Annotated in this window: 51 protein-coding genes and 1 other RNA gene (1 of these 52 running past the window's edge); 27 read left to right on the top strand and 25 right to left on the bottom strand. The window is 42.9% G+C overall.

Annotated elements, in window-relative coordinates; translation table 11 throughout:
* From glgX to deoD, 9 genes are all read left to right on the top strand, one after another.
* Positions 1-1,883, top strand: partial view of a glycogen debranching protein GlgX gene (glgX, locus tag L4D09_RS04905; protein WP_428456381.1) — the 3' portion only. The gene continues 205 nt to the left of window position 1, outside the view; only the last 1,883 of its 2,088 coding nucleotides appear in the window; the start codon falls outside the window, past its left edge; it ends in the stop codon at positions 1,881-1,883.
* A 3-nt stretch (positions 1,884-1,886) separates the two neighbouring features.
* Complete coding sequence (locus L4D09_RS04900) at positions 1,887-2,069, top strand: DUF5363 family protein (RefSeq protein ID WP_428456380.1); 183 nt, start codon at positions 1,887-1,889, stop codon at positions 2,067-2,069.
* Positions 2,059-2,853, top strand: coding sequence for a TatD family hydrolase (locus tag L4D09_RS04895; protein ID WP_428456379.1), 795 nt, complete (start codon positions 2,059-2,061; stop codon positions 2,851-2,853). Before L4D09_RS04900 ends, L4D09_RS04895 begins: the two co-directional genes overlap by 11 nt.
* A gap of 220 nt (positions 2,854-3,073) precedes the next feature.
* On the top strand, positions 3,074-4,339 hold the full coding sequence (locus L4D09_RS04890) for a NupC/NupG family nucleoside CNT transporter (protein WP_428456378.1): 1,266 nt from the start codon (positions 3,074-3,076) through the stop codon (positions 4,337-4,339).
* A gap of 315 nt (positions 4,340-4,654) precedes the next feature.
* Positions 4,655-4,825 carry a XapX domain-containing protein gene (locus tag L4D09_RS04885; RefSeq protein ID WP_428456377.1) on the top strand — a complete coding sequence of 57 codons (171 nt, stop codon included), beginning with the start codon at positions 4,655-4,657 and terminating at the stop codon, positions 4,823-4,825.
* A gap of 444 nt (positions 4,826-5,269) precedes the next feature.
* Entirely contained in the window at positions 5,270-6,043 is a 774-nt protein-coding gene (deoC, locus tag L4D09_RS04880) for a deoxyribose-phosphate aldolase (RefSeq protein WP_428456376.1), read from the top strand.
* A 211-nt stretch (positions 6,044-6,254) separates the two neighbouring features.
* On the top strand, positions 6,255-7,586 hold the full coding sequence (gene deoA / locus L4D09_RS04875; protein WP_428456375.1) for a thymidine phosphorylase: 1,332 nt from the start codon (positions 6,255-6,257) through the stop codon (positions 7,584-7,586).
* 10 nt (positions 7,587-7,596) lie between these two features.
* Positions 7,597-8,817 carry a phosphopentomutase gene (locus tag L4D09_RS04870; RefSeq protein WP_428456374.1) on the top strand — a complete coding sequence of 407 codons (1,221 nt, stop codon included), beginning with the start codon at positions 7,597-7,599 and terminating at the stop codon, positions 8,815-8,817.
* Positions 8,818-8,973: 156 nt separating this feature from the next.
* Complete coding sequence (gene deoD / locus L4D09_RS04865) at positions 8,974-9,699, top strand: purine-nucleoside phosphorylase (RefSeq protein ID WP_428456373.1); 726 nt, start codon at positions 8,974-8,976, stop codon at positions 9,697-9,699.
* A gap of 69 nt (positions 9,700-9,768) precedes the next feature.
* Here the strand turns inward: deoD and L4D09_RS04860 are convergent, their stop codons facing one another.
* A complete protein-coding gene (locus L4D09_RS04860; protein ID WP_428456372.1) occupies positions 9,769-10,380 on the bottom strand; it encodes a YtjB family periplasmic protein in 612 nt (203 codons plus the stop codon).
* An 81-nt stretch (positions 10,381-10,461) separates the two neighbouring features.
* Here L4D09_RS04860 and serB point away from each other — a divergent pair, with 81 nt between their 5' ends.
* Entirely contained in the window at positions 10,462-11,442 is a 981-nt protein-coding gene (serB, locus tag L4D09_RS04855; protein WP_428456371.1) for a phosphoserine phosphatase, read from the top strand.
* 17 nt (positions 11,443-11,459) lie between these two features.
* Here serB and L4D09_RS04850 read toward each other — a convergent pair whose 3' ends face one another.
* Positions 11,460-13,814: a PilZ domain-containing protein gene (locus L4D09_RS04850; RefSeq protein ID WP_428456370.1), complete on the bottom strand. Its 2,355-nt coding sequence runs from the start codon at positions 13,812-13,814 to the stop codon at positions 11,460-11,462.
* A gap of 146 nt (positions 13,815-13,960) precedes the next feature.
* Between L4D09_RS04850 and radA the strand changes: the two genes are divergently transcribed.
* Complete coding sequence (gene radA, locus L4D09_RS04845; protein ID WP_428456369.1) at positions 13,961-15,349, top strand: DNA repair protein RadA; 1,389 nt, start codon at positions 13,961-13,963, stop codon at positions 15,347-15,349.
* A gap of 116 nt (positions 15,350-15,465) precedes the next feature.
* On the opposite strand, the gene ettA is transcribed toward radA, so the two are convergent.
* Complete coding sequence (gene ettA / locus L4D09_RS04840; RefSeq protein WP_428456368.1) at positions 15,466-17,133, bottom strand: energy-dependent translational throttle protein EttA; 1,668 nt, start codon at positions 17,131-17,133, stop codon at positions 15,466-15,468.
* 307 nt (positions 17,134-17,440) lie between these two features.
* On the opposite strand from ettA, the gene sltY reads away from it, so the two are divergent.
* Together sltY and trpR are read left to right on the top strand one after the other, a co-directional pair.
* On the top strand, positions 17,441-19,372 hold the full coding sequence (sltY, locus tag L4D09_RS04835) for a murein transglycosylase (protein ID WP_428456367.1): 1,932 nt from the start codon (positions 17,441-17,443) through the stop codon (positions 19,370-19,372).
* A gap of 84 nt (positions 19,373-19,456) precedes the next feature.
* Complete coding sequence (gene trpR / locus L4D09_RS04830) at positions 19,457-19,774, top strand: trp operon repressor (protein ID WP_428456366.1); 318 nt, start codon at positions 19,457-19,459, stop codon at positions 19,772-19,774.
* A gap of 112 nt (positions 19,775-19,886) precedes the next feature.
* Here the strand turns inward: trpR and yjjX are convergent, their stop codons facing one another.
* The 5 genes from yjjX to L4D09_RS04805 all read right to left on the bottom strand — a co-directional run bounded on the left by yjjX (position 19,887) and on the right by L4D09_RS04805 (position 23,595).
* Positions 19,887-20,417 (bottom strand): inosine/xanthosine triphosphatase, encoded by a 531-nt coding sequence (yjjX, locus tag L4D09_RS04825; RefSeq protein WP_428456365.1) that lies wholly within the window; start codon positions 20,415-20,417, stop codon positions 19,887-19,889.
* 110 nt (positions 20,418-20,527) lie between these two features.
* Positions 20,528-21,166: a helix-turn-helix domain-containing protein gene (locus tag L4D09_RS04820; protein ID WP_428456364.1), complete on the bottom strand. Its 639-nt coding sequence runs from the start codon at positions 21,164-21,166 to the stop codon at positions 20,528-20,530.
* Positions 21,167-21,687: 521 nt separating this feature from the next.
* Positions 21,688-22,794: a M20/M25/M40 family metallo-hydrolase gene (locus L4D09_RS04815; RefSeq protein ID WP_428456363.1), complete on the bottom strand. Its 1,107-nt coding sequence runs from the start codon at positions 22,792-22,794 to the stop codon at positions 21,688-21,690.
* 263 nt (positions 22,795-23,057) lie between these two features.
* On the bottom strand, positions 23,058-23,327 hold the full coding sequence (locus L4D09_RS04810; RefSeq protein WP_428456362.1) for a hypothetical protein: 270 nt from the start codon (positions 23,325-23,327) through the stop codon (positions 23,058-23,060).
* A gap of 175 nt (positions 23,328-23,502) precedes the next feature.
* The gene (locus L4D09_RS04805; RefSeq protein WP_428456491.1) at positions 23,503-23,595 is read right to left on the bottom strand and encodes a DNA/RNA helicase domain-containing protein; all 93 of its coding nucleotides are present in this window, start codon (positions 23,593-23,595) and stop codon (positions 23,503-23,505) included.
* A 342-nt stretch (positions 23,596-23,937) separates the two neighbouring features.
* Here L4D09_RS04805 and L4D09_RS04800 point away from each other — a divergent pair, with 342 nt between their 5' ends.
* The gene (locus L4D09_RS04800; RefSeq protein ID WP_428456361.1) at positions 23,938-25,101 is read left to right on the top strand and encodes a threonine/serine exporter family protein; all 1,164 of its coding nucleotides are present in this window, start codon (positions 23,938-23,940) and stop codon (positions 25,099-25,101) included.
* Positions 25,102-25,434: 333 nt separating this feature from the next.
* Here L4D09_RS04800 and L4D09_RS04795 read toward each other — a convergent pair whose 3' ends face one another.
* The 3 genes from L4D09_RS04795 to L4D09_RS04785 all read right to left on the bottom strand — a co-directional run bounded on the left by L4D09_RS04795 (position 25,435) and on the right by L4D09_RS04785 (position 28,175).
* Positions 25,435-26,736: a type II toxin-antitoxin system HipA family toxin gene (locus L4D09_RS04795; protein ID WP_428456360.1), complete on the bottom strand. Its 1,302-nt coding sequence runs from the start codon at positions 26,734-26,736 to the stop codon at positions 25,435-25,437.
* Positions 26,736-26,984: a type II toxin-antitoxin system antitoxin HipB gene (gene hipB / locus L4D09_RS04790; RefSeq protein ID WP_017034177.1), complete on the bottom strand. Its 249-nt coding sequence runs from the start codon at positions 26,982-26,984 to the stop codon at positions 26,736-26,738. Before hipB ends, L4D09_RS04795 begins: the two co-directional genes overlap by 1 nt.
* A 255-nt stretch (positions 26,985-27,239) precedes the next feature.
* Positions 27,240-28,175: a competence protein CoiA family protein gene (locus L4D09_RS04785; RefSeq protein WP_428456359.1), complete on the bottom strand. Its 936-nt coding sequence runs from the start codon at positions 28,173-28,175 to the stop codon at positions 27,240-27,242.
* Positions 28,176-28,329: 154 nt separating this feature from the next.
* On the opposite strand from L4D09_RS04785, the gene L4D09_RS04780 reads away from it, so the two are divergent.
* A complete protein-coding gene (locus L4D09_RS04780; RefSeq protein ID WP_428456358.1) occupies positions 28,330-30,666 on the top strand; it encodes a TOTE conflict system archaeo-eukaryotic primase domain-containing protein in 2,337 nt (778 codons plus the stop codon).
* Positions 30,667-30,778: 112 nt separating this feature from the next.
* Here L4D09_RS04780 and L4D09_RS04775 read toward each other — a convergent pair whose 3' ends face one another.
* The 3 genes from L4D09_RS04775 to L4D09_RS04765 are packed head-to-tail and all read right to left on the bottom strand — an operon-like array spanning position 30,779 to position 32,399.
* Complete coding sequence (locus L4D09_RS04775; RefSeq protein WP_428456357.1) at positions 30,779-31,234, bottom strand: hypothetical protein; 456 nt, start codon at positions 31,232-31,234, stop codon at positions 30,779-30,781.
* Positions 31,235-31,248: 14 nt separating this feature from the next.
* On the bottom strand, positions 31,249-31,743 hold the full coding sequence (locus L4D09_RS04770; RefSeq protein ID WP_428456356.1) for a site-specific integrase: 495 nt from the start codon (positions 31,741-31,743) through the stop codon (positions 31,249-31,251).
* An 11-nt stretch (positions 31,744-31,754) separates the two neighbouring features.
* Entirely contained in the window at positions 31,755-32,399 is a 645-nt protein-coding gene (locus tag L4D09_RS04765) for a hypothetical protein (RefSeq protein WP_428456355.1), read from the bottom strand.
* An 862-nt stretch (positions 32,400-33,261) separates the two neighbouring features.
* Between L4D09_RS04765 and L4D09_RS04760 the strand changes: the two genes are divergently transcribed.
* Positions 33,262-34,356, top strand: coding sequence for a site-specific integrase (locus L4D09_RS04760; protein WP_428456354.1), 1,095 nt, complete (start codon positions 33,262-33,264; stop codon positions 34,354-34,356).
* A 7-nt stretch (positions 34,357-34,363) separates the two neighbouring features.
* Positions 34,364-35,749 carry a DUF3987 domain-containing protein gene (locus L4D09_RS04755; protein WP_428456353.1) on the top strand — a complete coding sequence of 462 codons (1,386 nt, stop codon included), beginning with the start codon at positions 34,364-34,366 and terminating at the stop codon, positions 35,747-35,749.
* Positions 35,750-35,807: 58 nt separating this feature from the next.
* Here L4D09_RS04755 and L4D09_RS04750 read toward each other — a convergent pair whose 3' ends face one another.
* Positions 35,808-36,527, bottom strand: a complete 720-nt coding sequence (locus tag L4D09_RS04750; protein WP_428456352.1) for a hypothetical protein — start codon at positions 36,525-36,527, stop codon at positions 35,808-35,810.
* A gap of 308 nt (positions 36,528-36,835) precedes the next feature.
* Here L4D09_RS04750 and L4D09_RS04745 point away from each other — a divergent pair, with 308 nt between their 5' ends.
* The gene (locus L4D09_RS04745) at positions 36,836-37,159 is read left to right on the top strand and encodes a hypothetical protein (RefSeq protein ID WP_428456351.1); all 324 of its coding nucleotides are present in this window, start codon (positions 36,836-36,838) and stop codon (positions 37,157-37,159) included.
* A 41-nt stretch (positions 37,160-37,200) separates the two neighbouring features.
* Here the strand turns inward: L4D09_RS04745 and L4D09_RS04740 are convergent, their stop codons facing one another.
* From L4D09_RS04740 to smpB, 6 genes are all read right to left on the bottom strand, one after another.
* Positions 37,201-38,361, bottom strand: coding sequence for a GIY-YIG nuclease family protein (locus L4D09_RS04740; protein ID WP_428456350.1), 1,161 nt, complete (start codon positions 38,359-38,361; stop codon positions 37,201-37,203).
* Positions 38,362-40,302: a DEAD/DEAH box helicase gene (locus L4D09_RS04735; RefSeq protein WP_428456349.1), complete on the bottom strand. Its 1,941-nt coding sequence runs from the start codon at positions 40,300-40,302 to the stop codon at positions 38,362-38,364. It lies immediately after the preceding gene.
* On the bottom strand, positions 40,295-42,994 hold the full coding sequence (locus L4D09_RS04730; RefSeq protein ID WP_428456348.1) for a DNA methyltransferase: 2,700 nt from the start codon (positions 42,992-42,994) through the stop codon (positions 40,295-40,297). The genes L4D09_RS04735 and L4D09_RS04730 overlap by 8 nt, the downstream gene beginning before the upstream one ends.
* 83 nt (positions 42,995-43,077) lie before the next feature.
* A complete protein-coding gene (locus L4D09_RS04725; RefSeq protein ID WP_428456347.1) occupies positions 43,078-44,370 on the bottom strand; it encodes a site-specific integrase in 1,293 nt (430 codons plus the stop codon).
* A 96-nt stretch (positions 44,371-44,466) separates the two neighbouring features.
* Positions 44,467-44,836: a transfer-messenger RNA gene (gene ssrA, locus L4D09_RS04720) on the bottom strand.
* Positions 44,837-44,941: 105 nt separating this feature from the next.
* Complete coding sequence (smpB, locus tag L4D09_RS04715) at positions 44,942-45,421, bottom strand: SsrA-binding protein SmpB (RefSeq protein ID WP_428456346.1); 480 nt, start codon at positions 45,419-45,421, stop codon at positions 44,942-44,944.
* A gap of 206 nt (positions 45,422-45,627) precedes the next feature.
* Between smpB and L4D09_RS04710 the strand changes: the two genes are divergently transcribed.
* Both L4D09_RS04710 and L4D09_RS04705 read left to right on the top strand, forming a co-directional pair.
* The gene (locus tag L4D09_RS04710; RefSeq protein WP_428456345.1) at positions 45,628-46,062 is read left to right on the top strand and encodes an SRPBCC family protein; all 435 of its coding nucleotides are present in this window, start codon (positions 45,628-45,630) and stop codon (positions 46,060-46,062) included.
* Positions 46,052-46,369, top strand: a complete 318-nt coding sequence (locus L4D09_RS04705) for an RnfH family protein (protein ID WP_428456344.1) — start codon at positions 46,052-46,054, stop codon at positions 46,367-46,369. Before L4D09_RS04710 ends, L4D09_RS04705 begins: the two co-directional genes overlap by 11 nt.
* 61 nt (positions 46,370-46,430) lie before the next feature.
* Here L4D09_RS04705 and bamE read toward each other — a convergent pair whose 3' ends face one another.
* The 3 genes from bamE to nadK all read right to left on the bottom strand — a co-directional run bounded on the left by bamE (position 46,431) and on the right by nadK (position 49,659).
* Positions 46,431-46,787: an outer membrane protein assembly factor BamE gene (gene bamE, locus L4D09_RS04700; protein WP_428456343.1), complete on the bottom strand. Its 357-nt coding sequence runs from the start codon at positions 46,785-46,787 to the stop codon at positions 46,431-46,433.
* Positions 46,788-46,926: 139 nt separating this feature from the next.
* Entirely contained in the window at positions 46,927-48,594 is a 1,668-nt protein-coding gene (recN, locus tag L4D09_RS04695) for a DNA repair protein RecN (protein WP_428456342.1), read from the bottom strand.
* A gap of 177 nt (positions 48,595-48,771) precedes the next feature.
* Entirely contained in the window at positions 48,772-49,659 is an 888-nt protein-coding gene (nadK, locus tag L4D09_RS04690) for an NAD(+) kinase (RefSeq protein WP_428456341.1), read from the bottom strand.
* Between the two features lie 186 nt (positions 49,660-49,845).
* Between nadK and grpE the strand changes: the two genes are divergently transcribed.
* From grpE to dnaJ, 3 genes are all read left to right on the top strand, one after another.
* Entirely contained in the window at positions 49,846-50,469 is a 624-nt protein-coding gene (gene grpE / locus L4D09_RS04685) for a nucleotide exchange factor GrpE (RefSeq protein ID WP_428456340.1), read from the top strand.
* Positions 50,470-50,677: 208 nt separating this feature from the next.
* The gene (gene dnaK, locus L4D09_RS04680) at positions 50,678-52,600 is read left to right on the top strand and encodes a molecular chaperone DnaK (protein ID WP_428456339.1); all 1,923 of its coding nucleotides are present in this window, start codon (positions 50,678-50,680) and stop codon (positions 52,598-52,600) included.
* A gap of 88 nt (positions 52,601-52,688) precedes the next feature.
* A complete protein-coding gene (dnaJ, locus tag L4D09_RS04675) occupies positions 52,689-53,834 on the top strand; it encodes a molecular chaperone DnaJ (protein WP_428456338.1) in 1,146 nt (381 codons plus the stop codon).
* 80 nt (positions 53,835-53,914) lie between these two features.
* On the opposite strand, the gene L4D09_RS04670 is transcribed toward dnaJ, so the two are convergent.
* Entirely contained in the window at positions 53,915-54,301 is a 387-nt protein-coding gene (locus L4D09_RS04670) for a type IV pilin protein (protein ID WP_428456337.1), read from the bottom strand.
* Positions 54,302-54,434: 133 nt separating this feature from the next.
* Between L4D09_RS04670 and L4D09_RS04665 the strand changes: the two genes are divergently transcribed.
* From L4D09_RS04665 to L4D09_RS04650, 4 genes are read left to right on the top strand one after another with little or no spacing between them, the layout of a single operon-like run.
* A complete protein-coding gene (locus L4D09_RS04665) occupies positions 54,435-54,980 on the top strand; it encodes a GspH/FimT family pseudopilin (protein ID WP_428456336.1) in 546 nt (181 codons plus the stop codon).
* Positions 54,967-55,563: a PilW family protein gene (locus L4D09_RS04660; RefSeq protein ID WP_428456335.1), complete on the top strand. Its 597-nt coding sequence runs from the start codon at positions 54,967-54,969 to the stop codon at positions 55,561-55,563. The genes L4D09_RS04665 and L4D09_RS04660 overlap by 14 nt, the downstream gene beginning before the upstream one ends.
* Positions 55,563-56,852: a hypothetical protein gene (locus tag L4D09_RS04655; RefSeq protein ID WP_428456334.1), complete on the top strand. Its 1,290-nt coding sequence runs from the start codon at positions 55,563-55,565 to the stop codon at positions 56,850-56,852. Before L4D09_RS04660 ends, L4D09_RS04655 begins: the two co-directional genes overlap by 1 nt.
* Positions 56,842-57,255 (top strand): type IV pilus modification PilV family protein, encoded by a 414-nt coding sequence (locus L4D09_RS04650; protein WP_428456333.1) that lies wholly within the window; start codon positions 56,842-56,844, stop codon positions 57,253-57,255. The genes L4D09_RS04655 and L4D09_RS04650 overlap by 11 nt, the downstream gene beginning before the upstream one ends.
* Positions 57,256-57,671: the final 416 nt, after the last annotated feature.

Genomic DNA, 57,671 nt, shown 5'->3' with positions numbered 1-57,671 from the left:
ATTATTGGTTTATTTTTGTGGCGAATATTGGTCACGGGCAAGTTTATGGCTTTCAAGTCGATGGACCATGGATACCGGAAAAAGGTCTTCGATTCGATAAAGATAAAGTGTTGATAGACCCTTATAGCCAAGCAATTTGTTTTGGACGCAATTACAGCCGAGACAGAGCGATAGGCAAAGGGCGTAACATGGATGCCAGCATGAAAAGCATGGTGGTCGATCACTCAGATTTTGATTGGCAAGATGTGCTAGCCCCTCGCCATTCGCTCAATGATACGGTGATTTATGAAATGCACGTTGGGGGATTTACCAAGCATCCCACATCGGGGGTCGAGAGTAGTAAAAAAGGCACCTTTGCAGGGATCATCGAAAAAATTCCTTACCTTAAGTCAATGGGGATCACTGCGGTTGAATTGATGCCAGTGCAGCAATTTGATGTCAGTGATGCACCTGAAGGGCGGCAAAACTATTGGGGGTACAGCCCAATCAACTTTTTTGCCGTTCATGCAGGCTACAGCGTTGAAAATGATCCGCTAGCAGCAATCAATGAATTTAAAACTTTGGTGAGAGAGCTCCATCGTGCGGACATTGAAGTCATTTTAGATGTGGTGTTCAACCATACGGCGGAAGGTGATGAGCAAGGACCAACATTCTGTTTTAAAGGGTTACAGAATGGCGCTTATTACATTACCGATAAAGAAAACGGACACTATGCGAATTACAGCGGTTGTGGCAATACCTGTAATGCGAATCATAGCGTGTTGCGGCGTATGATTATGGATGCATTGCATTTTTGGGTGACAGAAATGCATGTTGATGGTTTTCGGTTTGATTTGGCTTCGGTATTAGCCCGAGATAGCGCTGGGCAGCCAATGAAAGAGCCTCCGTTGCTATGGACCATCGACACCGATCCTATCTTATGTAGTACAAAGATCATTGCTGAGGCGTGGGATGCGGCAGGGTTGTATCAGGTCGGCTCATTCATTGGCGATCGCTGGAATGAATGGAATGGAAAGTATCGCGATGATATCCGTGCTTTTTGGCGAGGGGATAGTGGTACAGTCAGCCGTTTTGCCTCGCGGATCCTTGGTTCGCCTGATATTTATTGTGGTCGTCATCACTCCCCGCATCGCTCGGTTAATTTTGTTACCGCCCATGATGGCTTTACATTAAATGATCTGGTGAGTTATAGCGAAAAACATAATCTTGCAAATGGTGAAGGCAATAATGACGGCGATAACCATAATATATCCAGCAATTATGGGGTAGAGGGGCCGACAGTCACCAAGGAAATCGAAGAGCTTCGAAACCGGCAGTGCAAAAATATGCTGACAACACTGTTTTTGTCACTCGGCACACCCATGTTGAACATGGGGGATGAAGTTCGACGTACCCAGCAAGGCAACAATAATGCTTATTGCCAAGACAATGAGATCAGCTGGTTTGATTGGAGCTTACTTGATAAGCACCCAGACATGTTGCGTTTTGTGACGCAATTAAGCCAACTACGCCGTTCGGAACCTACCCTTGATTGGAATATGCATATTTCACTGAGCTCGGTGGTCGAAGAGGTCAGTATTCGCTGGCATGGGCTGACACCCGAACAACCTGATTGGTCTGATGAATCACATTCGTTAGCACTGACCGTTAATCATCCTATTACTCAGGATGAATTGTATGTGGTATGTAATGCTTATTGGGATCCACTTGAGTTCACCTTACCCAGCAGGCAGTGCAGTGAATGGCACTTGTTGGTGAATACAGCGAAACGATCACCTTATGATATTTATCATTCTAATGATGCGCCTGTTTATCCACATGATACCATTCTAGTGACAGGACGTAGTATGATCGTCATGGTCGCTAAATCGATGCAGGAGTAAGGTATGTTGGTAACGGTAAAAAAGTGGGTTGCGGCATATGACCGCTGGTGTGAACGAATGGGGTTTGTGCCAGAGAACCGTCGTTGCTGTGCGCCTGTTCGCTATGATAATGATGATGCCCGCCACCCGAAGAACCGTGCGAAGTCGTTAGCACATTCAACATGTAACAAAATAGATGCTGATTGACAGTCATTGCCATTTTGATTTTCCACCTTTCTGCGATGACCCAAAGGCGTATTTAACCTTGGCGYAAGAGGCTGGCGTCGGCATTGTTGTGGTTCCTGCTGTCGGTGAGCGTAATTGGCAGGCGATCCGCCAGTTGAGTGCTGTGTTCGACAATATTTATTATGCGCTGGGGTTGCACCCTTTTTTTAGCGCAGAGCATACAGAGAACGCCATTGCTCGGTTGACCTCAGAGCTTGCTGTTGAATCAGAACTGAGAGAAAAAAAGGCCTCTCGGTGCGTAGCTGTTGGCGAATGTGGTCTAGACTTTGCCATTACGGATGCTAATCGAAATCAACAGATTTCGTTACTAACTCAACAGTTGGTGCTGGCTAATGAACATAACTTACCCATTATTCTTCATTGTCGAAAAGCCTTCCCTGAGTTAATGCGTGTTTTGAGGCAAAACCCACCGATTGCCGGTGGGGTATACCACGCTTTTAGTGGCAGCTACCCGCAAGCAAGGCAGCTTATTGATCTAGGTATCAAAATTGGTGTCGGTGGAACGATTACATATCGCAGAGCCAATAAAACACGTAATACAATAGCGGCATTGCCTTTGGCAACACTTTTGCTGGAAACGGATGCGCCGGATATGCCGATATCAGGGCTTCAAGGGGAGCCTAATCGACCAGACCGACTTGCTAATGTTATGCAGGAACTTGCAGTTATTAGAGTGGAAAGTGAGCAGGAAATTGAGCGGGTTATCACCTTAACCACAGCTGAACTTTTTGGTATTTCGTTGTGAACCTAAGTCACAATAAAAACGATTGCGCGAAACGGTTGCGTTAAGCGTTTTCCTTTTTGTGATTCATGTCACAAATGAGATTGAACTTTTACTCTGTCTCTCTAAAAACTGTGATTTCTGCATTACTTTATCCGTCTCAGCATGGGTATAATGCGCCGGACTCTTAATGAGCCGAATTGTCGAGACGCCAAAAAACTTAACTAAAGGGAAGCCATAAACCATGAGCCTGTTTATGAGCCTGGTTGGGATGGTTGTGTTGCTAGGTCTAGCAGTACTACTATCTGATAACCGTAAAGCTATTAATCTACGTACTGTTGGTGGCGCATTTGCTATCCAATTCTGTTTAGGTGCATTTGTTCTTTATGTACCAGTTGGTCGTGACGTGCTGTACGGTATGTCAACGGCTGTTTCCAACGTTATCGCTTACGGTAACGATGGTATTAACTTCCTATTTGGTGGTCTGACTTCAGACACTATGTTTGAAGTGTTTGGTGGTGGCGGTTTCGTCTTCGCCTTACGTGTACTACCTGTAATTGTTTTCTTCTCTGCATTAATCAGCGTACTTTACTACCTAGGCATTATGCAGGTTGTAATCAATGTACTTGGTGGTGGTCTGCAGAAAGCACTAGGTACGTCTCGCGCGGAATCTATGTCTGCAACAGCTAACATCTTCGTTGGTCAAACGGAAGCACCATTGGTGATTCGTCCGTTCGTACCAAAAATGACTCAGTCTGAGCTGTTTGCAGTAATGTGTGGTGGTCTAGCGTCTGTTGCTGGTGGTGTACTTGCAGGTTACGCATCAATGGGTGTTCCTCTAGAGTACCTAATTGCCGCATCATTCATGGCAGCACCGGGTGGTCTTCTATTTGCTAAGATCATCAAGCCTGAAACTGAAGAAGCTGTTGAACAGTTTGCTGGCGATGCTGACGATGCTGACGACAAACCAGCGAACGTTATCGATGCTGCGGCTGCAGGTGCTTCATCTGGTATGCAGCTTGCGCTAAACGTTGGTGCAATGCTACTAGCATTCATCGGTTTGATTGCCCTAGTGAACGGTATCCTTGGTGGCATTGGTGGTTGGTTCGGTATGCCTGAACTAACACTAGAATTTATCCTTGGTTACGTATTCTCACCACTTGCATTCCTAATCGGTGTGCCTTGGTCTGAAGCAACTATTGCTGGTTCATTCATTGGTCAGAAACTGGTAGTTAACGAATTCGTTGCTTACCTAAACTTTGCACCATACCTAGCTGAAGGTGCTGAAGTTGTACTTTCACCGAAGACTGAAGCTATCATCTCGTTCGCTCTATGTGGTTTCGCTAACCTGTCATCAGTAGCTATCCTACTGGGTGGTCTAGGTGGCCTAGCACCGAGTCGTCGTCATGAGATTGCTCAATTTGGTATGAAGGCTGTTGCCGCAGGTACGCTTTCTAACCTAATGTCTGCAACAATTGCTGGTCTATTCGTTACGCTTAACGCAATGTAATCAGCCGACGTAAGTCGATGAAAAACGCCACAGCTTTGCTGTGGCGTTTTTGTATGTAACTTTCAAACTAAACTTCCTGCACTTTATTCTTTATAACGCAAATCACTCTTCCTTCCCCCCGGTTAGCTCCCTTATTGGCATCAACAGATAGGGTAAACGTTAACGCTTGTTGTTTTAATTTATGCCATAAAATCGATTGCGCTCCAATTTCTGCCATTCTGGTTTGTTAGCATGTGGTTTATACCATTAAGAGCAACAGGCGACGTAAGGCAGACTACACTTTCTCTTGTGCGAAAAACGTTTGAGAGAATGATTATGAATGAAGTCATATTGGCACTGTTCGCTGGGTTTATTGTTGGCGTGTTATTTTCAGCGCTGAAGCTACCTATCCCTGCGCCACCAGTATTGTCTGGCGTCATGGGGATTGTTGGGGTTTATGGTGGGGGTATTGCTTACCAATGGATCGTAGAGCGTTTTTTTAGCTGACTCAAACGATTTATAGCTCATGAATTGGCCGATGATGTTTTTCGTTACGTCAACACATTGTCCACACTGAGAAACGTAACTTTCATGGTGGTGGGTATGTTCGCTTGGTATTATAGACCCGCACCATCACAAACTGATTAACGCTGTTTCAGTCAATACCGTCATGGTGTTACCTATCGCTAGGCAGGCTGAAATAGCATAACGGCTGGGAAGAGCAATCCGCTCTTTCCAAGCGGTGAAATGGAAATCAATCAGGTTAACGATCTCGCATTGTTTACCTGAGTCTTCAAGGAATCAAGTCCGTAATACCCTGTCGGGCATGTGTCAGGCATGGGTATAACTGTTCGCGTAGCGGGCCGTTTGGCGGTGGCGCACAAGACTGCCGTCAAGCGTATGGAACAGTTCTATAAAGCTTGGTAGAAAATAACTGGACTGGAGATAGTCATGAGCGATTTAAAAGCTGCTGCACTTCGTGCACTTCAACTAATGGATCTTACAACTCTTAACGATGACGACACTGACGCAAAAGTGATCGAGTTATGTAAGAACGCAAAAACAGCTGTAGGTAACACAGCAGCAGTATGTATCTACCCACGTTTTGTTCCTGTTGCTAAGAAGCAACTGCGTGAGCAAGGTACACCAGAAGTTCGCATTGCAACCGTTACTAACTTCCCGCACGGTAACGACGACATTGAAATCGCAGTTGCAGAAACTAAAGCAGCAGTTGCTTACGGTGCTGACGAAGTTGACGTGGTTTTCCCGTACCGCGCACTAATGGCTGGCAACGAAGAAGTTGGTTTCGAGCTAGTTAAGCAGTGTAAAGCAGCGTGTGGCGATATCCTGTTGAAAGTGATCATCGAGACAGGCGAGCTGAAAACTGAAGCTCTAATCAAGAAAGCATCTGAGCTATCAATCAAAGCTGGTGCAGACTTCATCAAGACTTCAACGGGTAAAGTGCCTGTAAACGCGACACCTGAGTTCGCTGAAATCATGCTTAACGTGATCAAAGAGATGGACGTTGCTAAAACAGTTGGTTTTAAACCTGCTGGTGGCGTACGTACCGCTGAAGATGCACAGCAATACCTAGATATGGCTGACCGTATTCTAGGCGCCGAATGGGCTGACAACATGCACTACCGCTTCGGTGCTTCAAGCTTACTTGCTAACCTACTTCACACATTGGGTGAAGGCGAAAAAGCAGCTGAAGGCGGCTACTAATTCTTTCCTATAAGGTGGCCAATTGGTCGCCTTATTTTTAATTACCTGTGACTCTTTACTGTTTGGTTCTTGCCTAGGTTGCTTTATGCAGCATATGGGGCGGCTGCCCTGTACCCGAGAATCAGATCTATTGCCGAATAATCGTTTTAAATCGGGCAACTTCATCAAGTAAACGGTCATTACTCTACACTAGAATTTACTGGGGAATACCATGTATTTACCACAAGAAATCATCCGCAAAAAACGTGACAACATTGAACTAAGCGCCGAAGAAATTAATTTTTTCATTCAAGGCATTGCCAAAGACACTGTGTCTGAAGGTCAGATAGCAGCGTTTGCTATGGCTATCTACTTCAATGATATGACCATGGACGAGCGTGTTGCATTGACATGCGCCATGCGTGATTCAGGCATGGTTATTGACTGGAGCCACATGAACTTTGATGGCCCAATTGTTGATAAGCACTCTACAGGTGGTGTTGGTGATGTAACCTCATTAATGCTTGGCCCAATGGTGGCTGCATGTGGCGGTTATGTGCCGATGATTTCAGGCCGTGGTCTAGGTCACACGGGCGGCACGCTCGATAAGCTAGAATCAATTCCGGGTTACAACATTACGCCAACCAACGAAGTGTTCGGCCAAGTTACCAAAGACGCAGGTGTTGCCATTATTGGTCAAACGGGCGACTTAGCGCCGGCTGACAAGCGTGTTTATGCCACCCGTGATGTGACAGCAACGGTTGATAATATCTCTTTGATCACTGCATCGATTTTATCGAAGAAACTTGCAGCTGGCCTTGGCTCGTTAGTTATGGATGTAAAAGTCGGTTCTGGTGCTTTCATGCCAACTTACGAAGCGTCTGAAGAACTCGCTAAGTCTATTGTTGCAGTCGCGAATGGTGCGGGCACAAAAACAACCGCATTGCTTACCGATATGAATCAGGTATTGGCATCAACTGCGGGTAATGCACTCGAAGTACGTGAAGCCGTGCAATTCCTAACCGGTGAATACCGCAACCCTCGCTTATTTGAAGTGACCATGGCATTGTGTGCCGAAATGTTGGTAAACAGTGGGTTAGCGGCGGATATCGAGCAAGCACGCGAGAAGCTTCAGGCAGTACTAGACAACGGTAAAGCCGCAGAGAGTTTCGGTAAGATGGTTGCTGGCCTTGGCGGCCCTGCAGATTTCATGGAAAACTACGATAACTACCTAGAGAAAGCTGAACTGGTTAAGCCTGTTTATGCTGAAACCACAGGTTATGCCTTTGCGATGGATACCCGAGCGTTAGGTATGGCGGTTGTTGGTATGGGTGGTGGCCGTCGTGTTGCAGCAGATACTATCGACTATGCCGTAGGTTTGAGCGACATGATTCGCCTTGGCGAAGAGGCCAATGCTGACAAGCCACTGGCAGTGATCCACGCGCGTAATGAATCACAGTGGGAAGACGCTGCGAAAGCTGTACGTGCTGCAATTACTGTGTCTAACGAAAAGCCAGAGCCGACACCTGAAGTTTACCGTCGTGTTCGCCCTGAAGATGTTTAATGGAGTCAAAATGAAACGTTCTATTATCTTAGTACTTGATTCATTTGGTATTGGTGCTACGGAAGATGCCGTTAAATTCGGTGATGTAGGCTCAAATACCCTAGGCCATATAGCACAGGCTTGTGCACGTGGTGAAGCAGATAACGGTCAGCGTAGTGGCTTGTTGCATTTACCTAACCTGAATAAGTTAGGTTTGGGTAAAGCGTGTGAAGAGTCTTCCGGCTATTTCCCTGAAGGCCTTGATCCTAACGCCGAAATTACGGGTGCATACGGACACGCTGCTGAATTGTCTTCAGGCAAAGATACACCGTCAGGCCACTGGGAAATGGCTGGGGTACCGGTGTTATTTGATTGGGGTTACTTTACCGATCACAGCAACAGCTTTCCGCAGGAGTTGACTGATCGCATTCTAAAGCGTGCGAACCTTTCAGGTTTCCTAGGCAACTGCCATGCGTCGGGTACTCAAGTACTGGATGATCTTGGTGAAGAGCACATGAAGACGGGCATGCCTATCTTCTATACCTCTGCCGATTCGGTGTTCCAGATCGCTTGCCATGAAGAAACATTCGGTCTCGACAACCTACTTGAGCTTTGCCAAATTGCACGCGAAGAGTTGGAAGATTACAACATTGGCCGTGTTATTGCGCGCCCGTTTATTGGGCCGGGTAAAGGTCAGTTTGAGCGAACGGGTAACCGTCGCGATTTGTCGGTTGAGCCACCAGCAACAACAGTGCTGCAGAAGCTTGTTGATGAAAAAAATGGTGAAGTAATTTCTATCGGTAAGATCTCTGACATCTACGCGGGCTGTGGTATTACTCAGAAAGTTAAAGCAACTGGGATCCCGGCACTGTTTGAAGCGACATTAGAGCAGATCAAAACCGCAGGTGATAACAGCATTGTTTTCACTAACTTTGTTGATTTCGATTCGGCCTATGGCCACCGTCGTGATGTGGCGGGCTATGCTGCGGCACTTGAGTACTTTGATAAGCGTTTACCTGAGATCATTGAACTGCTACAGGAAGACGATGTATTGATCATGGCTGCAGATCACGGTTGTGATCCAACATGGGAAGGTACTGATCACACTCGTGAACATATCCCTGTGTTAGTAACGGGCCCTAAAATAAAAGCGGGTTCATTAGGCCGTCGCGACACGTTTGCGGATATTGGCCAGAGCTTGGCTGAGTACTTCGGTACTTCTGATATGGAATACGGAAAGTCATTCCTATAAAAACAAGAAGCAAGTAGGCGATGGCTAACTGCTTTAACGACTTTATTGATAGTGTTTCGGTCTATATTTGTTTTAGATCGAAGCAGTATTTACAAGACTTGATTACATTGAGTTGGTATTGCACAACAACCAACAAATGATAGAAGGGAAATAACGATGGCGACTCCTCACATTAATGCTGAAATGGGTGACTTTGCAGACGTAGTACTGATGCCTGGTGATCCATTACGTGCTAAATACATTGCAGAAACGTTCTTAGATGATGCAAAAGAAGTGTGTAATGTACGTAGTATGTTTGGTTATACCGGTACTTATAAAGGTCGTAAGATCTCTGTAATGGGCCACGGTATGGGTATTCCTTCATGTTCAATCTATGCAACTGAGCTAATTAAAGATTTCGGCGTGAAGAAAATCATCCGTGTTGGTAGCTGTGGTGCGGTACGTGATGATGTAAACCTACGTGATGTTGTGATCGGTATGGGCGCATCGACTGACTCTAAAGTAAACCGTATTCGTTTTAACGATCACGATTTTGCAGCACTGGCAGATTACGGCATGGTACAAAACGCCGTTGATGCAGCGAAAGCAAAAGGCGTTGACGTAAAAGTGGGTAACATCTTCTCTGCTGATCTGTTCTACAGCCCTGACTTCGAATTCTTCAAAACCATGAAGAAATACGGCATTGTTGGTGTTGAAATGGAAGCGGCTGGTATCTACGGCCTGGCAGCAGAGTTCGGTGCTAAAGCCCTGACTATCTGTACTGTTTCAGACCATATCTTGCGCGGTGAAGCGACGACATCTGAAGAGCGTCAGCTAACGTTCAACGAAATGATGGAAATCGCATTAGAATCTGTTCTGCTTGGTGATGCTGAAGAAGCATAAGCGAACGTTTAGAATTAGAAAGGGCTTGCCGTTAGGCAAGCCCTTTTTTTATGGGCTATCCGCCCAAAATCAGTCTTTCGAGTTGGCGGTCAGTAAAAACGGGAAATGCCAAATATCTTTACGACGACCAAACGTTAAGGCCAGTAAAAAACCAATCCCAAGCGCACTGACGATCAAGCCGCGTATCACGTTGGTCATGTAGTCAATATCGCTGTGCGTTTTGTTGACGACTTTATTGTGCTCAAGGGTGATCCGAAGAAAGCCAACTACTTGCCCTGCAGATTTGATTGGCTCGATCAGTTGCTGCCGGCCATAGCTAGCTACAGACAAGGGGGTCGACATGCCCGTGACTTGCTCGAGTGGCATCGCATCTACCGTTTTGGCAAATGTTACTCCTTCAACATCGTAGATGGTCGCATCTAAGATCAAAGGCTCTGAAGATAGCTGCTGAACAAGCTCTTGCAGGCTATCTTGTTTTTTATCGACTAAATCGCTGGCTGCTGTATTAGCGGCCTGACGAACCAAGAGGCGCGACAGCTGCTGAGTTTGTTCGCTAAGACTTCGGTAGTTACGCTGGGTGATATCTGAGCCGTACTCAAGCATGGCAATGATCGCGGCAAAACAACTTACGAGTACCGTAAATTGCCACAGTCGTTGAAAGCGTGTTTTTTTTAATTTCATGATTTCATGATTTCAGGCTAAGTTTTAGGTTCAAAATGCATATTGAGGCTTGCCCTATGATTTTGCAATAGGGTAGTTTTAATGCATAACTCTAACACGGATGTCTATATAGTGCTTAAAATCAGAAAACATACTTCACTACTTCAGTCTTACCCTGAGGTTGTCAACGCCACCAATTATGAGAGAAGCCAGTCAACGACACTGATTTACGGTGCCGCGATAAGTGTTGATGTGGTCGCTCACATTGAACATGCCTTAGGCGAACGATTACTTCTGACTGCTGCGTGGAAGGTTGGTGAGTACGATTGTTTGCTAGTAAAGAACCCTTTTTCATCCCAGCTTGAACAATGTGTGACGCATTACCAGCTTGATATTGCTGATATTCGTGAGATCCCCAATTTGTCGGAGCCAGGTTTAGTCGTCATGGACATGGACTCAACGGCGATTCAGATCGAATGTATTGATGAAATAGCGAAACTGGCGGGTGTGGGTGAACAGGTCGCAGAGGTTACTGAACGTGCTATGCAAGGAGAGCTCGATTTTGAAGAGAGCTTAAGGCAGCGCGTCGCGACACTTGAAGGCGCTGATGAGTCGATTCTTGAGTCGGTACGGGCTAGCTTGCCGATGATGCCTGAATTGCGTGAGTTAGTGGCAACGTTACATCACTATGGCTGGAAAGCGGCGATCGCCTCAGGTGGATTCACCTATTTTTCGGACTATTTGAAACAAGAACTCAACTTGGTTGATGCTCGCTCTAATACTCTTGAAATTATAAATGGCAAGCTAACGGGGAAAGTATTGGGTGATGTGGTTGATGCCAATGCGAAGGCTGAGATATTACAAGCGCTTGCTGAGCAGTATGATATTGCCTATCACAATACTATTGCCGTAGGGGATGGTGCCAACGACTTAGCGATGATCAAAGCGGCAGGGCTAGGGGTTGCATACCATGCGAAACCAAAAGTGGAAGCGGAGGCACCTGTTGCTGTCAGGTATGCTGACTTGGGGGCGGTGATTTGCCTGCTTTCGGCTTCATTGTTGCCGCAAAAGTTGAACTGGTAAGCTCAGAACCCTAGCGATTATTTTATTTCCAACCGAACCTGCACTTCATCGGTAATATCGTGAAGTTCACCACAACCGATAAGCGCGCTGAGTTCTTCTTCTAGCGCCCTTGCCCGATGCAATGTCATACGGGCAAGTTCACCTAGATCTTTGCTGATTAAAGCGGTGATAGGGCTTAGTACAGGCACTGCCGTGATACGAATAGCCATGAACTCACCGTGCTTTTTCGCGTTTTTGATGAAGTTAATTCTGTCATCAATACAGTTGAATTCATCAATAAGTTTACTGTCGATACGGCGAACGTTAGTGCCTTTTCGTTGTACCCAGAGGTAAAGCTCATGCGCATGCGGTTGGTGAATATCGACAGGTCGCATGGTTTCAGCCAGTAAGCGTTTTAAGCGGTTTTTAAATAGGGGCTCCAGTGACAGTTGTCCCTCTCCCCCGATTTGATTAAATAGCCGTGCCATGGGGGTGAGTGGGAAGTTACAGCCCACCGCTTTTATTTTGATTTTATGATCAACCTTTTCACCGAAGTACGGAATACTATTCAAGCGATTCAGTAGCATTTGGTGCATGGCCATGAGCAACTCACCCGTAGGCAGTTTTTCTTCCGTTATGACCAATTTATTTTCATTGTGCTGAATGAGTTTACGTAAAAATTGCTCACCTTGCAGGGCTTGAGGGCCGTCCCCCATTGTCAGTTGGATCGTTCCGTTGCTTGGGCTAACGCGAATAACTTTGTAAGGAACTTGGCCTAATACCGTTTTTTTATCGAGTTTTTCTAGCTGTGGGAATGAAATCGACACAGCATCGTCGCGGCAAACCGGTAAAGGGGTTTCAAGGTGGATATTAAGTCCTCGTGCAGAGAAATCGAGGGTCTTTCCCTTTATGGGATCATGCTGTGGGTGGTGGCACTCAACCTCGGTATCTAATAAAAAGCGCGCTTCACTGCGTTGAGGTTTGGGATCGAAGTAAATGGCTTTCGCTGAAGCGATTGGATTACGCTGGTGGCGGAAGGCCTGCAGGGCTTTGCCTGAGAGCTGTGGTTTAATGGTTAAGCGGTAATCTTGATTTGCCTGAGGGTTGGTCAGATCTTGCAATAACCCTATATGCGTCAGTGAGCTCATTTGTTCGATCATTTCCGGCGCAATATCTTTTAGTCGTTCAATGTCATCTTGTTCGATGGGCTGAATCGTTAGCCTGCTGACCCGCCAACTGCTGCGCGGCGCACCGATATGCCAAAAGAGGTTACGCTGCTCAATGGTCATTTCAGGCAGGGCGGCAGAGTAGAAGTAAGACTTGCTGTCATGATCGTGGCTAAAGCTATAAATCAACGTGCTGCCTTGTTTTATTCCCGCTTTACCCAAGCTTGCCATTCTGTCTTTTGACAGTAGATGGTTAATGACGGGTTGATTACGCTCATCATGCCAATTATCCCAAAGATGGCGATTGTGTTTAGTTAATAAGCTGTATTTCAGTGTTGAGCCAGAAAAGAACAGTGGCATTGAAGCGCTGTGCTTTAAAAAGCAATGCTCGTAGCCTTTGGTTCGGGTTTGAATGACCTTATCTTCGTGGTTCTTTTTGGCTTTATAGTTAGAGGCCTTCAAGCTTTGGTCAATGGCAGATTTGATTAAGGCGTTCTCACTGATGATTTTTAACCTAAGCCACTTAAAGCTGTCATTGTCTTTATTTTCATCAATACCGAGAATGCGGTAGCGTACCCCTTGGTTAAGGCGTGGTTCGCTGAGTACATCGGCCATTTTAGGGAAGCGAGCCGTAACGGTCATCCCCAGGTTATATTTAAAGGCGGCAGGCACTTTAAATTTAGCCCCAGAATATGATAAATCCGACGTCATACCATTGACGACCTGATTGAAGGGCAGCTCTAGATTTACCTGAGTGGCTAGTTGTAATCGGTTCTCGTCACGAGTGAGATAATGGCCAAAGCGGATAATTGGGGCGTCGAATTGGGTGTCTCGCTGTTCAGCTTGCGCTTCTTTTAGTGGTTGTTGCTTTTGCTGCTGATGCAGTACTCGAAAATTATTACGAGTATTCATTAACGCTTCATAGAGCCCAAGGCGGAATTTCCCCCCAAAGATTTTGATGCGCTTGTGGTAAGTGTTGATGGCGACATCATCAAGCCAATGAGTCAATCCGTCTAGTTCGTAAGGGCGGCACTCACCTTTTACTCGCCCTCGAAGATCGACGACCTGTCGACAAGGCGTCATGATCCGATGAAGCTCCATTTTGATTTTAAGCTTCGTGGGCCCGCTTTCATCTGCAGTAAACATTTGAAAAACATCATCAAAATCTGCACTGTCATAAACTGGGATCAGCTTTTCAATTAAGCCTTTATGGTCGTCAAGCAACATAGTTATTTTTTATTTGTGAGTGCGTAGTTTATTATCTGTATTTTGCAGTAAAAACTTGAGTCTGTAACCCTAAGGCATCATTAATTTTACGCTAAATGATATCCCAGCTGGGAATTTAACTATTTTGCTTATATTCAAGGTGAAACATGGCCAAAACTAAGCGGGCATACGTATGCAGTGACTGCGGTGCAGATTTTCCTCGCTGGCAGGGGCAGTGCAGTGCCTGTGCGGCGTGGAATACAATAACCGAATTTACGGTACCTAAGACCCGCGCCGCTGTTGGTGTCGCCGGGGTGTCGGCCGCGAACAGCTATGCTGGTGCTGCAACGAAAGTTCAAAAGCTATCTGAAGTTGAAAATAAAGACGTCCCACGTTTTGCTTCTGGTATTTCTGAACTCGACCGTGTGTTCGGTGGGGGCATTGTGCCAGGTTCGGTACTGTTACTGTGCGGTGATCCTGGGGCGGGTAAGTCGACATTATTACTTCAAAGTATCGGTGCTGTGGCTGCAACTAAGTCGTCGTTGTATGTTTCGGGGGAAGAGTCGATTAATCAGATCTCCCAACGAGCCCAGCGTCTAGGCATACAAAACCTCGATAATATTAATGTGGTGGCAGAAACCTCGGTTGAGCAAGTGATCAGCCACATTTCGGCTCAAAAAGCCGAGTTTGTGATCATCGATTCAATCCAGACCATGACCGTTGCTCATAATGACTCTGCCGCCGGTAGCCCAAGCCAAGTTAAAGAATCTGCGGCCGCGTTAACCCGTTTTGCAAAAACAGAAGGGGTAACGTTCATGATTGTTGGTCACATTAACAAAGACTCGAACGTGGCAGGCCCCATGCAGCTGATCCACATTGTGGATGGCTTATTTGCCTTGTCTTCCACCGCAGATGAAAAATTCAGGGTACTACGGACGTCAAAAAACCGTTTTGGAGCTGATTCGGAGTCGTGCTTCTTTGCGATGACCGAAGCCGGCATGAAGCAAGTTAAAAACCCTTCTGCCTTGTTCCTTAGTCGATCAGACAAGAACCATGCAGGCTCGGCCTGTACCACGCTTTGGGAAGGCACCAGGCCGTTGCTTGTCGAGATCCAAGCATTATGTAATAACTCAGTGACCGAAAACCCGCGCCGTCTAACCGTGGGTTATGACTCAAACCGATTGGCAATGTCGATAGCGGTATTAGCGCGTCATGGCGGGGTGATGTTGTCTGACATGGATATCTTTGTGAACTGTGTAGGCGGCATTAAAATTGAAGAAACCTCTGCAGACTTAGCCGTACTGTTATCTATTTTTTCTAGCTTTAAAAATGCACCTATTCCGCAAGATGTATTGGTGTTTGGTGAAATTGGCCTAAATGCCGATATTCGTCCGGCAGCCAATGGCGTCGAACGGATCAAGGAAGCGGCTAAGCAAGGGTTTACCCGAGCGATTGTGCCAAAAGCCAATGCGAGCCGTAAAATTAATGGCATTGAAATCATCGCTGTTGAAGATCTGCAAGAAGCATTAACCGCGTTTGAGCAGGTGGCGTTATAGTGACGATTAACCCAAAGGTTAATCGTAGGAACAGCGGATGGCAGTCGATATAATTGATACCATGAAAAAGGGCTGCCATTGGCAGCCCTTTGAGTATCAGTCTTGCAGTGGCGACATTACTTCGTAATACGCTTGTACTTGATACGGTGTGGCTCAGCTGCTTGCGCGCCCAGTGTTTTCTTCAACCAATCTGTGTATTCGGTGTAGTTACCTTCAAAGAAGTTAACCTGACCTTCATCACGGTAGTCAAGAATGTGGGTCGCGATACGGTCAAGGAACCAACGGTCGTGCGAGATAACCATGGCACAACCAGGGAACTCAAGCAGTGCTTCTTCAAGTGCTCGCAGTGTTTCAACGTCAAGGTCATTGGTTGGTTCATCGAGTAGCAGTACGTTACCGCCAGCTTTCAGAAGCTTCGCCAAGTGAACACGGTTACGCTCACCACCAGACAAGTCGCCAATGCGTTTTTGTTGATCACTACCACGGAAGTTGAAGCGTGATACATAGGCACGTGCCGCTACTTCGTAGTTGTTGATACGGATGATTTCCGCGCCTTCAGAGATTTCCTGATACACGGTGTTGTCATCGTTCATGCTGTCACGGAACTGATCAACAGAAGCAAGGCTTACGGTCGTACCCATATCAATTGTGCCAGAGTCTGGTTGCTCAGCACCGCTCAACATCTTGAATAGGGTTGATTTACCCGCACCATTCGCACCGATGATGCCAACAATCGCACCTTTAGGCATGCTAAATGACAGGTCATCAATAAGAACGCGATCACCGTATGACTTGGTTAGGTTCGTCACATCGATGACTTTGTCACCCAAACGCTCACCTGGTGGGATGAACAGTTCGTTAGTTTCATTACGTTTTTGGTGATCGCTGGTGTTTAGCTCTTCAAAGCGCGCCATACGTGCTTTTGATTTCGCCTGACGGCCTTTAGGGTTCTGACGTACCCATTCTAGCTCTTTCGCGATGGTTTTTTGGCGAGCCTGTTCTTGAGATGACTCCTGCTGTAGACGGGCATCTTTCTGCTCTAGCCAAGATGTGTAGTTACCTTCCCATGGAATACCTTCACCACGGTCAAGCTCTAAGATCCAGCCTGCAGCGTTATCAAGGAAGTAACGGTCGTGGGTAATTGCCACAACAGTGCCGCTGTAATCAACAAGGAAATGCTCAAGCCATGCCACTGATTCTGCATCAAGGTGGTTCGTTGGCTCATCAAGTAACAGCATGTCAGGCTTGTCTAGCAGTAGACGGCAGATAGCAACACGGCGGCGCTCACCACCAGACAGGTGCTTAATCTTATCGTCCCACTCTGGTAGGCGAAGCGCGTCAGCAGCACGTTCTAGCTGCATTTCCAGATTGTGGCCGTCTTTAGTTTCGATCAGCGCTTCAAGTTCACCCTGCTCTTTTGCTAGGACGTCAAAATCAGCGTCTGGTTCTGCGTAGGCTGCGTATACCGCATCTAGGCGAGTTAGCGCTTCTTTAACGTCCGCAACAGATTCTTCTACAATTTCGCGTACTGTTTTTTCTTCATCCAGTACTGGTTCCTGAGGCAAGTAACCGACTTTCAAGCCCGTTTGCGGGCGAGCTTCACCTTCAATATCGGTGTCGATACCAGCCATGATGCGCAGTAAGGTTGATTTACCAGAACCGTTCAAACCTAGTACACCAATTTTGGCACCAGGGAAGAAGCTCAATGAAATATCTTTTAGGATTTGACGCTTTGGTGGGACGATTTTACCCACGCGCGACATGGTATAGACGTATTCAGCCATATCCGATTGCGATCTCTAAACTTAATGGAAAGGGGTATTTTACCTGTTCTGGACATAAGTTTAACAGCAATGTTCATAATTAGTGCATAAGCTGAATAAATACTCGTCAGGATCTAGGCGTTGGTCACTCTGCAATGGACGTTAGTCGCAACATGTGATGATCAGCGTGATGGTTTGACCTGTTTCCAATCTTGCTGCTCTATGCTTGTTAGTGAAAAATTTGTATGCAATAACTGACATACTTCAGGGGTTTAGAGACATATAAAGCCTGATTAGACATGGATGCAGATAATAATAGGATGGTGTTGTGATTGTCACTTTTAACCGTAATTTACTATCAGGCCTGTTGTTTGCTATCGGAGGATGGCTAATAACGCCAGTACACGCCAGCTCGATTGAACAGCAGCGGGAATGGTATGAGCAAGCACAAGTGTCATTGGAAGATGACGAGCTTAAAGCGTATCAGCAACTGCGCAGTAAACTGGATGATTACCCATTAGCCCCTTACCTTGATTATCGGCGTTTCTCGCGCGATCTTTCGACGAAATCCCCTTCAGAAGTCAACGCGTTCGTTGACGAATATAAAGAGCTGCCATTTAGCACAACGATCAACAACCGCTACTTAACTCACCTTGCAGAGACCAAGCGCTGGCAGAATTTTGTTGATGTGCAGCAAACCCCACCACGTAGTGAAGTACTTCGCTGTCACTATTATTACGCACAGGCTCAGCTAGGCAATAAAGAACTTGCTTGGCAGGGAGCGCAGTCATTATGGCTGACAGGAAGGTCCACGAATGATGCCTGTGATCCGCTACTGTCTCAATGGGAAAAGGCGGGCAAAAGAACGAATGCCCTGATTTTAGATCGCATGCTATTGGTGTATTCAGAAGGTGACCGCAATCGGCTGAAGTACCTGAATAAGCAGCTTAATGGCAGTGGAAAGAATAGAGGCAAAGCGGTGTTGTCGCTGTATGACAAACCCGAGGGGGTGGCAAGTTATGCCAAGCGCAGCAAGGTCACACCGTTTAACCAAGGTTTGACGGAACTCGCCTATAAGAAATTGGCGCGAGAAGATATACGCGAAGCAGTAAAGCAATATCAACGCACAATGGATGGTCAACACTTTGATAAAGCAAAGCGTCAGGCATTTGCTGATTATGCCGCAGGGCGTTTGTTTTCAACCGATGATAAAAGCTTAATTCAATGGCGGGATAAACATTTAGCGGCAAGTCAGAGCGTAAGGTTATTAGAACGCCGGATCCGTGTCTCGATCCGGGAAGCGGATTGGAGTGAAGTGAGTAAGTGGGTTCAACGTTTACCAGAGAGTGCAAGACAAACGACTCGCTGGCAATTTTGGCAAGCAAGGTTAGCCGAATACGCCGGTGATGATGAGCTAGCTGAAAAAGGCTACCGTAGCTTATTGGGACAGCGGGATTTCTATAGTGTCGCCGCTGCAACTATCTTAGAGGAAGAAATTGAATACCCGACGAAAACAATCACTCTTGACGGGGCCAAGACCAAAGAATATGACACAGCACTTTCCCGCATTGAAGAGCTGATTGTTTTAGATAAGTTACTGGATGCCAATCGAGAGTGGCATTACTTACTTCGAGGAAAAAGCGGAGATCAAATTGCAGTGCTTGCTGCTTATGCTGTGGCGAATAAATGGCATCATTTAGCAGTACAGGCAACGATATCAGGCAAACTTTGGGATCACCTTGAACTGCGTTTTCCTATTGCGCACAAATGGTGGTTTGATTTCTTTAGTAAAAAACGCGACCTTCCTATGACCACGATGATGGCGCTGGCCCGCCAAGAAAGTGCGTTAAATGTCGAAGCCGTTTCACCTGTTGGGGCGAGAGGCTTAATGCAATTGATGCCTGCTACCGCAAAAGAAACAGCGAAGAAGTTAGGGCGTAACTATGCCGGGCAAAGCAGTTTATTTGATCCTGGTGTGAACATTCGCTTAGGCAGCGGTTATTTAAAAATGATGTTAGACCGTTATGATAATAACCGTATCTTTGCGTTTGCCGCCTATAATGCTGGGCCATCTCGAGTGACTCGTTGGCGTAAAGAAACTGATGAGAAGTTGGATGTTTACGCTTTTATTGAAGCTATCCCATTTAACGAAACCCGGGGTTATGTTCAAAACGTCTTGATGTTTGAAGTGTACTACGGTGATTTGACTGGGGTTGATACCCCGCTATTAAAACATAATGAGCTAAAAGCCAAGTATTAGAAATTATTCAATCGGTACTAGGTTACGCACTCGGAAACAGATAGAATCAGTACTCGAGAACGAGTACATCATGATGAGGATGACATGTCGAATATCCAAGAAACGCCGGAATTTTCTGAGTGGCAGCAAGTTGTTGATATTTTACGTCAGGCAGCAGCGGAAGAAAAAGATGATACCTTACTAAGGTTGCTATTAACGCCAGATGAGCGTTCGGTGCTACTTTCCCGCGTTAATATTCTACATGAATTGCTAAATGGCGAACGCAGTCAGCGGAAAATCAGTGAGCTACTCGGTGTGGGGGTGGCCACGATTACGCGAGGCTCTAATGAGCTGAAGCATCATGATGAAGACACCAAAATATGGTTGGCTAGCTTGCTAGAACAACAGCGAGTGAAAGCATAGCGGTAATAAAGCTAACGTTCTGCCGCCATAGATTTTAGTTTAGAGATAAATACGCCCCAGATAGTGATAACACTGCCTGGGGCGCTTTTATTATGAGCGATAGTAATTGCGGCTAGGCATTTTCAGAATGAAACAAAGCAGGATTGATAAAAGGGATCAAGGCCAAGATAAGCGCTTGTTGATACACCGAGCTGCGGCTTAGTAGGTGGTTCGTTAGCATCGCAATGGCGCCACCTTTCTGCTTGATATTTGTTTGGTTGAACATCTCGTCCATCACATCACCCAATTCAGTGCCTTGATGCAATTTTTCTAGCGCGAGAGGAGGGAGAGGTAAAGAGGCTGAACGGGCCTCACCACGCTGTTCACCGCTTTCGATCACCATCCAAGCAAACGTGAAATGGCCGTCGATACCAGCTTCAAGTCCCACGTAAAAATCGGAATCCTTGACTGCTTGGCGAGCGTTATAAACACGGTTTCGTGCGCCTTGTAATGTTTCATCGGCACACATGGGTTGCTCTCTAACACCGCTCGCAACACTGATACCTTCAACAGAGAAGGATTGGTCGGGAAAGACCATGTTAAATGCGTCTTCAACCGCAGAGATCTTAGCGGGGTTAGTTGAGGCGACAATAATCGTAGGCATAGCAGACTTCCATTGTTTGATTGCCGATTATTGTACTGTATGGCGGCGTGTTGTCACACCGCCATGGAGGCTAGTTTTTTGTGTTACTCAGAATGACTTATTCTGATGGATTAGCGGTCGAATGACCAATCCGATTGAATGATATAGCCGTGGATTTGGAATTCACCGTTATTTACAAACAGGTTAGGAAAATCAGGTTGTGAGGTTGAGAAAACCACACCGTCAGCCAACTGAGTCATGTGATAGAAGTCGGGTTCACTGCCTCTAACAGAAGCAAACACAGGTTGTTTAGGTCGGTACGTCGCTTCGCGAGTCGCTAACGCATAGCTACCAACCGGTGCACATTGGGCGATATTCTCATTGTCGATTAATAGGCCTAGGCATTCATCACGATCTAAATGGTGAGGGATCGCTCGCTTGCTCACCACATCAACAGTTGCGCCGCTGTTGTAAGACAAGAAATCTTTACGGTGGATAATCGGGATATAGGTACTCGTAGTGCCTGATACCGATTCATTATTGATTGTTGTCGTTGCTTGAGTGCTAGTATCTACTTGCCCAGTAAGTAGATAGCTAATAGATGTACTTAGTGCCTCAGCAATTTTTTCAAGTTCACGAACTTCGATACCGTATTTACCGGATAATTTACGGCTCATTGTGCCTTGTTGCAATTCAAGAGACTCACCGAGTTGCTTTTGGCTGATCCCTTGTATTTTAGCTAATCGCTTAATTCGTTCTAAATATTCCATAGTCACTAGCTTCCTGCTTAAAGTTGTTGAACACAAAATGCATTCTTAAAAGTCATAAATGATTTTACTGATAACAGTGTTAAAGGGAGCAATCAGGTATGGAAAATGCGATTGGTTTCGTCAAAGGAATATATTGAAAATGGAATATGGGTAAAAAAAGGGACAAAATTCACTTAGTGAAATAAGTCATGTGCTTATGCTTCACTTGAATAAAGATCACGTTTTACATGTGCTATGAATTTCTGCATAAAAAACGTGCGACACTATAAAAAGCGTGCGATTTTATGTAAATGGTTGAAAGTAAATAGGTTATTTATGCGAATATTATTGTGGTAGAGGTAAAGCGCATTTTTGGTGCTATTGACGACAGATTGGCATATTTTGGGGGGGAAGCCGAGTGAGATTCGTCTCGCTAGAATAAAATTAGAAGCTATGAAGTGTTACGGATAAAGTGGGGTATACCCTGATGGGATTGTAGGAAATACGGCGAGTAAGGTATAAACATACCCGCCGTAATATGCTTAGCGAGTTAGGTAGGTATACAGGAACTCTGTAATTTCTACCATGTCATCAATCTTGATGAACTCTTCAGTCGTATGTACTTTCGCCATACCCGTCGACAGGTTAACGGTCTTCAAGCCTTTACTGTTAAAGATGTTAGCATCGCTACCACCACCCGTAGGCTTAGTCACAGCGTCAATACCGTTAGCTTTGAATGCGGCTTTGATTTTTTCCACATGCGCGTCGTTGCTATCAATGCGGTAGGCATTGTAAGCACGAGTCGAAGCAATGTTGATTTCAGCGCCATGTTTCTCTGCCGCTGCTTCAAATGTGCTGATCATATGATCAACTTGTGCTTGTAGCTTGTCATCATCTAATGAACGCGCTTCAGCTTCAATGAATAGCTCTGGCATAACGATGTTCGTTGCCTGACCGCCTTTAACAACACCAATGTTTGCTGTTGTTTCTTCATCAATGCGAGATAGGTTCATATTTGTGATTGCATCAGCAGCGACTGTTAGGGCGTTAATGCCTTCTTCAGGCGCAAGGCCAGCATGTGCAGGTTTACCTGTAATGTTTACTTTCAGGTTCTGCTGACCCGGTGCTGTTGTGATGATGGTGCCAATATCGCCACCAGAATCAAAGACAATACCCGTTAATGACTCTACTTTGCTCATGTCGAAGTTTTGAGAGCCGTGTAGGCCGCCTTCTTCATACACAGTGAAAGCCAGCTCAATGGTTTGGTGATCACGGCCATCTGCTTTAATAGAGCGAACCGCTTCCATGATTGCAGCAATGCCAGACTTATCATCACCACCAAGAATGGTATCGCCTTTTGAGCGGATGATGCCATCTTCAATAATTGGTTCGATACCGTTACCTGGAGTAACTGTATCCATGTGGCAGCTTAGTAGAATCGTACCTTCAAGCTTGCCTTCTAGTTTGGCGTAGATATTGAAGCCATTTGAGATCTCAGCGGGAACCGGTAAGTTTTGTACTTCAAAACCAATAGCGCCTAGCTGCTCTGCTAATGCTTCTGCAATTGCTTTCTCGTTACGTGATTCGCTGTCGATCTTTACAAGATCAATAAAGTGTTGGATCAGACGATCCTGATTGATATTTGCCATTAAAACACCTCCAATTATTAAGGCTATCTTATATGCCAAATAATGGGCGCGTCTTTGATCTTCGACCAATTCCGTGGTGTTTATCACTGTAATAATTGAAATGTTAAGTCAATAACTCTAGCTTGTTGGTAGAATGTTCTGGGTGGGTTGGGCGTGTGTATTGAAGTCGTTAAATGCTGAGTGGGATTTTAGGCCCTCGTTACTTTATCTATACAAGAACGAAGGCCATAAATAATTCGCTGTCTGTTGCTAAGGGCTAGGCGCTACATTAGCGTTTCATACAACTCATCAAGTGAGTTCTCTAACTGGAAAAGCTGCTCTTCTTCGTTAGCATTGAGCTCTTCTATGGCATAAAGCGCATCCATTTTTTTATTGGTAAGATCAATTTTTTTCTGAACTTCAATATTATGCTGCTCAACCATATCCTCGAACTCACTGGCTTGCAAACTCAAGCTCATGAATGAAAGTGTTAAAGGAGCGATGACGCTACATGCTAACAGTTTACGCATTTTGCCGAGGAGAGACGCTTTCATTTTAAATTCCATCTTAATTTCATTCTATGACTGTACTGAATAATATATCACTAGTTGATTGATGGTTTTGATGTTTCTCAAAGAGACTGTTATTCCACAAGCTTAAACCTACACTCACGAAGATACTGATATGTGTGTAGAAGCCTTTAGGCCTTGTAATATCATCATCATTCCCCTATGGAATAAAGATAACTATTCCTTGTCTAGCCCTAGTTAATAGCACTCGGTAGGCATTTTCAAGATAGCGTTTATCGTCTGATTTCTTTATTGCCTGCGAGTCCCATTAAAGCGCCAGTGTTCAAAGTGATCACCATTGTAATGATAATCTGCATGAGAAAATGGCAATCCATCAATGTTTTTAGCGATAACTGATATTTGCGCTAAGTTTTTGATTATTAAACGGTGACTATAGGCAGTAAAAGAAAGAGCTTATAATATTATTGAGAAATAAATTGCATATAAGTTTCAACAACTTAACAGCATTAAATTGCTAAAACCTATTGCAGGTGAAATAGCATAGATATAATGCTATTTCTGAGACTACGCTCACTCGTATCTGTGGCACTTATTTGTTACCTTACGGGCGTTTTTTACTCACTCTGATCTGACTATGACTTCACAATACATAATCAATAAAGTTGTAGAAATTGGGGATACATTGCATCGCTGTGGATGCCCACCCTACAAGGTGGAAAAGTATACTCAGCACTACGCTAAAAAATATGATGCGGAAGTCATGGTGCAGGCCATGCCAACCTCGATTAACTATCAGTTTCTTGGTAAGAGAGATACCGTAGTTCTTAAGCGCCACAAACCCGCCTCTATTGATCTGGCCTTACTAGCTAATACCATTGATCGCATTAATCAACCTCGCAAAGAAAAGCCAGCAGAAGACTTTCACTACCCGACTTGGGTCGTGGCATTGGCCAATATGGGGATACCCCCTGCCTATCTAATGTTGGTTGGTAGTACACTGGAAGCGGTAGGGTATGCCACTTTGCTAGGGTTGATGGTTTGGTTAGTACAGTTGGTTTGCCATGGCCGCCGTGCAATTGCTGCTGAGTTTATCGCGGCATTGTTAACCGGTTTGTTTGTTGCCTTTATCGTTAGCCTTGGTATTCATGTGCCTGTTTGGGCGCTGTGTATTGCTTCGATAGTCTTGTTTGTCCCCGGATTATCGATTGCTAACTCATTGGAGTGTTTGGCATTCAACGATTTGGTCTCTGGTACCGCTTTACTCGGACAAAGTATGCTAACCCTACTCAAACTGTTTATCGGAGTGATGATTGGTCTGAGCATCGGCGAAGCTTGGTGGGGGGCTGTAGATACTATCCCGTATACCAATGAAATACCCCTATGGCTGCATGTCTTTGGTTTGATGTTGATTTCTACATCGATTGGGGTGATCTTCAATGCACGCCCACAAGATATTTTGCTTGGTCTACCGGTTGCAGTATTGGGGATGTGGGGGCCGATGTACTTGGGCTTTGGTGGCGACTGGGTAGTGGGCACTTGGGTTACAACGGTGTTGATCACCTTGTATGGTACTAAAATTGCCAAGCTGCTTAATCTAACAGGATCTATTTATATTGTGCAGGGGATCATCATTCTGGTTCCCGGTAGTCGAGTTTTGATCAGCGCGAGCCAATCAGTATTCGAGCAATCCATCTTGCCTATTCCTAATATCGGCTTATCAGCCATCTTCATGTTTTCAGCGATTGTGGCAGGGCAGATCACCGCTTATTCGCTTTACTCTCCAAAGATAGATCGCTAGGCCTACACCTCTTTTCGCTGTGATTGATGTTCAGTCACTGTTCTGAACCGCTAAATACAAAAAGGGCGGTAATCTTTCGATTCCCGCCCTTTCCAAACGTTTGGGCTGGCGGGAGCTGAATGGTTGTGTCAAATGCCAACAAGCAAGGCTTTAGAGTCAATGTTCTAATTTAATGTTACTTCAGATGTTACATTAAAATCCTGCTTAAAAAGGAACTGAACCCCCGTCTTTATATGTAATATGGATATAAATATGTGTTCAAGTATAGCTAAATGTTCTATTTGTCAGTGAAGTATCCCTATAGCTTATTGCATCAGATATACTTTCTGAATACTAAATCTTCGAAAGTATCTTTGTAGCATTTTCAAAAATTGAATCTGAGATCTTCTCAGGGAAATCTTCAGGTAGCTTTGCTTTTACTTGTAACATTGCTTCGGGGAACTCATCTTTTAGCTCATTCAATATCTCTTGCATCTTATCTTGGCTGAAGTTTACAGCTTTAGCTGTATCCAGAAAGTGTCGAGGTAAGATTTTGTTAATTTCATACTTTTTCCCTCTAGTCGCTTTGAGTCCCATTGCTAGCTTGAGTTTTCTTATATTCAGACCTCGACCACCCAGAAGCGGGTATGCTGATAAAATATCGTAGAATGGAGTTAAACGATAACTCCCTCCCTTCTCAATATAAATAGAATAGTTCTTAGCATGCCCATCGGTTGCCCCTATAATCCACTGAAAAACTTGGAACTTCATGAAGTTATACTGATCTTCTAGAGCATTACTTGAACCCATTAGTAGCTTCATGATTTCCGAAATACCAGGGCCACCTTGAGATTCGTACTTGATTGATGATGGCATACCAAATACTTGGCACATGTCTTCTTGAGGTAGACGGAGTAAGTTAGCTTTATCTTTAGTCCAGCGTCTATCGAATCGCTCTACAGCTAAAGCTTTCAGGTTATCAGTTTTGATCATGTGGACATTGGGAACTGCAAACCCTAGTGCTTTAGCTAACTCGATGCAAAGGTATTCATTTTCAACACTGTCTTTAAGATCTAATGTTGCGTTTGCTTGTTGTATTTCGCCAATTGGTAGTTTGATGATATGAGTTGTTGGAGTATTACCTTTGGGGATACTCCATTGTTCATTAACGAATAGGAGTGCTGTTTTTTCTTGAGCACCAGCCACTGATATTCTGAAATCTTCTTCTTCTTCAACCATTCCGAGGGGGATATCGGATTTGTAAGCTGAGAGCACGGCATCCAACTTTTTATCATCTAGGACTTGGTAATTGAGTGGTTCATTTTTGTAAGGTTGTTCAGGAGAAATTAATGCAATAGCTCCGACGCTATCTTTACCAACTTCTTTGAGAAGATCGAATGGCTGCTTAGATGAAGTTTTATAACGAGCTACGATCCTATCTCTCACCTTTGAGCTATCAGGTAAAAGGTTGTCGAAATAGTTGATGACTGAGTCTGAAGTTATAGGTGGCAGTTGTAATTTTAGAGACAATGATAGTGGTCGGGACTTGTCACTGGTTACCCAGGTCTTATCATACTGAAAAGTATGAGCACCATTCTTCTGTTTGTTGAGAGTCCCTACTAGTTCTCCGTTCATGTATGCGTTTAGTTTTTGCATTACCAGTTCTCATCATCTTGGCTATCTTGTGAACTTACTTGTGCTTTTTCCTGGATGCTCAGTGTCAGTTCCATCGCCTGAATAAGTTTAAAGAAAGTCGAAAGTGTTGTCTTATCAGGACTATTTTCGAAGTTTGAGATAGTTGCTTGCTTTATGCCTACCCTTTTGGCCAACTCTGATTGAGTCCAGCCGTTCTTTTGCCTTATTAGTAGCATCATGTCAGCGAGTTGCTTTGGACTATATATCATTTGTTTCAGCCCTCTATAGAGTTAAGGTGCGACTTCATATCTCTCATTATCCTCTGGTGGGGATATCGTAAAGTATATCCCTTAGTGGGGATACTGTCCATCATATCCCCACAAGGGTATTTTGCAGTTTGTATCCCTTTGTGGGGATATTGGATGGCATGGTGAGGACATAGGGAGCATCGGGTTCTGTTCAGTTTTTTAGTTTGTTCATAAAAAATGAACAGGGGAATAAAATGTACACTTGATGTGTCTTTATCACGAAGAGACCTCGGTAGCATACAGGTGGTTATGACATTTAGGGCAGGTAGGTTGCCCTGGTAATGAAGCTTGCCATTGGCAGTTACACATGATGCATTCGAATGTAGCTGTTCTTTTGGGGAGCGGTGACGGTGGAGCTGTCGGTTTGTTTCTTGGCGCAAGCCAAGGGTCGTTGTGCTGATAGGAAACACGACTTCCATGGCTAGAATGACTAGTTGTTGAGTGACGATTGACTTGATAGCTAGCGATAGTCGAGTTCAAACGTTGATATGCTGCTTTCTGTATTGATGCTTTTCGTGGATGAAATACCCAGCTCTTGGATGACAGGTCATTTTGTAGAAAGAGCTTTAGCCTATCTAGTTGCCTAGTTCCAGCTTTATTTTCTTTGAACAAGTGGTGTGTATCATCGAGTTTAATTTCTAGTACACCACTTTGTTGGTTATCAGAGACATGAAGACTCGCAGGGAGTGGGCGATTTGGGTGGGTAAAGTATATGACAAAAGAGAAGGCTTGAACCTTACCAACAATGTCGACAACGCAATTTGAAAACGGTGCTTCCTTATGTACGTCTTTTAGTTCGATAGTTGTTTGTTTTGCTACCAAAAATTCTTCTTTGAAGTGGGTTCCTTTAGCCTGACGAGCTACAGTGCACTTGTACTCTGGGAGAGCGATCCTAATACCCGTTTCGATAACTTGCCTTGCCATCATTCTGACGGAAACAAAGAAGGAGAAGTCACACTCCTTATCGGTTTTATCTACTTTGCGAGTTGCATGGGCAAAGTGCCACTGCTTCTCTTCTCCTTGTCGGGCTATGAGTGGAGTGTGACAAGACGGACAAATACAATCACATTTTTTTCCGCGAGCGACATCGCAGACATCCACAAAGGAATGGTCTTCGATTCTTAAGCCAAAAGGAACGTGTTGAATTGTCATGTTACGTTATGCTGTTAATTGTTGGGGTGTTGATATCATCATAATAAGCTAGAAAGCTTGGCAAATATGTTAGACAGTTAAAAATAATGCTTGTGGTTTCTTATGTTTTAATACGCACTGACTTGTGTAGTCGGACCGACCGCTGGGACTAAATATGGATGAGCTTCAAAGGATTGAACAACAGATCTTAGAGCTAAGGGTCGAGCTAAGCCATTTAGAGCAGCGCCGCCAGTCTTTATTAGCTCAAAACGCCAGCTCGACGGCAGGTGATCAACATGAGTATTCTCCATGGCAAAAAGTTGCTTTATTCAAGGCCTACTTTAGGGGGAATGACTATTGTTATGCGCATCGTTGGCAGAACAATAAAGGGAGAAGTGGTTATGCAGTGGCGTGCCATAATGAATGGCAGCAAGGACTCTGCAATAAACCTAAGACTAAATGTTTAGAATGTCCCAACCAAGCGTTCAAGTCTTTAGATGAAGATGCGATCTATAATCACTTAACAGGGAAAGAAGTCATTGGCTTATACCCAATGCTATCGAACAACACATGTTGGTTGCTAGCCGTTGATTTCGACAAAAGTGACTGGCAATTAGCATCAATAGCTTATGTCAATGCATGCCGACAGAATGGAATTGATTGCCTACTAGAGCGCTCAAGGTCTGGGAATGGCGCACACGTGTGGATTTTCTTCGATCAAGCCATAGAAGCCAAACTAGCTCGTCAGTTAGGTTTTTTCCTCTTAGATGAAGCGATGAAAATTCATGGCGTTTTATCTTTTGAGTCTTACGATAGGCTTTTTCCCAACCAAGATGTACTTCCAGTAGGAGGTATTGGCAATTTGATAGCTCTGCCATTGCAAAAGCAATCACGGTCGTGTGGTAATTCGACATTTGTTGACCAATCATTCGTTGCTTGTGCCGATCAATGGGCTGCTCTGGTTTCAACAAAACGTGTAGCGCCTGTAAAAGTCGAAGCACTTTTAAATAATCGAACACATCAAGAGCAGACATCGGCAGATATCTGTCAGCAAACCCCTTGGGAGCGCTCTCTACCCACTAGGAACGCTATAGAAGGTTGCCCTGAAGTGTTGCAAGCGGTTATTGCTAATCGACTCTATATCCCGTTGTCTAGTCTCCCTAACCCTTTAATCGCCCAGTTAAAGAAAGTCGCATCTTTCTCAAATCCAAAGTTCTTCAAGGCCCTGGGATTGCGCTTATCTACAAATGGAATTGCTCGGTTCATTTGTCTAGCGGAGATAGACAGCGGCTATTTGAGTTTGCCAAGAGGGTGCTTGGATGATTTGGAGGATATCTGTTCCTCTAATGGAATTTCGTTACAGGTAGAAGACAAGAGGATTGAAGGGCGGCTATTAGGCACTATTAAATTTGTTGGTTCCCTGCGTTCAGCGCAACGTAAAGCTGTTAATAAACTTCTTCAATATGACAATGGCGTACTTCATGCGCCTACAGCATTTGGCAAAACGATTACCGCCATTGGCCTCATATGCCAAAGAAAAGTTAATACGTTAGTGTTAGTTCACAACAAACAGCTCGTAGAACAATGGCAAGAGAGACTCAAGGTTTTTGCACTGGGGGTTGATGTTGGAGTGTGGACTGGAAGCAAGAAAAAGCCAACAGGGCAGATCGATATTGCGACGTATCAAAGTTTGTTCAACAGGAGTGATAATTGTGTCAATGAACTGATTCAGGACTATGGACAAGTCATAGTCGATGAATGCCATCATCTGTCAGCACCTCAATTTGAACGAGTTCTATCTGAGTCGCATGCCAAATTTGTTGTTGGGATAAGTGCTACTTTAGAAAGGCGAGATGGACATCACCCTATTATCTTCATGCAAGCGGGTAGGGTCAGGCATAGCATCAAGTCTGCCCAAAGATCTCGACTTGTTCAGCGATTAGAAAAGAAAGCTTTGTTATTTGAAGTGCCGCTAAGTTTGATTTCGGATGAACCCAAACCTCATATTTCTGATGTGTACCGTTGGTTGATGCTGCACTCTGAACGTAACAAGGTCATTATTGAGGACATTAAATATGAAGTTGGTAAAGGAAGAGTCCCTATCGTATTAACAGAGCGAAGAGAGCATGCCAATATAATATCTAAGCTACTTGATGATACGGGACTTAAACATCAAGTGTTTGTCGGTGCAATGAAAAAAAAGCAGCAAGCAGACGTCATGGAGAAACTAGCAACCACCGAAGTACTTGTTGCTACTGGGAGATTTATCGGGGAGGGTTTCGATTTACCCAGGCTAGATACTCTGATATTAGCACTACCAGTATCCTGGAAAGGTTCACTTATTCAGTATGTTGGTCGAATACAGCGTGAGTTTGAAGGGAAAGATGAAGTTAAAGTTATCGACTACGTCGACTCGAAAATCCCTATGCTGTCTAGGATGTTTAAGAAAAGAGATAAAGGTTATAGAGCGTTGGGTTTTGTGGAGGTTCCAGACGAGGGTTTGCTTATATAGCAAGCCAAACCTAATCGGTTTGAATAGTTCGAGGTATAGGATATGGATAGTGTAAATGCCGCATGCGTTATAGAGCGGTAGCCTTTACCTGCTAGCTTTCTAGACTCTCCTGCTATAACAAATCATCGTCAGCTTCGCTATATATAACTCTACCGCTATCAATCTTCATATATCCCCAATCAATTAGGTATAGCTCTTCCATCGTAGAGGTGTTGATAGAGGGGAAATCACGAGTCCCTTTAGATGATTGGATTAATGATTCCATTTCTTCTTTCTGTTGCATTAGATCATTTAAATAATACTTAGAAGATAGCTCCATTTTTACTTCTCGAAGCTTGCCTTGAAGGCTGTCTACATTCGACATGTGATCTTTCAAAGAACTGCTTAGCATCCCTTCAAGCTGAAGAGATGTTTGATCGAACAATTGTTGATTATCTTTGATTAGAAGAGTTATTTCTTCTATTTCTTTCTCAAATTGATTTTTTACTTGAGTCAGTTCATAAATCATACCATCAATTTTTTTGTTCTCCTTGAGCACTCTTGTGTACTTTCGTTGTATGGTCATCATTTCGTTGAAACTCGTTATAGCAAACAGGACAGCTCTTTACTTCTAGGCTTTCTAGGGCTATCCCCATATTCTAATATGGAGCTTAGGCGATTTATATCCGAGTAGTATTGCTTCTCAATAACCGCTGATACGTCGCTTTGCTTAAATTGAGTTGCCACAGTGTTCCTTAATGAATGAAAATCATGCCCTTTACTAAAACCAAACTTGCTCTTAAATCTACCAAAGCCATCTCGTTGGTTTTTCAATTCTGGAAAGATTCGTTCGTGTTTTATGCTTTGTACAAAACATAAGAAGCCCAATTCAATCAGTTTTGGATGTATTGGAATAAGACGACGACTAAAGGCATTTTTTAACCTTTGTCCCTCAAATTTGTCATTTATCTGGATTACCCACGTATTTTCTATTTGGAATAGATCCGCTTTGTATAACTGACACAGCTCATTCAATCGTGCACCTGTAAAGTATCCGGGGGGAGTGATGACGGGAGCCACAAGGCTCGCCGCCATCACGGGAGTATTCGTTACCCTTTAAATGGGTTGATATCTGTAAGCTCCATTTGTAAGCACCACTCAAAGAATGATGAGCACTTTTGGATGTAATCTTTAACACTCTCAGAGCTTAATGTAGGTAGGTTGTGTTTTTGGTTCGCATCTATGACTTGTACCCCGTTTAACCCTGCCAGCTGTTTTTGCTTTTTTGCATTAACAGGGTACTGAGTTAACAGCTTGCGAGCTTCTTCAGCTTGGAGGCGACGAATATCCCTTATGTCCTCTATGTCGAGCAGTGATAGAGCAATACTGCACTTGGCATACGTCATCTCTAGACTCTTTTCATTTACCAAATCTTTTTTTGAATCTCGATACTTTTTTAAGCAAGTAAACGGGTTTTTAGAAGGGGGGAGTCTAGTTTTTTTGGTTCTCGAAGGTGTTGCAGGCTTTGCAGGTACTAAATTCGAGCTTTCAGACCTAGAGAAAGGCTGGTTGTTTTTAATTGCGACACGAATTTCTAACTCTAATTTTAGAGATTCAATGACCGCTTGCTGACGATCACAAGCTCCAAAAGATTTTTTAACCTCAGAAATGTCAGAAAACAAGTGGCGATACTTCGGAGGAATCTGATATCTGAATTGCCAATGTCCGTTGTGGGAAATTTTTAGATAGCGCATGTTTAGTACCAAGTTTTAGTACAAACAGCCAAATTATTGCGATTTTAGATACAAAAAGGGCGGTAATCTTTCGATTACCGCCCTTTCCAAACGTTTGGTGGAGCTGGCGGGAGGCTGAGTCACCTGTCCAAATTGACTTCAATAACAAAAGCTTAGCTAGCTTGAATTGTTGATAAATATGATTTCTAGTACTATAGATTAGATGAGTATTATATATGATTCAAGACTACACTTTAGCATGCATGGCGATTAGGCTTCTGAAGGATCCCAAGGAGTCATAAGCCGTGTTCAATGGTAGATTAGAGACGCGGGTTCAAGTCCCTCAGAAAATTGCTCTTCAAACGTTGTGAGCTATCAACACCATCTGTGATAATCACTAAAGCTTCTTATTAATGCATAGAGCAGCTTAGCAGGGGGCGCATGCTGCGCATTACCACTGCCAGATAAGATTCGCTGGGTTTCGGGCGGCCTCTGATTCAACTGTCCCCTTAAGCATTCTTTCCGCCCTTTTAGTAGCTACGCTACTTAGGGCAGCAATTGCTTTTCTATTTTCTCAATATTGACCTTCCTACGATACTTCATAAATAGGACTTGCATGAGTAGCATGGATATTAATTTGTAAATCTATTATGACTATGGGTTTACGAAGTAATACTCAATTTATATTTTTACTTTGCCAAAAATATAGCTTATGGGGAATATACTCAGATGATTTTTATATAAATATTTGCGACCGAAAATTGCGACTTAGCACTCATAACGCTTGTATATATGTATCACAGGTGTTAAATAGCACTTGCTGGTTTTTGAATGTTATTTTAAATTAAATGTCATGTAGAGAAATTAATTAAAAGGAACTTAATTGAGTAATAGAGAGCTATTAAAAATCATCAGTGAATACAATGAGTACCGTAAAATCAGAGGGGTATTAGAAAAAACAATCGATGCAGATACAAAAATTCTTATAAGAGTTGTCACGTTAAGTAAAAAAAGAATTCAAAAATGGACTAAAAAAGATGCGTTTATAATTTATAAACATATATATGGATTTCCTTTGTATATTATGCATAAGAAAGAATTTTCAGGTTGGGAATCACATGAAATAATAGAACATTTAAAAGATGGTGAATATAAGACCATTTCAGATGAAACAGCTAAAAAATACCTCAATGTTGTTAAGGTTTTTTATAAGTGGTTATTAGGTTATGGCTATGTAAATGTTGATATATTTGATGGAATTAATCCAAAAAAAACAAATAAAAAGGGAAGCGATAAAAGAGATGCATTTACTGATGAACACTTAAAAATAATATTTTCTGATGAGGTTTTCCATAAAAAGGAGTTTGCATATAGTTTTAAATACTGGATACCTCTACTCTGTGCTGAGTTAGGACTGAGACAATCTGAAGCAGCTCAATTGTTCTGTCATGACGTTAAAGTTGAAGATTCAATTTGGTGTTTATCCGTTTCTTCAAATGACAATTATAACCAAAGAACAAAAAATTTATCTTCTATAAGGCTGTTACCTATTACCAAAAATCTTATCCGTTTAGGTTTTTTAGACTTTGTTGAAGAGATTGGTGATGGTGCTATTTTTAAGGATATTCAACCGGATAGGAGGGATGGCTACGGTAGAGACGTTAGCCGATGGTTTAGTGAAAAAAAGAAAGATTGGGGGTTTGGAAAAAAACTAACGTTCTATTCATTTAGACATGGTTTTTTTAATCGAATGAAGCAGCATGATATAGAAGAGATTGTGGCTGCCGAAATTGGAGGTCATGCAGGAGGAGGAATTACTTATCGAAGATATGGGAAAAACTACAGCTTAAAGAAGAAAAGAAAAATAATCGAAAAAAATAATTCAAGGGTTATAAGTAGATTGTCAAGGATTTATCCTAAAAAATCACTAATTAGTAAGCTTAACTTTCTAAAAATATTTAATTCATTCATTAAATGAGGAATACATGATTAATTTAAGGGATATTTTCACAAGGAAAGTAAATAAAAATAGCCTCAACAATGAAAAAGAAATTGTTGAAAACGTCATTAATGAAAATAATAAAAAAGAGTATAAAAAAAATACGAATGTCGATAGGGGAAGTGTTAAATCTATACCAAAACTTAACGATATTGGTATGTACGGTTTGCTCCAAAAGGCAGTAAATATATTATGTGGAACTACTGAAGCTTTACCAACCTCTTTAGCTGCTGAGATTATGTCTTGGATGTCAGTAAGTATACCAAGAGGAAACGTATATTTGCCCTATGGTATTTGCACTACTGAAGCTCGACTCAATGCAATTATCGTGGCAGATACAGGTGAAGGAAAGGGGATTGCAACAAGGCAGTTTAATCATGTTAGATCGGAAATTAAAGCCATTAGTGATAGTTTATATTGCCCAATTTTTCAGGGGGGGTTATCAACACCTGAAGGTTTGATAAATATAATTCGTGATAAAGATACTAATACTAATGAAGCAACAGATTCACTTGGAAGTCAATTATTAGTAATTGAAGAAGAAATGGCATCAATATTTAATTTGTCAAATAACTCAAAAAACAATTTTAGTTCATACTTTCGTGGTTTTTTTGATGGAACACCTGTTTCTCCTTTAACTAAATTTAATAAAATATCATGTAAAGAACCTCATGTTGCTTTTTATGGTCATATAACCCCTAAAGAGCTTATTTCAGTTGTAAAATCAGTGGATCTACATAATGGATTATTAAATCGATTCCCTTTATTTTATGCTCGTCGAGATAAAAGCATCCCATTTCCAGAAGCGATCCCTAAAGAGTTAACTGATGGGTTGGTTTATGAATTTATAGATATTCTGAGCTGGGTTAAGGCTGAGAAGCGTGAAATGCAACGTTCCGATTGTTTTAAAAAGCTTTGGGAAAAAAAATATGAGTACCTTAGGGCTTTAGGTCCTGAGGGTAGTGATGAAAGAGCTTTGCTTAGTCGAGCTGCACATTATGCAACAATGTACTCTATGATTTTCGCTGTTATGGATAAAAGCACTGTAATTAACGAAGGGCATTTAAAAGCAGCTCTTGCTTGGATAGATTATTGGCATCAGTCAGTAAAATATATATACAGAACAGAAAGTGAACGTTGCGAAATTAAAGAATTAAAGATAAATGGGGAAAAAATCCTCGAGGTTATTAAAAAAGAAATTAAGAAATCAGGTAAAACTCATATTGGTAAAACACCTATTACAAAAGCATTTAGTGGCAAGTTTGACGGGAAGGAAATTAACAAAATAATTTATCATCTTGAAACATCTCCAAATAAAAAAATCAAAGTTGAAAGGTTACCTAGGAATGAAATGAAAATTAGCCTACTTTAGATTAATAAAGTAATAATGAATCCTCAGAACTGTCATAACTGTTCTGAGGGTTCTGGTTTTATTTTATTATTACTTTTTTAGATAGTCTTTCAATTTTTCTTATTGAAGATATGATGTTATCAGGGATATCATTATTTTGTGACGAGATATAGTCTAGATATGATTTTTGTATTCTATTTACTTGCCTATTCATCTGTCTTTCATCTCTTTCCCTAAATGCTAAAAGCCAATTATCCATTTGTTTAACTATTCTTATTAGCGTTCTGCTCTTATCGATATTATGATCTAATGTATTTTTGTTAGCCTTCCATACTTCCAGCTTTTTTCCTGAATTTTTGTTTTTGGGAGAGTAACCTTCAATTTTGTAACCAAACTGCTTAATAACTGACGATGTGTAAATGTTTTTAAGTATTTTAGTGTACTGTTTACGTTGTAGTTCTTTTAGGATTCTAAAATTATTATCATCAATAACCACCTTTGGTAGTATTAAATGAATATGATCACCAGTTCCGCCTTTGATGCTTTGATCTTGTTGGTGCAGTACAGCTCTAACACAAGTTTTAAATCTTTTAAATTCTTCAGGCGAAAGCTTGCAATATTTTTGAGTATTAGAGCATATGTCGCTTATTACTCTACGCCATGCTTGAGGCTCCGGCCGATATCCTTTAGGAAGTGTCAAACAAAACTCCATTGCATAGGATTCTAACCTGCGACCTCTTGAATTATTAACAGTTCGACGAAGGTTAAATTGTTCTCCCATCAAAGCGATTCGTTTCATTACTCGTTGATCACCTAGAATATTAAATATTTTCTCCGTGTTCTTGTGGTTACTATGCGTGGAAGAAGTTAAGTATCTCTCTCTTAAAAACAACCCTTTACTTTGCCACTTCACTGGCTGTGTTATTACTGTCCAATTATTCATTTTTTATTAAATGATAATAAGACTAACGCCATCATTCAAATATGTAATGAGTAGGTAGGGTTCAAGATAGGACAAATCGCTTCGCTTCTTTTTTGTCCATCTTGTTGGGGATTCCCCAACCCCCTTTTAATATGATGATTATTTTACTAATCTTAAAATAAACTATGACTGCTATTGAACAAGCATTTAAAGTGCAGAAACAACATGACCTTAAAGAACGTTTTGAAAGAGATTTTTTTGAAGGGTGTGTGAAAGCCGAAGTTATCACAGCATCAGAAATAGATAAAAAATCAGGTAGATACACATATTTAAAGCAGTTCTTTACGATAAATAATTGCTCAATCAATTTTTATCAAATTAGTGAATCTCAGTCGAAAGTTATTGATAGCGAAAAGGAACTAGAAGAAAGGTTATCTACCATTTTCAAGGTATTAGCAAAAAAATTGATAGAGTCGATACCAGTAGAAGAGTTGTATCGCTCTAACTAGGATAGAGAAAACGGGTATCTAGTAAGATACCCGTTTATCACTTATCGTTCGACAATATCCTGAGTAACAGCATCAAAACGGTAATTGACGATATCTCCAGTAATCAGCATTTGGATCGCTTGTTTGATACAAGGCAAGGGAGCAATGAACCATTCTCTAGGGGTATGAGCTATTCCTTTGTGGTCTGCGATTTTTACATCCAAACACGAATTGCCAAAGAACGTATGCAGTAACCCTTCGAACTTGTTTGCCTTCATGTTGTAACACTCGAACTCTGAGACTAATTGAACAGCAGCCATCAAGTAAGTTGGTTCGTTTTCAGCATTCGCGATACGCTGATTAACTGGCGTAGTTGAATAGCCAATTTTGAAGAGGTTATTGACCTCTCTTATTTCTGGTTCAGAGCTTAATGATTTTAGGATGTAGATGTATCCAGATTTTTGGTCATCTCGGGTAATGTTGAGCAGTTCATCTAGTGCTTTATCAGATTTATCCAAAATACGGCGACCAGTTTCGTCTTTGTATAACTCTGTCGCAAGAGAGCGCAATAACATGTCAGACTCAGTACCGTTTTCAAATATCAGGTGTAGTCGAGCATTCACCTTACCTTTGGTTTTTGTACGTTCTTCCATATCGGAAACATAGCAAGTCACACCATGAAGGATGAAGAACATACCTTTCTGTATTTGTTGTTCACCAGTAAACTGAACGGCTTCTTTTTCGCCTGTTTTTAAATCGTCATGGCATTGTTTAAACAGTGGTTCGTACTCTTCAAAGTCTTCACACTTTTTCCGCTTAGCAACACGACTAGGCATGTTGAGCGTTTTCTTGACGTGTTTCAAAGTGAAAATACTATTCTCAGGTTGACTTAGGATACCTAACACATCATCTGCAAGAACATCATCAATTGATTCGACTTTCGGTTCTTCATAGCGAGGAAGTAGATTGTGAACATCATGGTCTTCTAAAGCCCTACAATGCTGCTCGTTGGCACGTATCGACTCTAAACTCTTGCTACGCATCAGTTCTATTGGATTACCTCGATTCGCTTTAGGCTCTCTATTATGCTTATCAAAAAAGTCATTGATCTGTTTAAACTTGGTCAACAGGTGGTCGTCAGCCGTTGGTGCTGATGACTTAGGTTTTGTTTTTAAAATTCCCATCTCATCAGAGGAAATAATATCTTTTAGCCAGTCTTCCATCTATGAAGCTCCCTGAGCTGCAGCTTGTTCTTGGGCAAGGCGACGTAGATAAATGATACACTGAGCCAGTTCACGCTCTCGACCATTTCTAGAGTTGAGATCAGGGTGACGCCCAGAATTCGCCTTCACAAACTCTTGAACTTTAGGCCATAAGGCCATCGCCTCTTCTTTTGTCATCTGCATTCGAGTTGCTTCGATAGACTCTTGAATAAGCTTCAATGAATCAGTATTTACAGACTTGGATAGAATTTCAAAAGCACGTTGAAATGGATTTACTTGGTCGATCAGGTCAATATGGAGTTCATCAATATTGATGAACTTATCAGCCATACGCACAAATTTCTTTCCACCTTCTTCTTTGATCTCAGAGGTTGAAATCGTCGAGTCAACAACAACACGTTGTCGGATTTCTTCAACTTCTTCTTTTGATAAGTCTGGGTACTTTTTCTCAATTAATTTCGGAATGAGTACGGTGTTAATTACTTGAGGGTCATGTCCAGCAGCAGATGCTTTTACAATATTATCATCTTGCAAAATTGCGGCCTTGAGGTCATCTAAGTCAGTTTCAACGATCTGCTTTGTACGCTTGCTGCTTGGCTCTTTCAAGCCTCCAATACTAATCACGCCCGGAGGATTCGGATCTTTGTCTTCTGGGTTTTTAGCTTTAAATTTGAAGTTTGGTGCAAGTACCTGTTCCATCAAAAGGGAGCAGGTTATCGCTTTTAGCATATTGTTGACGGCGTAGTTGACTTGATCATTGCTAGCATCAGGTTCAGCTATTAGGTTGGTAAATTGAGCGTGAGTTTTGTTGTGGCTATCGCGAGTACATCGACCGATGATCTGTACTATCTCTGTTAGCGAGTTGCGATAGCCTACCGTTAATGCGTGTTCACAGAATGCCCAGTCAAAGCCTTCTTTTGCCATACCTAAAGCAATAATGATATCAATGTCATCTTCATGCTTAATGTCACGTAGGAATGCCTGCGTAAGCTCACGGTCTTTTTCATCCCAGACAAGATCTGCAACCTTAATTGTTTTACCATCTTCTTTGCGCTTGAGATGGATTAAGCCTGTATCTGGGTCTGTGAATAAGTGCTCACCAATAATATCGAGTATGGCTGCTACCTGTTCATACTTATCATCTTTGCCTGATTCCGCTGAGTTAACGTTAGGGATGTGTATGATGGTTTTCTTGTCGGTATCTAACACTTCTTCGATGGCGGTTAAGTAATGCCCTTTATAGAAGTGATAGCCCATACCTAGTGATTTTAAGTATTGATAGCCGTTTAATTGCTCGTAATAGTTAAAAGAAACCTTATCAAATTTCGCTTCATCTTCAGGATTTAAGACAGGCACACTATCACCACGGAAGTATGATCCTGTCATCGCGACAACATGAGCGGTGCTGTTCTCAATGAGTGCACGTAGAACATCACCAAGAACATTGTCACCGTCCGCTGATACATGATGAAATTCATCAATAGCGAGCAGAGTGTTATTGAACGCAGTGTCTTCAAGCTCTTGGTATGCAAATCGAAGTGTTGCATGAGTACAGATCAGGATTCGCTCATCACTGCCCAAAAATTCTTTGAAGATTTTCACCTTGCTTTGATTGCTTGATGAAGTACATAGATTGTAGTGAGGGTTGATATCCCAATCAGCAAAAAAACCATACTCTGAAAGTTCTGTATGGCTAAAGGAGCCACCAATCGAGCGCTCAGGAACAGCGACGATGACTTTTCCCACACCTTGATTAATGAGCTTATCTAAGCCGATAAACATCAAGGCGCGAGACTTACCAGAAGCGGGAGGAGCTTTGATCAACAGATATTGGCTTGCGCGTTGTTCGAAAGCACGAGCCTGCATAGCACGCATTCCCATATCATTTGTACTAGTGCTTTTGCCTGTTTGGGCGTAGGTTACATTAATCAGATCAGGCATATGTTCTCGCCTCTAGCTTTTCATATTGAGAGAATAAACAAGACAATCGTTCGTCATCTGAAGCTATAGGAGTAGGGCTAAGGATTCCCTCTATGTACCGATCTAAGTTCTGATGCGCTGATAAAAGATCATTTGGCATTTTGACTGGATCATAGAGTTGCCCTAGCGATCGTTCGGGGTACATTTCACGCACAGACAGTATTTCATACGTTAGATCTGAGATTTTATCTTTTTGTATTTGGTTCAGTTCTGGAAGTGGAAAATTATTGTAAGTTAGATTAACAGAATAACGATAATCATTTCTCATTCTGGCGCTAGTAGTTGCCATCCAAATACTGTGCATTCTTGAGAGTAAGATGCCTAGTACGTAAACTTCGGGGTTATAAATAACAAATGTTGCATTACTTACTATTGAATTATCATGAGAGAAGCCTGCGGGTACGTATAACCTTCTTCCCGATGTAGTCTTTGGGAAAATAATAGCTAGCCCGTCTTGGTGAGTTCTGTAGAAAAAACGATGAGGAACAGCCGCTGCTTTTTTCGCGTCTCTACCGCCATTAATGCGGAATTCATAGCAGTCATTAACTTTGTTTTGTATGAAGTTATACGATAGAGCTTCCTCTAACTCTTCATCTTGTATCCACAAGCAATAGCGTTCTGAGTTATTTATATAGTCACTTCCGCTATAAAATCTTTTGATAAACTTATCAGCAGTCGGGTGGTCAGATAAAAATGAAACCTTTTCTTCAGTCGTAAGGATTAAATGCCCACCATCAAATCCGCTACTACCTAAGATCATCTTAGGTAGATTACAAAGCGATTCAGTACGCTGTGGAATGATTGTCGGTTTACTTTCAATTAGGTAAGGACTTATCTCAGATACGTTCTTGTTTGTTTTCTCTAAAAATAAAGTGTTTCTTTGCTTAGAAGCATTCATACATATGCCTACTATCACGCATGTGACACCAGCATTTTTCTTTGCATTATTGCTCCAATCAAAGGACTGAAAAGCGAAGAAAATACGTTGTTCTAGCTTGTATATGTAAGGCCAAAGTAGAGAAACTTGCTCCCCCTGACAAATGGAATTTGTGGAAACAAAAGCATAACTACCAGTACAGTCGACAATATAATCTGATGCTTTTTTGAACCAACAAGAGATGTAATCAAGCCTTTTGACCTTCTTGTCTTTAGAGAACACGAGGTTCATGTCTTCTTTTTGTATCTTATCCAGTTCTTTTGCTCCTAAGTACGGTGGATTACCTAGGATATACACTTCATCTAAATTAGTGCATGGGCACACTAGATTCCAATCAATCCTAGTCGCATTGCCAGAAACTATTCGTCCACTTTGTTTCAATGGTAAAGTCGGTGCCGTATATCCAAACTCGGTCTCAAATACCATATTCATTTGGTGCTCAACCAACCATAGAGATAGAATTGCCATCTCATGGGCAAAGTCATCCAGCTCAATTCCATAGAATTGGTCTAGTCGAATTGAAGAATGGGATTCATCAAATAGACCCATTGCACCTGAGTCAGACTCACCTTCTAGTTCTCTTATGCGCTTCAAGATTTCTATTTCTAATAGTCTGATCTCTTTATATGCAATGATCAGGAAGTTACCAGACCCACAAGCAGGATCGAAAATTTTGATGCGACTTAGGCGTACCTGAAGTTTACGTAATTTGTTTATGGTGTCTTTACACTTTTCAAATTCATCATAGAAGTCATTAAGGAATAAAGGCTCAATGACTTTCATAATGTTGGTGACAGAGGTGTAGTGCATTCCCATTTTACTTCGAGTCTCAGGGTCGGCAACACCTTGGATCATCGAACCAAAAATATCAGGGTTTATATCTGCCCAATCTAGTTGACCAGAATCTAACAGCATGCGACGGGCTTTTGCATCGAATGATGGTATTACGAGGTCTTTTTTAAACAAGCCTCCATTTACATACGGGAAACTAGCAAGATATTGAGGCAAGTCTCCACGTTGATGAGCTGCCGTGTTCAGCACTTCAAAGAGACGTTGGAATGTAGTGGCGACGTCTGAACCATCTTCACTGGTATGTTGATTAAGCAAATTCGTGAATTGGTTGTCACCGAAGATCTTTGTATCTTCAGCAAAAAAGCAGAATAGAAGTCGGTTTAGGAAAACTACGAGATCATGAAGCTGCTCTTTCGAAGCGTTTGGCGGGTAGTTTAATTCTTTGATGTGATCAAAGAAGTCGGCCATTTTCTCTGCTGCCTTTACATCGGCAGGGTTCTCACCTCGATACACCATCTTTTCCATACCAGCCCAAGGTAGGAAAAAATCGAAGTGCTTGGAAAGCTGGTTTAACTCAATATCGAGAGTGTCTTGAGTCTTAGTATCAACGGCAATGAGTTGATTGAAATCGGTTACTACAACAAAACGAATTTTATTTGATGAGGTTGTTTTGCTTTTTTTAAGTTCATCAATTTCAGCGAATAAATTTGTAGTACAAGGCTTGAAGTAAAGGTGACGTTTGAGTATCACCTCACCAGAGTTTTTCGATAGGTTACGTTCACCGGATTTGACACGACTGACGACAGATTTTCTGTGCCCATAAGCAAGAAGCAGTTCAAAAACAAAATCATCTCGTGACAAGGATTGGTTTGAAATGTTTTGGACTAAATCCTTCACATTTTCTTCGATTTGGACGCTGTTCATATTTTCTCTAACTTAAGTGACGTTAGTTGCATTCTAATATGAAATCGATATCAAATCTTTAATCTAGCTCCGTATTAATCCCATTATTCGTAAGGTGCAATATTTGATGCGACACTTGCATTAATCAACTCGACGGCTTGTGACATCGTAGATAGATTCATGCTTTTGCCATAGCGGTCATAAGTGATGTTGTTTTGCATATGTCCAAGCAATTCCCCAGCTACGATTGCTGAGACCTCCGCATTCTTCAGTTGCGTAGCCACTGTATGGCGAAATGAATGAAAATCATGTCCACGACCAAAACCTAGTTTACTTTTCAGGCGTCCAAACCACTTAGATGCAGCGGTGCCATACCCATCACGCTCTAGCTTCAGGGAAGGGAAGAGACGTTCATGTTGAACACTGTTGATGTACTCGATAAACCCTAAATCTAGTAATTTACTGTGAATTGGAATTAACCTTCGGCTGCTGTTGTTTTTGAGGTGTTGCCCCTGAAGTTTATCGTCAATTCTGATTACCCAAATTTCGTCTCGTTTAAAAATATCTTGTCGATAAAGCTGGCAAAGTTCATTTAGTCGAGAACCAGTGAACAAGCCTAGCAATGGTAGCCAGTAGTAGTGTGGGTGTTTGTATCTATTCTGTGTGTGTATCTCTGTAGAGAACAGTTTTTTAAGATCAGTATGGCTGTATGCATTCTTGGCTTCGTTATCCTTGCGATTCTTCCTAAACCTCATCCCTTTAAACGGATTGATGTCAGTCAATTCCATTTGTAGACACCACTCAAAGAATGATGAGCATTTTTGGATGTAATCTTTGACGCTTTCAGCGCTGAGTGTAGGGAGGTTATGTTTTTTATTAGCTTCAATGACTTGTAATCCGTTTAGTCCAGCCAGTTGCTTTTGTTTTTTCGCATTAACTGGATACAGATTTAATAGCTTGCGAGCGTCTTCTGCTTGCAGTCGACGGATGTCCCTAATGTCTTCAATATCCAGTAGTGATAGGACAATTGAGCACTTGGCATAAGCCATCGCGAGACTCTTTTCGCTTACTAAGCCTTTTTTTGAGTCTCGGTACTTTTTCAAGCAAGCGAGTGGATCTTTAGAAGAGGAGAGCCTAGTTTTATTTGCTTTTGCAGGTAATGCAGGCTTAGCAGGTGCTAAACATGAGTCTCTAGATGTAGAGAACGGTTGGTTTGTATTGATTGCGAGGCGTATTTGAAGCTCTAATTTTAGAGATTCAATGATGGCTTGTTGTCGGTCACAGTTTCCAAACGATTTTTTAACTTCAGAAAGGTCAGAAAACAAGTGGCGAAACTTCGGAGGAATCTGATATCTGAAGTGCCAGTTTCCATTAGGTGTGATTTTTAGGTAGCGCATGTTTAGTACCAAGTTTTAGTACAAACAGCCAAATTATTGCGACTTTAGATACAAAAATGGCGGTAACTCAGTGAGTTACCGCCATTTCCAAACGTTTGGTGGAGCTGGCGGGATTTGAACCCGCGTCCAAAACCAGTCTAACCAGAGGCGCTACATGCTTAGTCTGTCTTTATTCTCGTACCCGACACTGCGAACAGACACGCTATGCGAATACATACCAGAATTCTATTTCGCGGTTCACCTCTCTAGTCAAAGGTTCCCTCGCTATCTTGTTTGGGTTTGAACCCCTGTTAATCCCCGTCTTACAAGCGGAAGCTAGGGCAGGAGCGCTCTCAGCAGGGTATTAAGCTGCTAGTGCGTAGTTTTCGTCGTTTGCGACTATTTTTTTGCGGCTTTTAACGTGGCCAACCGCCCCACGACATGCTCCCAAAGCCTTCGTGATCCTGTCGAATCCTAAATCAGCCCCAGAGGTGTTACGCGTTCGATAGTAGCATAAAAACCGTATGCGTCAACGATATTAACCTATGTTCAAGTGCTTATGGACAAAAAGCGAACACTTATCCGGTTGTTACTATCTCATGCTGTGTTTCATGATGCGCGCTTTATCACGCTGCCAATCACGATCTTTACTGTCACTGCGTTTATCGTGTAATTTCTTACCACGCGCTGTGCCTATCTTAATTTTAACCCAAGATGCCTTCCAGTACATGGTTAATGCCACAATGGTTTCACCGTCGCGATGTACTGCGTGCTCTAATTTCTCGATTTCTCGACGGTTTAATAGCAATTTTCGAACGCGTGTTGGGTCGGCAACCACGTGGGTGGAGGCGGCATTCAATGGCGTAATGGTGACACCTGAAATGAAGGCTTCACCGTTACGTAGGAATACATAACTTTCTGAAATGTTGATTTTACCGTCACGAATGGCTTTTACTTCCCAACCTTGAAGGGAGAGGCCTGCTTCGTATTCGTCTTTAATCGCGAACTCGTGTCGCGCTGAACGGTTTTTAGCAATGGTATTGCTACCCGGTTTGCTTGGTTTTTTAGCCATACATACTCTTTTTTATTACATTCCCGAATCCATTAAGTGGGTTCGGTCGATATGTGTGTTTAGAAAACAGTAAACTGTGCTCTATCACACGCTTATTTTGGCAGTTAGCCGACTAATGGTATCATTGGGAAACCGCTTCTTCTAGGTTTTGCTGGTTCTGTACAGCAAAGGCTGTAGATCGGAGTTCTATGGGTAAAGGAGAAACTATGCCTCAGATTAGCCGCTCTGCATTGGTGCCATTCAGTGCGAAGCAAATGTTTGAACTTGTTAATGATGTTGAATCATACCCTGCTTTTTTGCCAGGGTGCTCAGGTACGAAGATTTTGGAAAGCTCAGATCAGCATATGATGGCATCTGTCGATGTATCAAAAGCTGGGATCAAAAAAACGTTTGTCACTCGAAACGCATTAACAGATGCTTCAAAGATAGACATGCAGTTAGTTGATGGCCCTTTTCAGCGCTTGGTGGGTGGTTGGCACTTCATCGAGTTGGATGCTGAGGCATGTAAAATTGAGCTAAAATTAGACTTTGAGTTTACAAATGGTTTGGTAGAAGCCGCTTTTGGTAAAGTGTTTCGTGAATTAACCAATAACATGGTGAGTGCATTTACCCAGCGAGCAAGAGAGATTTATGACTTCTGATGAAACCTTGATTCATGTTGAAGTTGTGTATGCATTACCTAATGCACAGCGAGTGATAAAACTGGGGATCACATCAGATACTCAGGTAAAACAAATCATTGAGCAGTCAGGTGTACTTGAACTGTACCCAGAAATCGATTTAAAGAAAAACAAGGTGGGTGTCTACAGTCGCAATGTTAAGCTCAATGCGACAGTGCATGATGGCGATCGTATTGAAATTTATCGTCCACTATTGGCAGATCCGAAAGAAATCCGTCGTAAGCGTGCCGAACAAGCTAAGCAAGAAGCACTTGCAGAGAAAAAATAGCGCGAATAGGGCATATAGATAAGAATAAAAAAGCTCGCCATAGCGAGCTTTTTTATTGGTGTTAGTTAAGCGCTTCCATAAATTTAGCACCTTGTGGGTAGTCACCTTCAAGGCTGATCAGCTGTTGTTGATCATTAAATTTTAGGATCAGGTTTTTTTGCTGTGGCTCATCATGACCTGGCTTGTGGTAATAGACGTAATACCAAGTGTTTGGGTATTCCGGCTCAACCAGCATTGGTGATCCCAATACAAACTGTACCTGTTCTTTATTCATTTCATATCGAAGGTTATCGATATCTTTTTGCTCCAAGTAGTTTCCTTGGTTGATATCAATTCGATATACCAGTCGCTCTACGACTGAACAGCCACCTAGCAGACTAGCTGCAAGTGTAATGGCTGCAAGGTTTTTCCAACTCATAGCATCCCGGCAAATTTGCTTTGTTCTGCAGCGATAATAAACAACCACTAAGCAGAAGTAAAAAAGCAGTAAAGAAAAAAACTCTAAATGAGACTGCGGCACACCTAAATAGTTGCACCGCTTGTTAAGTTTAATCTAATTATGCAGCAAACAGCAGCTCTTTGGCGTTGGCAAGGGTGCGATCTGTTATTTCACTACCGCCAAGTAAACGAGCTAATTCATTAACTCGTGCTTCTTCAGTAAGTGGGAACATATTGGTTTCGGTTTGTCCTTTGCTAGATTTTTTCGCAACAAACATTTGCTGGTGGCCACAGCCTGCGACTTGAGGTAGGTGCGTAACACACATAACCTGAGTCGATTCGCCCAGCGTACGTAGCATCTTACCGACAATCGCGGCGGTTGGGCCACTGATCCCGACATCGACTTCATCGAAAATCAAACTAGGGGTTTCGACTTTTTGAGCCGTGATCACTTGTACTGCGAGTGATATTCGTGAAAGCTCACCACCTGAAGCAACCTTACCAAGAGGTTGTAGCGGTTGCCCTGGGTTAGTCGACACCAAGAAAGTAATGGTATCGAACCCTAGTGGGCTTAGCATACCTTCCGGATCGCTTTGAACATCAATTTTGAAAATCCCGTTTTCCATGCTGAGTTGGTGCATACTGTCTGAAATTTTCTTATCAAGCTCTTTAGCGTAGCGTTGTCGACTTTTGCTGAGCTTTTCAGCGCGAGCAAGGAATGCTTGACGTAAGCATTCAACATTCGCTGCAATTTCTTCAAGGCGCTCGTCACTACAGTCAAGCTGTTCAAGCTCTTTGAGTAAGCTTTGATGCTTGCCATAAAGCTCGTTAGGCATAACGTAATGCTTGCGTGATAACGACATGATTTTGGCTAAGCGCTCTTCTAAGTACACTAAACGCTGAGGATCCATATCGAGGTTATCAAGGTAGCTACGTAGCTCTTGGCTTGCCTCCTGCACTTGAATGATAGCTTCCTCAAGCATTTGAGGGATCGCACTGAGGTTCGTATCGATTTCACCAAGGTGACCGACTTGTTGGCTGGCCATTTGCAGCATATGCAGCGCATTACAATCTTCCCCATCGTAGAGCATAGAAAGTGCGGTTTGGCTTGAAACAGCAAGTTCACCGCTGTTCGACAGGCGTTTGTGCTCTTCTTCTATCTCTGCGTATTCTTCTTCGCCCAAAGCCAGTTCATCAAGCTCTTTTACTTGATACTGGATCAACTGCTTTTGTGCTTCGTTTTCTTCGCGGCTTTGGGTTATGCGTTTTAGCTCGTTATTGGCTTGACGCCAGCGCTGATAGCTATCACGGGTTTTATCCATTAACAGATGGTGGCCTGCGTAATGATCCAGCATTTGCTGTTGGTGATCGGCACGCATTAATTGTTGATGGGCATGTTGACCGTGAATATTAATTAGCAGCTGCCCTAGCGATTTTTGCTGGGAAGCAGGTACGGGACTGCCATTAATAAAACCACGAGAACGGCCTTCTTTGGTGATCACTCGGCGTAAAATACACTCATCACCATCAATTAGTTCATTATCTTCCAGCCAACGGCGTGCTGCTTGATTATTCTGTAATGAAAATGCCGCCGAAATTTCTGCTTTATCTTCATTAGGTCGAACCATACTGGCTTCGGCACGATCGCCGAGACACAAGCCTAGCGCATCAATAGCAATAGACTTACCAGCACCGGTTTCACCTGTAATGGTGGTCATTCCCGGTTTTAGTTCAAATTCAAGGTTTTTGACAATAGCAAAGTTTGAGATCGTCATATGAGCCAGCATGTGTTCACCTGTTTAAATCAACACCTGTTTTTTCATACAGTATATACTGTATCTATACACAGTAAATAGCTGGGCGAAAAATTTTATAGAAAAAGGCATTAATTACTAAGGTTATGAAAAATGGCAATAAAAAAGCCAACCGGATGGCTGGCTTAGGCTGTGCATTTTTAGTGCGACTTAAAACAATTTGCTCGACCACCCAAGCTTGCTACGCAGTACACCGTAGTAGCTGTAATTTTTAGGATGGATAAGTTTTAGAGTTTTAGGACTTTGGTAAATGTGGATTTCATCACCAGGACTAACGGGTAACGATACTTGCCCGTCACAACTTACTTCTAGGGTACTGCCGTTGGTTGGTGAAACCATTAGCTTAATACGACTATTACCGTCGACTACAAGTGGGCGGCAAGAGAGCGTATGAGGGAACATTGGAACCAGAGAAATGGCATTGAGCTCTGACGATAAAATGGGCCCTCCACCTGACAGTGAATAAGCGGTAGAGCCTGTAGGTGTCGAAATAATTAAGCCATCTGAACGTTGAGAAAAAGCAAAGGTATCGTCGATATACACTTCAAACTCAATCATGTGGGCAATTTTATCAGGGTGAAGAACGGCTTCATTGAGTGCCGCATTACGGCTCTTGATCATGCCATGGCGGTGAACTTCTGCCTCGAGCAGGAAACGGTTTTCAACCACGAATTCGCCACTCAACACTTGCTCAAGTTCGTTATCGAATGCTTCAGGATCAGGGTCAAGATCAGTCAAAAAGCCAAGGCTACCTCGGTTTACCCCGATAACGGCAATATCGAAACGAGACAGCACCCGTGCCGCGCCCAACATATTGCCGTCACCACCGACGACAATCGCAAGGTTTGCTTTATCGCCAATCGTGAGTAAATCACAGAAAGCAGAGTGGGGGACATCAAGGTCATTTGCCAATCGATGGTCAACCAGAACCTCATACCCTTTCTCGATTAACCAGCCATATAAGCTGATATGGGTTTGTAGAGCTTCAGGGTTTCGAGGTTTACCAATAATCGCTATGGTCTGAAAAACGCGCGTCATGTCCTTGATCCGACAAATGATGAGTGAGCCAGTATAGCGCTAGGATTAGACACTTGTCGCGCTTTGTGAGTGATCTTGGCTTGAATCATTGAAGTTCATCCCCATAATATGCCCATAAGCAAATTTTAGGGTAGGCAGATTTCTACCCTCCATTGAATGTCATCATCTTGGCGGAGAAGCGAAAGCATGAGCAACGAAGATAAAAAAGTACAGGACGAACAGCTGCAACAAGAACAAACTGTTGAAGCGGTTGAAACTGAATCTGCTGAGGAAGAAGTGATTGAAATGACTTTGGAAGAACAGCAAGCAGCTCGTATTTCTGAATTAGAAGCGGCGCTATTGATCAGCGAAGCAAAAGCGAAAGATGCGGTTGATGCGTCACTTCGCGCTCGCGCAGAAGGCGAAAATGTACGTCGTCGTTCTGAGCAAGAGATTGATAAGGCACGTAAATTTGCCTTAAATAAATTTGCTGAAGAGCTATTACCTGTTATCGACAATATGGAACGCGCCATTGAAATGGCAGATAAAACTGATGAAGCCATCAAGCCAATGGTTGAAGGTGTTGATCTGACATTGCAAACAATGATGGGCACAGTTGAGAAGTTTGGCTTGAAGCAGTTGAACCCACTCGGTGAAACTTTTAACCCTGAGTTCCATCAGGCAATGTCTATTCAAGAAAGCACTGAATACGCACCAAACACCGTTATGCTCGTGATGCAAAAAGGCTATGAGCTAAACGGTCGCGTTGTTCGCCCTGCGATGGTGATGGTATCAAAAGCGGCAGCTGGTAACATTGATACCCAAGCGTAAGCGTTTTTGAATCATTTAGCCTGCTTATATTGGGCGGGCTTTAAAATTTTTTTGTTTTTTTTTCGATGTCACCCTTGAAAACAATTTGGCTGCCCTTATCTAGTAGTCATACAACATCGTAAATTAATTTCTGCGGGTATACCGCGCTACCAGCACCGCATATTGGCGGGTTGGTAAGTAAAGCTTAATGAATTTCGGAGAAAGCCTGATGGGTAGAATCATTGGTATTGACTTGGGTACAACTAACTCTTGTGTTGCAGTACTTGATGGTGACAAACCACGTGTAGTTGAAAATGCAGAAGGTGAGCGTACAACGGCATCTGTTATCGCTTACACTCAAGATGGTGAAATATTAGTTGGTCAACCAGCTAAGCGTCAGGCGGTAACTAACCCTGAAAATACGCTATACGCTATCAAGCGACTAATTGGTCGTCGCTTTGAAGACGAAGAAGTACAGCGCGATATCGAAATCATGCCTTTCAAAATTGTTAAGGCTGACAACGGTGATGCTTGGGTTGAAGCGAAAGGCCAAAAAATGGCTGCTCCTCAAGTTTCTGCTGAAGTTCTTAAGAAAATGAAGAAAACAGCTGAAGACTTCCTAGGCGAAGAAGTAACTGGTGCAGTTGTTACTGTTCCTGCTTACTTTAACGATGCACAACGTCAAGCAACGAAAGATGCTGGCCGTATCGCAGGTCTTGAAGTTAAGCGTATCATCAACGAACCAACAGCAGCTGCACTAGCTTACGGTCTTGATAAGCAAGGTGGCGATCGCACTATCGCGGTTTACGACCTTGGTGGTGGTACTTTCGATATTTCAATCATCGAAATCGATGAAGTTGAAGGCGAGAAAACATTTGAAGTTCTAGCAACTAATGGTGATACACACCTTGGTGGTGAAGATTTCGATAACCGCATGATCAACTACTTAGTTGAAGAGTTCAAAAAAGAGCAAGGCATCAACCTTAAGAACGATCCTCTTGCGATGCAGCGTGTTAAAGAAGCTGCTGAAAAAGCGAAAATTGAACTGTCTTCTGCACAGCAAACTGACGTGAACCTACCTTACGTTACTGCTGATGCAACTGGTCCTAAGCACATGAACATTAAAGTGACACGTGCGAAACTAGAATCTCTAGTTGAAGACCTAGTACAACGTTCTCTTGAGCCATTAAAAGTTGCTCTAGCGGATGCAGACTTATCTGTTGGCGATATCACTGACGTTATCCTAGTTGGTGGTCAAACACGTATGCCAATGGTTCAGGCGAAAGTAACTGAATTCTTTGGTAAAGAACCACGTAAAGACGTTAACCCTGATGAAGCTGTCGCTGTTGGCGCTGCTGTTCAAGGTGGTGTTCTTGCTGGTGACGTTAAAGACGTTCTACTACTAGACGTTACTCCACTATCTCTTGGTATTGAAACCATGGGTGGCGTAATGACTAAGCTAATCGAGAAAAACACCACGATCCCTACTAAGGCGAATCAGGTATTCTCAACAGCTGAAGACAACCAGAATGCGGTAACTATCCACGTACTTCAGGGTGAGCGTAAGCAAGCGAACTACAACAAGTCTCTTGGCCAGTTCAACCTAGAAGGTATTCAAGCTGCTGCTCGTGGTATGCCACAAATCGAAGTTACTTTCGACCTTGATGCGGATGGTATCCTACACGTATCTGCGAAAGATAAGAGCACAGGCAAAGAGCAGAAGATTACTATCCAAGCTTCTGGCGGCCTGAGCGACGAAGACATCGAGAAAATGGTACAAGAAGCAGAAGCTAACAAAGAAGCGGACAAAAAGTTCGAAGAGTTAGTAACTGCACGTAACCAAGCTGATCAGCTAGTTCACGGTACACGTAAGCAAGTTGAAGAAGCGGGCGAAGCACTACCTGCTGATGAGAAAGAGAAAATCGAAGCCGCTGTTTCTGAACTAGAAGAAGCACGTAAAGGCGAAGATAAAGAAGCGATTGATGCGAAAGTTCAAGCTCTAATCGCAGCTTCTCAAAAGCTAATGGAAATCGCTCAGCAGCAAGCTCAAGCACAACAAGCGCAAGCTGGTGGTGAAGGTGAGCAGCAAGCACAACAAGACGATAACGTTGTTGACGCTGAGTTCGAAGAAGTTAAAGACGAAAAAAAATAAGATAGTTAACACTTAATCTTATTTTAGCGCGGGCGTTGGAGGACTACTCTTACGCCCGTAGCTGTATTCAGGCAGGTGATAAATAACTATGTCAAAACGTGATTTTTATGAAGTTTTGGGTGTCGCTCGTGATGCATCAGAACGTGATATTAAAAAGGCTTATAAGCGCCTAGCAATGAAGTTCCACCCAGATCGCAATCAGGGTGATGAGCAAGCTGCTGAAAAATTCAAAGAAGTTAAAACGGCGTACGAAATCCTAACCGATCCTCAGAAGAAAGCAGCGTATGATCAATACGGCCATGCTGCATTCGAGCAAGGCGGAATGGGCGGCGGCGGTGGCTTCGGCGGCGGTGCTGACTTCGGTGATATCTTCGGTGATGTATTCGGTGATATCTTCGGTGGTGGTGGTGGTCGTCGTGGCGGTCAACAACGTGCTCAACGTGGTGCCGATCTTCGCTACAACATGGAACTGACTTTAGAAGAAGCTGTTCGAGGTTGTAGTAAAGAAATTCGCGTACCGACACTTGTTGGTTGTGATACTTGTGACGGCTCTGGTGCGAAGAAAGGCACTTCAGCGACTACGTGTGGCACATGTCATGGCCAAGGCCAAGTACAGATGCGCCAAGGTTTCTTTGCAGTACAGCAAACGTGTCCACATTGTCACGGTCGCGGTAAGATCATTAAAGAGCCTTGTGGCACTTGTCATGGTCAAGGGCGCAAAGAAGAGACCAAAACACTTTCTGTTAAGATCCCTGCAGGGGTTGATACTGGCGACCGTATTCGTTTGTCAGGTGAAGGTGAAGCGGGTGAGTTCGGTGCACCAACAGGCGATTTGTATGTTCAGGTACATGTTGCTCAGCACCATATTTTCGAGCGTGATGGCAACAACTTGTACTGTGAAGTACCAGTTAGCTTTACGATGGCAGCATTGGGTGGTGAAGTTGAAGTACCAACCCTTGATGGTCGCGTTAATCTAAAGGTACCTGCTGAAACACAAACTGGCCGTATGTTCCGCATGCGTAGCAAGGGCGTGAAATCAGTACGCGGTGGTGCAGTTGGCGACTTAATCTGTAAGCTTGTTGTTGAAACGCCTGTGAGCTTGAGTGCTCGCCAGAAAGAGCTACTTCAAGAACTTGAAGAAAGCCTAGGCGGTAAAAGTGCTAGCAAGCACAAGCCGAAGTCAGAAGGTTTCTTCAATGGTGTGAAGAAGTTTTTTGATGATTTAACGGGTTAATTATTGGTTGAACCGTTAGACGAAAAAAGCCGACGAAAGTCGGCTTTTTTGTTTTTAGTGGTACGGATTAAGACTTATTGCTACCAACACTCAGCAGGGCTACCAATACCTGCAGCGGTTAAGGACAGATCACCACAACTGTCTTGATCCTGCCCAAGATTACGGAGTGCCTTCGCTTCAATAGTATAGGGAGGGTTAGTTGCTTTTATTGTGAGTTGGTAGCGACTTGTATCTACTTCGCAAAACGAGCAGCTACCACCGCTAACAACAGTGGTGTCGTAAGCATTATTCTTAGTATATTCACTCTCCAAAGTAAGCTGAATTTTTATCATATCCCCCATGGCTTGAGAGCGATGGCTTTTTAATAGATGATCTTGGTAGCTTGGGTATGCAATAGCAGTTAGCACTCCGATAATGGCAACAGCAATCATTAGCTCGATCAACGTCACGCCTTTCTGTTTAATCATTACAGTTCTTCTCTGAAAAATTCGTTTTGCCTCGATAACTTTCTTTCTTAAATCAATGACATTCTGTCCGGGTGATAACATGTGGATCAAGCCAATGTTGTACTCGAAGTCGCTTTGTAAAAGGAATTGGGGAATGGGTCGCGAAAATCAACCGAGGTTACATTGCAAGCCTCCTTATTACCGGGATAGCTACGGCTTTACCCTGCTAGAGCTGCTTATTGTAGTTTCTGTCGTCATGGTGTTGATTGGAGCGGCTGCGCCATCATTTTCTTCTTTGATTGAATCAGAAAAAATAAGGCGGCTTGCGACTGAGCTTGAATGGCTAATGGTGCAAGCGAAATCAGAAGCGGTAATGCGAGGCGAGACTGTAACAATGACCAGTACGAATGTTCCTCCAAGTGGTGGTACCCCATATCAAGCTTGGACGATAAAAGCCGTGGCGGCAGACAATACATTACTGGCACAAGTTTCGAGTGATGCCTTTCGCAAGGTAGATATATTTCGCACGTTCAATACCGAGAATATTACATTTGACCCGTTAACAGGCCGCCCCGGCTTTAATGGGAGCTATGCGTTTTCAGTCAATAATCAAAGTGCAGTCCAAGTGACAACCAACATAATGACTGGGCGAGTGTATATCTGTAGTGTAAATGGAGCCTATGGCTATGCTACGTGTTAAAAGCCAAAACGGATTTAGTTTAGTCGAGGTGGCGGTTGCCTCAACTATAGGCCTAATCGCTCTTGCTGTTGTTGGTAGTGTTTTTATCAAAGGTCAGCAATTTGCTTCAGCTCGTAGTAAGCAGTTGATGTTAGTGCAGGATATGAATGATGTACTAAGAATGCTTAAACATGATATTCAGCGAGCTGGCTATCAAGCAGGGAGCGGCAGCAGCTTGGTGATAAGCGGGGCCACTAAGACGATTCATTTGAGTCAACCTTCGGGTGGTGTTGCAACGTGCCTTAGCTATGGCTTCGATGATGGGACAGATCAGCACTATCGTTCTTACTATCTATCTGATGAGATGCTCAATGTGTTTTCGACTAAATCATCTGTCATCGATACATCGCAAGTTTGCATGAATGGGCATGCCGCAATCGATAATCGCCAGTTAAAAGTTTCCGATTTCTCTATTACAGAAACTGAACTGATCGGCTCGTCGGCAGTGAGCCAATATCTCCTGATCAATTTACAAGTTGAAACGTTAGATGGTGCTTTGTCTGCAGCGAAGTCAACGCAAGTTAAAATAAGGAACTGGAACTGATGAGTAAGCAAAAGGGATTCACGACCTTATTAGTAACAGCAATGCTGCTTATTGCCGCTTTACTGTTTTCACTCGCCTCCTATAAAAGTGTTTTTTACCAAATCAAACGTGCTCAAAATGAGGTAATGGATAGAAAGGCACATTGGCTAGCGGAAGGGGGCGTTGAATGTGCGTTTGCAGAGGTGAAAGCTTCTGGGCTTATGCCGAATGATCCAACTTTCCCTAATACTTGCACTACTGAAATCGCGGATACGTCGATCGACTTTACGTTCATGTCGACTAATCAATTTTCCATTGAAGCAAGTGCCTCACCTGACTCTATCGCTAAGGCAAATGTTACTAAGTCGGCCGAGTTGTCTTCAAGTGGAAAGAGCGGAGCAATTCAAACGGGGTCAAATATGTACGCTCACTCTTCTCTCAACTTTTATTACCCTGATCCCGGCGTTTGGACTGAAGGCGGCTGGCAGTGTGTTGCCTTAAGGTATAGAAATGAATATTTGCCAAATGCTTCTGTAGTGAATAGTGGGTTGTCTGACAAACCGAAAGGGAAAGATTGTTTACCCGATTATATGACTGTCGGAACAGGTGTAGCAGCTTTAGAAAATGACTTTGTTCATGATCCTAATTTAAGTCCTTTTGAAAACTTTTTTGGTGTATCTGATGCCGATCATAATGATGTAAAAAATAAAAAGTTCGATGTGGTTATTACTGAAAAGGCTTCTCCTTCTGGATCACTAGAGTATTCTGGTATTACAAATTGTGGTAAGGCAATTAAAGAGGCGCTTTCAAATGGGCACGAGAGTGTGTGGGTCGAAGGGCATTGTGAACTGTCGGGTGATGATTATGTTGATGTTGTAAAAGCATCCAACGAAAGCGGCGGCATAATGATACTTATCCATGATGGAATGTTTTCGCTCTACCCACAGGTAGTGACAGTTAATGGAAGTAACTTAAATTACCAAGGGATGATATTTCATTATAACTACGATTATGAGTTTAACTTTGATGGCTGGGCTGGAAGTGAAGCTCATAAGCAGTTAACTCATATACCTTCTGTTTTTGGTGAAAATGTCCATCTTGCTAGTTTTTATCTTCATGGCGCATTGAATCTGAATGGTGGTTTGATACTTGATGCAAAACACTATGACAGTACTAGCAAAAAATATATTTCACAAAATGCTCTACTAAATGACTCATTAGCTATGACATACAACGATAGTTATTTTTCAAAATTCAGTAGTAATCAGAATCAAGTCAGGTGGATTAAAGGATCATGGCATGACTTCTAAGAACAATTTTGGTTTCGGCTTAATTGAAGTACTGATATCGCTGATGATGCTTGCAACAGGGGTGGTGGGGATAATTAAAACTCAGGCTTATTTAGAAGTGAAATCCTCAAATGCACTTAACTCAATTGAAGCTTTGTACTTGGCTGAAGAAAAGATCGAATATTTTCGAACCCGGGGTCCAGCATCTGTCATAGGTGCAATATCGTTTGATGATATAACAAGCTCAACTGAACCTGTTTCACTTGGCTTAGTTAGTGGAGTAAGGAATGTGACGGTTATTGCTGAATACCCAGTACCAGGGGCTAAATCGGTGGCTGTTGCTGTTAGCTGGGTCGACCGTTGGCAACAGGCGCAGGTAGTCTCACTGGAAACGGTTATCTCAAAGTACAGTGAGTTTGATTAAGTTATTATTATTTGACTGTAATATCAGCACAGAAGTGATTTTTGTTTAAAAAGTGCGCGGTCGGTTTTTTTTGTTCAAAAAAGAGTTGTGCCTTTCTAATTCCTCCCTATAATGCGTCCTCACTGACACGGAGCACGGCAACTTAAGCCGCTAACCAATCAGTTTGTTCTTTAACAATTTGACCATGCAATCTGTGTGGGCACTCGTGAAAAAGTTAAGTCAAAAGATTTATCAATGAACTGAGTGACCAATACAAAGTAACGTAAGTTATTTTGGCACAGTCAATTCGAATGTCATGACTAGCTTCTAGTTATTGATGTTCAATCAGTATTCGTTGAGCCGGTCGAGAGACCACAAAAATTCTAATTGAAGAGTTTGATCATGGCTCAGATTGAACGCTGGCGGCAGGCCTAACA

It is taken from the genome of Photobacterium makurazakiensis (assembly GCF_050336715.1).
Taxonomy (GTDB): Bacteria; Pseudomonadota; Gammaproteobacteria; order Enterobacterales; family Vibrionaceae; genus Photobacterium; species Photobacterium makurazakiensis.
The sequence above is the reverse complement of the archived record's forward strand: the minus strand, read 5'-3'. Positions and strand labels throughout refer to the sequence as shown.

Excerpts from the sequence above, each read along its gene's own strand:
- L4D09_RS04850 (WP_428456370.1), bottom strand. The coding sequence starts at position 13,814 with ATGTTGCTTGACGACCATAAAGGCTTAATTGAAAAGCTGATCCCAGTT.
- L4D09_RS04705 (WP_428456344.1), top strand. The coding sequence starts at position 46,052 with ATGACTTCTGATGAAACCTTGATTCATGTTGAAGTTGTGTATGCATTA.
- deoC (WP_428456376.1), top strand. The coding sequence starts at position 5,270 with ATGAGCGATTTAAAAGCTGCTGCACTTCGTGCACTTCAACTAATGGAT.
- smpB (WP_428456346.1), bottom strand. The coding sequence starts at position 45,421 with ATGGCTAAAAAACCAAGCAAACCGGGTAGCAATACCATTGCTAAAAAC.
- L4D09_RS04795 (WP_428456360.1), bottom strand. The coding sequence starts at position 26,736 with ATGCAAAAACTAAACGCATACATGAACGGAGAACTAGTAGGGACTCTC.
- L4D09_RS04810 (WP_428456362.1), bottom strand. The coding sequence starts at position 23,327 with ATGAAAGCGTCTCTCCTCGGCAAAATGCGTAAACTGTTAGCATGTAGC.
- L4D09_RS04665 (WP_428456336.1), top strand. The coding sequence starts at position 54,435 with ATGGGTCGCGAAAATCAACCGAGGTTACATTGCAAGCCTCCTTATTAC.
- L4D09_RS04735 (WP_428456349.1), bottom strand. The coding sequence starts at position 40,302 with ATGCCTGATCTGATTAATGTAACCTACGCCCAAACAGGCAAAAGCACT.
- L4D09_RS04780 (WP_428456358.1), top strand. The coding sequence starts at position 28,330 with ATGGATGAGCTTCAAAGGATTGAACAACAGATCTTAGAGCTAAGGGTC.
- L4D09_RS04765 (WP_428456355.1), bottom strand. The coding sequence starts at position 32,399 with ATGCGCTATCTAAAAATTTCCCACAACGGACATTGGCAATTCAGATAT.
- hipB (WP_017034177.1), bottom strand. The coding sequence starts at position 26,984 with ATGATATATAGTCCAAAGCAACTCGCTGACATGATGCTACTAATAAGG.
- L4D09_RS04755 (WP_428456353.1), top strand. The coding sequence starts at position 34,364 with ATGATTAATTTAAGGGATATTTTCACAAGGAAAGTAAATAAAAATAGC.
- L4D09_RS04800 (WP_428456361.1), top strand. The coding sequence starts at position 23,938 with ATGACTTCACAATACATAATCAATAAAGTTGTAGAAATTGGGGATACA.
- dnaJ (WP_428456338.1), top strand. The coding sequence starts at position 52,689 with ATGTCAAAACGTGATTTTTATGAAGTTTTGGGTGTCGCTCGTGATGCA.
- L4D09_RS04890 (WP_428456378.1), top strand. The coding sequence starts at position 3,074 with ATGAGCCTGTTTATGAGCCTGGTTGGGATGGTTGTGTTGCTAGGTCTA.
- nadK (WP_428456341.1), bottom strand. The coding sequence starts at position 49,659 with ATGACGCGCGTTTTTCAGACCATAGCGATTATTGGTAAACCTCGAAAC.
- L4D09_RS04885 (WP_428456377.1), top strand. The coding sequence starts at position 4,655 with ATGAATGAAGTCATATTGGCACTGTTCGCTGGGTTTATTGTTGGCGTG.
- serB (WP_428456371.1), top strand. The coding sequence starts at position 10,462 with ATGCATAACTCTAACACGGATGTCTATATAGTGCTTAAAATCAGAAAA.
- radA (WP_428456369.1), top strand. The coding sequence starts at position 13,961 with ATGGCCAAAACTAAGCGGGCATACGTATGCAGTGACTGCGGTGCAGAT.
- L4D09_RS04670 (WP_428456337.1), bottom strand. The coding sequence starts at position 54,301 with ATGATTAAACAGAAAGGCGTGACGTTGATCGAGCTAATGATTGCTGTT.
- L4D09_RS04860 (WP_428456372.1), bottom strand. The coding sequence starts at position 10,380 with ATGAAATTAAAAAAAACACGCTTTCAACGACTGTGGCAATTTACGGTA.
- L4D09_RS04775 (WP_428456357.1), bottom strand. The coding sequence starts at position 31,234 with ATGATGACCATACAACGAAAGTACACAAGAGTGCTCAAGGAGAACAAA.
- L4D09_RS04660 (WP_428456335.1), top strand. The coding sequence starts at position 54,967 with ATGCTACGTGTTAAAAGCCAAAACGGATTTAGTTTAGTCGAGGTGGCG.
- grpE (WP_428456340.1), top strand. The coding sequence starts at position 49,846 with ATGAGCAACGAAGATAAAAAAGTACAGGACGAACAGCTGCAACAAGAA.
- dnaK (WP_428456339.1), top strand. The coding sequence starts at position 50,678 with ATGGGTAGAATCATTGGTATTGACTTGGGTACAACTAACTCTTGTGTT.
- L4D09_RS04820 (WP_428456364.1), bottom strand. The coding sequence starts at position 21,166 with ATGGAATATTTAGAACGAATTAAGCGATTAGCTAAAATACAAGGGATC.
- deoA (WP_428456375.1), top strand. The coding sequence starts at position 6,255 with ATGTATTTACCACAAGAAATCATCCGCAAAAAACGTGACAACATTGAA.
- trpR (WP_428456366.1), top strand. The coding sequence starts at position 19,457 with ATGTCGAATATCCAAGAAACGCCGGAATTTTCTGAGTGGCAGCAAGTT.
- recN (WP_428456342.1), bottom strand. The coding sequence starts at position 48,594 with ATGCTGGCTCATATGACGATCTCAAACTTTGCTATTGTCAAAAACCTT.
- L4D09_RS04740 (WP_428456350.1), bottom strand. The coding sequence starts at position 38,361 with ATGGAAGACTGGCTAAAAGATATTATTTCCTCTGATGAGATGGGAATT.
- L4D09_RS04870 (WP_428456374.1), top strand. The coding sequence starts at position 7,597 with ATGAAACGTTCTATTATCTTAGTACTTGATTCATTTGGTATTGGTGCT.
- yjjX (WP_428456365.1), bottom strand. The coding sequence starts at position 20,417 with ATGCCTACGATTATTGTCGCCTCAACTAACCCCGCTAAGATCTCTGCG.
- L4D09_RS04815 (WP_428456363.1), bottom strand. The coding sequence starts at position 22,794 with ATGGCAAATATCAATCAGGATCGTCTGATCCAACACTTTATTGATCTT.
- L4D09_RS04710 (WP_428456345.1), top strand. The coding sequence starts at position 45,628 with ATGCCTCAGATTAGCCGCTCTGCATTGGTGCCATTCAGTGCGAAGCAA.
- ettA (WP_428456368.1), bottom strand. The coding sequence starts at position 17,133 with ATGGCTGAATACGTCTATACCATGTCGCGCGTGGGTAAAATCGTCCCA.
- L4D09_RS04655 (WP_428456334.1), top strand. The coding sequence starts at position 55,563 with ATGAGTAAGCAAAAGGGATTCACGACCTTATTAGTAACAGCAATGCTG.
- bamE (WP_428456343.1), bottom strand. The coding sequence starts at position 46,787 with ATGAGTTGGAAAAACCTTGCAGCCATTACACTTGCAGCTAGTCTGCTA.
- deoD (WP_428456373.1), top strand. The coding sequence starts at position 8,974 with ATGGCGACTCCTCACATTAATGCTGAAATGGGTGACTTTGCAGACGTA.
- L4D09_RS04750 (WP_428456352.1), bottom strand. The coding sequence starts at position 36,527 with ATGAAACGAATCGCTTTGATGGGAGAACAATTTAACCTTCGTCGAACT.
- L4D09_RS04900 (WP_428456380.1), top strand. The coding sequence starts at position 1,887 with ATGTTGGTAACGGTAAAAAAGTGGGTTGCGGCATATGACCGCTGGTGT.
- L4D09_RS04730 (WP_428456348.1), bottom strand. The coding sequence starts at position 42,994 with ATGAACAGCGTCCAAATCGAAGAAAATGTGAAGGATTTAGTCCAAAAC.
- L4D09_RS04725 (WP_428456347.1), bottom strand. The coding sequence starts at position 44,370 with ATGCGCTACCTAAAAATCACACCTAATGGAAACTGGCACTTCAGATAT.
- L4D09_RS04650 (WP_428456333.1), top strand. The coding sequence starts at position 56,842 with ATGACTTCTAAGAACAATTTTGGTTTCGGCTTAATTGAAGTACTGATA.
- L4D09_RS04785 (WP_428456359.1), bottom strand. The coding sequence starts at position 28,175 with ATGACAATTCAACACGTTCCTTTTGGCTTAAGAATCGAAGACCATTCC.
- L4D09_RS04745 (WP_428456351.1), top strand. The coding sequence starts at position 36,836 with ATGACTGCTATTGAACAAGCATTTAAAGTGCAGAAACAACATGACCTT.